This is a genomic window from Roseinatronobacter sp. NSM, from assembly GCF_052379845.1.
GTDB lineage: Bacteria > Pseudomonadota > Alphaproteobacteria > Rhodobacterales > Rhodobacteraceae > Roseinatronobacter.
On record NZ_JBQTCF010000028.1, the window covers coordinates 1 to 55,700 of the forward strand.

Here is a 55,700-nt window from a genome sequence, read left to right on the forward strand (position 1 = left end):
ATTAACTCAACACGATGTCGGAAGAGTAATGGCGGAGAGACAGGGACACTACGCTGAAAGGGGTATAAGTCCTTGAATTGTTATAAATCAGTGTGTTAGGTGTGGGCCTAGGGGGTCCTATAGAGGGTCCCGTAGGGGGTCCTGATGGGTGCGAAGCTAGATAAACGATACCTTGAGCAAATGGCGGGTGGCAAGTGGCGGGTGTCTGTGAAGGTGCCAGCGGATGCCCGCGATGTGATAGGAACGGCGCGGCTCAAGCAATCGCTGGGCACTGATAGCCTAGAGGAAGCCAACAGGCTTAAGTGGCCTGTCGTGGCGCGGTTCAAGGGTCAGATTGCGGTGGCGCAAGGGAAAGCTGGGGACCCTGCGCTTGATGCGTTGGCGCTGGACTACAGGGGGCGGGTTGTCGCGGCCTCAGATGAAACGGAAGCCCCAGACGAGCGCAGCTACTCTGCGAGGGACCTTGTGGACGCACAGATTGCGGCTGAGGCTGAGGCGCTGGCGGGTCCCCCTATCCGCGTGAATAGTCACGGCGGGCCTGAATTTGATCCTGTCAGGATGCGCAAGGCGCAGCGGTTTACAGAGGTGGCGCGGGGCAAGAGGACGCCGCTTAGGGTCCCTGAGGTCGCCTTCAGGAAACAGAAGGCGGACAACTGGCAGGGCAAAACATGGGGCAAGTACGACAGGATCATGGCCTTGCTTGAGTCATGGCAGCGAGACACGCAGGGCGGGGCGGCTATTGAGGGCTTGGACCGTAAAGCGGCTGGGGCGTTCATAGGTGAAACCCTAGAGGCGCAGGGGTGGACCGCAAAGACAATGAACGGCTATCTGTCCTGCTTACGCCAATACTGGCGCTGGATGATCAAGCGGGGCTATGCCGAAAGCAACCCTTGGGACAATCAGCAGCTTGAGGCCCCGAGGCAGAAAGAAGAAACCAAGGAAAGACCCTTCACCAAAGAAGAAATGCGCAAGCTGATCTACGGCCAGCCATCTCAAGCTTACCTGTCCGACCTGATGCGCCTTGCGGCTCTCACAGGGGCGCGGCTGGGGGCGCTGGTGGAACTCAGGGTGAGGGATTGTCAGGATGGGGTGTTCATGATCCCGCCTCAGAAGTCAGAGCCTGCCGCGCGGCGGGTGCCGATACATTCAGACCTTGCCGCCATGGTGGCGCGGCGGTGCGAAGGGAAGGCGGGGGATGACTGGCTTTTCCCCGAGGTGCCTCCTTTGGGGCCGGATGCAAGCCCCAGTCAGCAGCGTAGCAACAAGGCGGGAAAGGCGTTCAAGAGTTACAGAGAGAAACTTGGGGTCAAGGATAAGGTGCAAGGGGTCCGGCGGTCGCGGGTGAACTTCCATTCCTTCCGGCGCTGGTTCATCACAGAGGCTGAAAGGGCCTTGGGGGAACTCGGGGCGCTGGGCTTCACCACTTACACAATCTCGGAAGTGGTCGGGCACAAGGTGGAAGGGATGACGTTCGGGACCTACAAGGGCGCGGCCTCAGATGCCCAGCGGCGGGCCTGTGTCGAGGCGGTGAGGTTGCCAGAGCCATGAAAGAGGCGCTTGGGGGCCTTGGGGTTGTGCAGACCCTTTAGCCCCGCTGCGGTGTTATTCAGGCGGCTTCAATTGGCCGATAAAATTCACCATAGAGGACTTTCGCCAACGACTCGCGGGCCTCATGGGCTTTTCGCGCCGTAGAAAAGCGGCCTATTTTTCGAAGGCGTCCGCCCGTCTTGATTTGGGCGGCATACTGCTTCCGCGCCTTGTCATATGTCACACCCGGATAGCCAGAGGTGTTATTCCGTTGTATGCCCCTGTTGCGTTGATTTTGTGATGCGGTCGCGGGGCGCAGGTTTTCCCAGCGGTTATCGCTGCGGATGCCGTTAATGTGGTCAACTTGATCTTGAGGCTCTTGGCCTGTCATCCAAAGGAAGGCGAGGCGATGGGCACAGTATCGCTTGCCTAGCACGCTGATCTTGATGTAGCCGCGATCTGTCAGGCTTCCCGCAATGTCGCCGCGTTTAACATTTCTGGCGCGGGGGTTGCGCCAAGTAAATAGACCCGTGCTGGGGTCGTACTGGAGTAGGAGCCGCAATGTTTCTGCGGTCAGGGGGGATTTGTCCGTCATACGGAGTGTCCCTTCTTATTTGGTTTTCATCATGACCTCTTTGGTGGGCATGTGTGTGGACTGGCTCTGGGGCCTATATCCTTGGGGTTGTCTTGAAGTGGTGGGTCTTTGGTAGGGGCGGGGATGCCCCTTCCTGAAATCACCCCTTAGGTGAACGCAGGACCCTGTTAGAAATAAGTCACCAAGTGAAGGTGACAGTCCTATAGTTATCTTATGGTTTAACTCGGGCCTATGTTCAGTATTATGCCCAAACCTTAAGGCATTCTTTAAGGTATTGAAATAAAACAACAACCTAACCAGCCCAAACAAGGGGTCTGCTTCCCTCAGATTGTCCCGATTTCACGTTGGGCGGTGCAGGTGGGCGTGGGATGCCGCCCGAGGCCCGCAAGTCTCCGCTGAGAGTCTTGAGGGCCTCGGGCGGGTAAGAGGTGCCAAGATTGGGACGGCCCCTCAGCGGCGCTCTGCGTGACTCTCAGCATATATCAGCTTTGATCCTATGCGAACCTCAAGACCCCCTTGGACGCGCTGGCAGTATAGCGGCGGCTCAAGTGGGGCGCGGGGTGCGTGGACAACTGAGAGGCTGGGGAAGCGGCCACGGAAGTGGGGCAGGTGCAGTGTGAAGTCAATGGTCATGATTGTGTTTCCCTTTGTGTGATAGGTGTCACGGTTGCGGGGGGAAACGATACGCTATCGGAACGATTGCGGCCCTCCAGTAGATAACCTAAATGTGATGATCTAGTCAAGTTATCAAGCGCTTTGCGTGGACGAATGGAAGGGGGATTAGTTTATGAGCATTCATCAGATGACGACAAATATTGACTCAGCAGGCCGTGTGGCTGTGTGGGCGTAGCTTGGGTGCGGTGCTGTGATTATTTGGACCACCGAGGGCCTGCCCTTCGTGTCCTTAGTTGCCGCCGCTTATTTCACCGTAGGGACGTTATTTGCTGGTACGCTCTTGGGCGGCTTCTATTTTTACGCGCGTTCATTGGTTCTTGCTTTGCTCAGTGGGGCGCTGACCGGACCTTCGCTGCGGGCAATCTGGGCTATCGCTTCTGTTGCTCTGTTCGCGGGTCTGATTTATGTCACCTTCCTGCTTTCCAGCTATTCACTTGGCAAGCTGGATGGCTGGATTGGCAGCTAGGACCCTGTAAACGCTGGCGCGGCCAATCCCGAGGCGCTGGGCAATCTCAGTGGCCCCGAGGCCCTCTTGGTGCAGCTTGTGAACCTCTGGGGACTTGGCCTTGGCAGTGGGCTTTCTGCCTTTGTATTTCCCCTGTGCCTTGGCTTTGGCGATCCCTTCGCGCTGGCGTTCCAACATGATCTGGCGCTCAAACTCTGCGATGCCCCCTAGGACTGTCAGCAGCAGCTTGCCTGTGGCGGTGCTGGTGTCAATTCCCATGTCGAGGATGCGCAGCGATGCCCCCTTGGCGGTCAGGGTGTCCAGCAGGTCCAGCAGGTGACGCACAGAGCGGGCAAGGCGGTCCAGCTTCGTGACAATCAGGGTGTCACCTTCCCTTAGGAACTCAAGTGCCTCTGTGAGTTTCTCTCGGGCGTCTAGGTCCACAGATGAAACCTGTTCACAGAATAGGCGTTCACATCCTGCGGCCTCAAGGTCGCGGCGCTGGGCCTCAAGACCTGCGGTCTGGTCTAGGGTGGAAGTGCGAAGGTATCCGACAATCATGGCTCTGTTCCCCTTGGTGTCTCAATGAAGTCTAAGACGTTATCGCCGGAATGTCTCAGATTGTCAATAGGTATTCTATTGAGACTCTCAGGGGCGGGTCTTGAGGCGACTCACTAGGGCAAGGTCTATTGAGACGGCTTGTCTAATTTAAAACATGCGTGAAAGTGGGATGTGTGAGTATTTGCGAGCGAATGTCGGCCATAGCTTCACCGCGCATCAAGTCATTCGCTTTCTTGTAATCGGCCTCACGATTGATCATTGACCGATAAACAGCACGGTAGAAAGAGGGCATGAATTTACCGCGTGAAAGCAGGCTATCCATCAGCGAAAAGGTGGCAATTCTAAACAAGAGCAAAAGAATGAATGCAACCACCCCAGCCGTAGCGAAGGCATAGACCAGCAATGCAAGCGTAGCTAGCCAGTTCACCACGCGTAGTTTGGTTGAGGCTGGCGGGGTAACGGCGTCACGGATATGCTGTGCACCACGACTATCCACACCAAGGGCTTTCCCGAAGTTATCAGAAGCAGCGTGGATACCAAGTTCATATGCGGCGTGAAGTGAAAGGATTAGCGCCCCTGCGAATAGAAGGGCGATGGAAGCTGAAGGGTCGGGTAGCATCGTGCGAATTCCTAATCTGCTTTACGGGTTGACGCTACGCGCTGGGCGCGACGCAACGCAACTAAGAAAACGGGGCGCTGGGCTAAGGGGGCATGGGGGGAATCGTCGCGGTCGCCCTAGCGTATATGGGGGCGCAGAAATTTTGCAGAAATGTCGCTGGGGTGGGGTTCTGAGACGCATGGCGCGGGCAAGAAAAGTTGCGTTAGGGGGTCCCGTGGAGGGTCCTGTAGGGGGTCCCATGAAAAGGGGTATCCGCTCAAGTATTTGAAATTAAATGATTTTTTCGGGTGAATATTGTCTGGCGGAGAGACAGGGATTCGAACCCTGGGTCCCCGTAAAGGGACAACGGTTTTCGAGACCGCCCCGTTCGACCACTCCGGCACCTCTCCATGATCGCGTTGGGGCTTACTGCGCCACGGCGCGGCTTGCAAGCGGAATGTTGGTCTCGGCGGGAATTTTGATGCGCGGATGCGCGGGGTGACGCCGGATCGCGTGAATGTTCTTTGCGCTGCGCCACAGGACGGTTAGAACCACAGGGAATGTAAGGAACCAGCGGGGAATGAAAATGGCAACCACGGCAAGGTATGCTTGCATTATTGCGCTGTTCGTCTTGACGGTGCTCACGTCTATGACCCGCGCCAGCCAAGCTGAAGACCTGTCAGACGCGTTTTTGTTGCCGGAGTTGTTCGAGGTCATGGCCCTTGAGGGCAAAGCCGCCATAGGGCAGGACAACGCCGCACCCCTTTCCGAGCGAGAGATGGAGATCTTGCGCAGTGAGTTGGTCGAAATATACGATCCCGCGCGTATGCTTGCGGATTTTTTGGTGGCGCTGGAAAATGCGCTTGAGCCACATCCCCAAACCCGCGCGGATGCCATTCGCTTTGCCACAACAGACCTTGGGCAGCGCGTGTTAAGACTGGAAATTTCAGCGCGCGAGGCGCTGTTGCAAGATGAGGTCGACGAACTGGCGCGTCTGGCCCTGCTGGAGGCCCGCAGGGCCCCGCAAGGCGCCAAGGGACCGGATCGCTTGGGAATGGTGCAGGACCGGATCGATGTGAATGACCTGATCGAGTTCAATGTCACGCTTGGGATGAACACAAGTTTTGCCTATTACCGGGGCATGCTGTCTGAAAGCGCGACTGTCGGCCTGAACGCCGAGGATCTGCTGTCTTTGGTGCAGGCGCAGGAACCGGAGATAAGGCGTGACGTGGCAGATTGGATCGAATCCTATTTTCTTATGGCGTATCAACCCCTGAGTGATGCGGAGCTGCAAGATTACATAGACTATTCCGCCAGCCCGCACGGCGTTGCGTTCAACCGCGCCATGTTTCAGGCTTTTGACGATGTGTTTGTCGATTTGTCGCAACGTGTGGGGCGTGCTTTGGGCAAGTTGGTCAATAGCGACTCGCTTTAGGGCATAACAGGGTATGGGGTAGGGTGTCGCGTTGGGTGTGCCGCCCAATGCGCCTTCATGCAAGCTGACTTTGGAAAGCCGCGTCTTGACAACTGGCGTCAACTCGAACCATGTTTTCAGGACGCTGGACAAAGGGGGTCAAAGGATGGACCCATACGGCGCCAGGAAAGAATACGGACCATCAAGGGGAATTCTGCGCGCTTTTGCGGTTGCCTATGCATGCAGACTGGCCAACATACCCAAAGACCGCCTTTAACCCTGGAGCATGGAATGACCCCGATTTACCCAGACCTTGAACATGCATCTGTTTTCATCACCGGCGGCGGTTCTGGCATTGGCGCGGGGATAACCGAAGCGTTCCTGCGCCAGGGCGCAAGGGTCGCGTTCGTGCAGCGATCGGATGCCACGGCGTTTTGCGACATGATGGCCCGGGAAACCGGCCACAGTCCCCTTTTCATACCTTGCGACATTACCGACCGTGCGGCGCTTGTGGGGGCAATTGAACAGGCGGCGGTGGCGCACGGGCCTGTCCGCGTTCTGGTGAACAATGCCGCCAATGACCAACGCCACAGCCTTGCAGATGTCACCGAGGACTTCTTGGACTGGGCCTTGGCGATCAATTTCAAATCCTATGTCTACGCCTGTCAGGCGGTCATTCCCGGCATGCAGGCGGCGGGCGCTGGCGCGATCATCAATATGACGTCGATCAGTTACATGATGGGGCAGGCGGGCTACCCTATCTATACCAGCGCCAATTCCGCCCTGAACGGGCTGACACGCAGTCTGGCGCGCGAATTCGGCGCGGACCGTATCCGGGTCAATGCAGTGGCACCCGGTTGGGTGATGACGCCCAAACAGTTGGAAAAATGGGTTACGCCCGAGGCGCTGGACGCGCATCTTGCAAAGCAATGTCTGCCTGATACGCTGTCGCCCGCCGATATCGCGGAGGGGGTGCTGTTTCTGGCATCACGCACCAGCCGCGCAGTGACAGGCCAATCTTTGGTTATTGATGGTGGTGTGGTGGTAACAGGATGACAATGATTGACTGGATTGCGGCGGATTGGGGCACATCGCATTTGCGGGTATGGGGTATGGCCGGTGACACGGTGGTGCACACAGCCGCGTCGGATCAGGGCATGGCCCGCCTGACGCGCGCGGAATTTGAACCCGCGTTATTGGCCCTGACCGGCGACTGGCTGCCCGAAGACCGCGTTACCCATGTCGTGGCTTGCGGCATGCTGGGCAGCCAGCAAGGCTGGGTCGAGGCCCCTTACAGCGCGGTCCCCTGTGTGCCTTTGGGCAACACGCTGGCGGTTGCCCCCACCCGTGATCTGCGGCTAAGTGTGCATGTGGTTCCGGGCCTGAAGCAACTGTCGCCTGCGGATGTCATGCGCGGCGAGGAAACGCAAGTCGCGGGGTTTCTGGCACGCAATCCCGGCTGGGACGGGGTTATCTGCCTGCCCGGAACACATAGCAAATGGGCGCATGTCAGCGCAGGAGAAGTCGTCAGTTTTCAGACCTTCATGACGGGCGAAATCTTCGCCCTGTTGTCCGAATATTCAATTTTGCGCCATTCGGTCGCGGGATGGGACGAACAGGGCTTTGTCCACGGGTTTGATCAGGGCATGGAACGGCCTGAACGGCTGCTGGCGCGGCTGTTTTCGATCCGGGCCGAAACCTTGTTGCAGGGGCAGGATGCCGCATTCGCCCGCGCGCGCCTGTCGGGGCTGCTGATCGGGGCGGAACTGGCGGCCAGCAAACCCTATTGGCTGGGCCAGCGTGTGGCTGTGATCGGGGCGCAAACCATTGCACAACCCTATGCCACGGCGCTGGCGCGGCTATCGGTGCCGGTCGGCACATATGATGCAACCGAACTGACACTTGCGGGGCTTTTTGCCGCGCGTGCCTTTCTTCCACAGGATCAAACACCATGCGCGCATTGATCGCCATTTTGCGCGGGATCACCCCGCCAGAAGCCGTTTCCGTAACCGAGGCCCTGATAGATGCGGGCATTGCCCGTATCGAAGTGCCGCTGAATTCCCCCGACCCGCTGGACAGCATTGCCGCCATGGTTGCGGCCTTCGGGACACAGGCGCAAATTGGGGCGGGCACAGTCCTGACCGAACAGCAGGTCGCACAGGTTGCCGCAACCGGGGCGCGGCTGGTGGTGTCGCCTGATTGCAACGGGGCGGTGATTGCGGCCACGCGACAGGCGGGCATGGACAGTTTTCCCGGCATCCTGACCCCGACCGAGGCATTTTGCGCCATTCGCGCCGGGGCCACAGGGCTGAAGCTGTTTCCTGCCAGCTTGATCGGGCCGCAGGGGCTGCGCGCCATGCGCGCGGTTCTGCCCGATGTGCCGGTTTATGCGGTGGGCGGTGTTGGCCCGCAGGATTTTGGCGACTGGCTGGCGGCAGGGGCAACCGGCTTTGGCCTTGGCACGGCGCTATATACACCGGGCATGCGTGCGGCTGATGTCGGAAAACGCGCAAGTGATATCGTCGCCGCATGGGAGGGTGCACAATGACACCAATCAACGACACAAGATGCACTTTGGGCGAAGGGCCGCTATGGCACCCTGAACGTGCGGAATTCTTCTGGTTTGATATTCTCGGATGCAAATTGCACAGTCTGGCAAAGACGTGGGAATTTGATGAAATGGTATCGGCTGCGGGCTGGATTGACAGCACCACCTTGCTGATAGCGTCTGAAACCCGCCTGTTTGTGTTCGACCTTGAAACCGGCCATCAGCGCGACCTGTCCCCGCTGGAAGCAGACATGCCCCATACCCGGTCAAATGACGGGCGCGCCGACCCGCAAGGCGGGTTCTGGATTGGCACCATGGGCAAGCGTGCTGAAAAGGGGGGCGGCGCAATCTGGCGGTGGTATCGGGGCGAATTGCGCAAGCTGTTTGGCGATATCAGCATCTCGAATGCGATCAGCTTTGCCCCTGACGGGCGGTCCGCCTGCTTCACCGACACTGTGACACAGCAAGTGATGCGCGTTTCACTGGATGCGCAGGGCTGGCCTGCCGCCCCTGCAGAATGCTGGCTGGACCTGCGCGATACGGCCTATAAACCTGATGGCGCGGTGTTCGATGCGGCGGGGAATTTCTGGCTTGCGCAATGGGGCGCTGGGCGTGTGGCCGCCTATGCGCCAAACGGGGATTTCCTGCGCGCCGTGTCCTTTCCCGCCGCGCACACATCGTGCCCGGCATTTGGCGGGCCGGATTTGACGGACCTGTATTGCACGACCGCCCGCGAAGGGCTTGCCCAGCCCACGCCACTGGACGGGGCCACGTTTTGCCAGCGCGATGCGGGCAAGGGCCTGAACGAACATCGGGTTATCCTAACCCCATGATGGTGGCGGCCAGGCCCAGACGATAACATTCGGCGCGGCCTGCCGCCTGTTCGCGGCGTAGGGGCAGCGGCTGGCACGTTCGCCACACACGCAGTCATGGGCTGATCACCGCCCCCGCCGCTTTACCCCGCCGCGTTGTCCGGGGCGCCCTGCCGTGGACCGGCCCTTGACGGCGGCATCTTCGACGGCTTGCTGCACCTCTGACTGGCGCACCAGCGGATCATCCGCAATGGCCAGTTCCACAGCTTCAAGTCGCTTGACTTCGTCGCGCAGGCGGGCTGCTTCTTCGAATTCAAGGTTCTCGGCGGCCTTGCGCATGTCAGCGCGCAGCGCGTCCAGATGGGCCGCAAGGTTCGCACCGGGTTTGACCTTGTCAACTTTGGCGGTCACCCGGGACATGTCAGTGTCGCCCTGCCACATGCCTGCCAGCACATCTTCGACATTTTTGCGCACGGTCTGGGGGGTTATGCCGTGTTTTATGTTATAGGCGATCTGCTTTTCGCGGCGACGCTCGGTTTCGGCAAGCGCGCGTTCCATAGACCCGGTTATGCGGTCGGCATACATGATCACGCGCCCGTCGGCATTGCGCGCCGCGCGTCCGATGGTCTGCACCAGTGACGTTTCCGACCGCAGGAACCCTTCCTTGTCAGCGTCCAGAATGGCCACCAGCCCGCATTCGGGAATATCCAGCCCTTCGCGCAACAGGTTGATGCCGATCAGCACATCAAAGGCGCCCAGCCGCAAATCGCGCAAAATCTCAATCCGTTCGATGGTGTCGATGTCGCTGTGCATATAGCGCACGCGAATTCCCTGTTCATGCAGGTATTCGGTCAGATCCTCGGCCATGCGTTTGGTCAGCACAGTGACCAGAACGCGCAAATCGCGCAGGGCCACGCGGCGGATTTCGTCCAGCAGGTCATCCACCTGCATATGCACAGGGCGGATTTCCACCTGCGGGTCCAGCAACCCGGTAGGGCGGATCACCTGTTCGGTGAAGACGCCGCCGGTCTGTTCCATCTCCCATCCTGCGGGGGTGGCCGAGACAAACACCGATTGCGGGCGCATGGCGTCCCATTCTTCGAACTTCAGCGGGCGGTTGTCCATGCAGGACGGCAGGCGGAACCCGTGTTCTGCCAGTGTGAACTTGCGCCGGTAGTCGCCCCGATACATGCCGCCGATCTGGGGCACGGAAACATGCGATTCATCGGCAAACACGATGGCATTGTCGGGGATGAATTCAAACAATGTGGGCGGGGGTTCACCGGGCGCACGCCCTGTCAGATAGCGCGAATAATTCTCGATCCCGTTGCAAACGCCCGTGGCTTCCAGCATTTCCAGATCGAATTTCGTGCGCTGTTCCAGCCGCTGCGCTTCCAGCAACTTCCCATCGGCGGTCAATTGGTCAAGGCGCTGTTGCAATTCGTGTTTTATGCCCTTGATGGCCTGCTGCATGGTCGGGCGCGGGGTTACATAATGGCTGTTCGCATAAATCCTGATCTGGTCGAAACTGTCAGTTTTCGCCCCTGTCAGCGGGTCGAATTCCGTGATCCCTTCCAACTCATCCCCGAAGAAGGACAGCTTCCATGCGCGGTCTTCAAGGTGGGCGGGCCACAATTCGATAACATCGCCGCGCACCCGAAAGGACCCGCGCTGGAATGCTGCGTCATTGCGGCGGTATTGCTGGGCGACCAGTTCCGCCATGATCTGGCGGGGGTCATAGCTTTCGCCGGTTTTCAGGTCCTGCGTCATTGCCGAATAGGTTTCGACAGACCCGATACCATAAATGCACGACACAGACGCCACGATGATGACATCATCGCGCTCCATCAGTGCGCGGGTGGCGGAATGGCGCATCCGGTCGATTTGTTCGTTAATCTGGCTTTCTTTTTCAATATAGGTATCTGACCGCGCCACATAGGCTTCGGGTTGGTAATAGTCATAATAACTGACAAAATATTCCACGGCATTGTCGGGAAAGAAGCCCTTGAATTCGCCATAAAGCTGCGCGGCCAGTGTTTTGTTCGGTGCCAGAATGATGGCGGGGCGCTGGGTTTCCTCGATGATCTTGGCCATCGTATAGGTCTTGCCGGTGCCAGTGGCCCCCAGAAGCACCTGATTTTGCTCACCCGAGTTCACACCCTCGACCAGTTCCGCAATTGCGGTGGGCTGGTCACCGGCGGGCAGGAACGGGCTGGACATGCGAAAACGTCTGCCCCCCTCCAGCTTTGGGCGGGTCAGGACATCGGGGCGGGCGGCGGGCTGGTTCAGGTTATTGTGCGGCATGGGCTTATGGGTTTGCTGTCTGCGTCATATTTGGCTTTTTGGCGCGGTCATTCAAGACGCATTCGCGCGCACAAGGCCAATAGACCCCGCGGCGGGGGCTGCTATACTTCATGCCACGATGAAAGCCCTTGTTCTGCGTTACATCACGTCGCTGCGTCTGGCCCTTGTTCTGGGGGTGCTGGTGCTTGCTTTCGCGCTGAATGCCGATTTCCAGCGCATCGCGGCGGGTGTTGCGGTGTTTCTGCTGGGAATGATGATGCTGGAAGACGGGTTCAAGGCCCTTGGGGGCAGTCTTCTGGAACGCGTGCTGGCACATGCCACCGGCACCTTGCCGCGTGCGATGGGGTTTGGTGTGGCGGCAACGGCCATCACACAATCCAGTTCGCTGGTGTCGGTCATTTCCATTTCGTTTCTAAGTGCGGGGTTGATCACGCTTCAGGCGGGGATTGGTATTATTTTCGGGGCCAATCTGGGCACGACGACAGGGGCGTGGCTGATTGCCGGGGTAGGGGTCAAGGTTGACATTGCCGCTTATGCGCTGCCGTTGCTGGCGCTGGGCGCTGTGCTGTTGTTCCAGCGCGGCGACCGCAGCCGCGGGGCGGGTCGGGTGCTGACAGGTATCGGGCTGTTGTTTCTGGGCATCGCCTTCATCAAGGACGGGTTCGAGGCCTATAGCGCCGGTTTTGACCTGACACGTCTGGCGCTGGGCGGGGTTGTGGGGCTGGTAGTCTATACCGGCCTTGGGGCGCTGGCCACTGTGGTGATGCAATCCAGCCATGCTACCATGCTGCTGGTCATCACGGCACTGGCCACAGGGCAAATCAGCTATGACAACGCGCTGGCTGTGGCGATCGGGGCCAATATCGGCACCACGATTACGGCGCTTATCGGCGCGGGGTCGGCCAATTATCAGGGCAAGCGTCTGGCGCTGGCGCATTTGATCTTCAACATCACGACGGCCCTTGTCGCGCTGGTGCTGATTGTGCCGTTGCGGTTCGCGGTGGACGGGATCAGTGATCTTCTGGGCATCGGCGAGGGGGATTTTGCCCTGCGTCTGGCAGTGTTTCATACAGTGTTCAATCTGCTGGGAATTGGGTTGATGATCCCGTTGATCCCGCGATTGATACGCCTGCTGGAACGCCGCATTGCCACCCCGTTGCCCAGTGTTAGCCGCCCGCAATTCATTGCAGCGCAGCTAGGGGATTTTCCGGCACCCATTCTGACCGCATTGCAAAATGAACTGTGGCATCTGTATCGGAATGCGGCGGCGCTGATCTGCGAAGGGTTGAACATGCGGCTTGAGGATTTGCGCGCCTCAAAGGATGTGCCGACAACTGTTTCGCGCAGCCGTGACGCCATACGCGTGGATTTCGACAGCCGGTATCAGGACAAGATCAAGCCGCTGCATGCCGCGATACTGGATTTTGCCGCCACCAAGGCCAGCTTGCCCCTGCCCAAACCCGCCCAGACCCGTTTGCAGGAATTGCGCGACGGCGCGAATGCGCTGGTGCGCGCGGTCAAGGCTGCCAAACATATGCGCGCGAATGTGCAGCGCTTCACCCGCGATGATGCGGGTGCGATAACTGTTTTGTATGACGGGTTGCGCACGGAAATTGGCGAGTTGTTCTTTGAAATAGAACGGCTGGAACGCCTGCCCGAAAGCCAGCGCAGCGCGCTGACCTTGCTGGAAGAACGCGCGGTTCTGGGGCAAACCTACGCAACCCATGCCCAGCGTGCCGAAAGGCTGTTGCAGGCCCGCCAGATTACTGGGGCCAATGCGGCCTCTTTTCTGAATGATGCACGCTATGCACAGGATTTGTTGCTGTCCCTGCTGGATGCAGCGCAAGCCTGTTTGCGTGAACGCGACACTGCCCTGGCCGAGATTGAGCGCCTTTTGGAAAACCCGCAGGACCCTGCGGAATTATAATGAGGAAATCGCGGTTTTGGTGTATCATGTCGTCAGGTGTGTTGCTTGCAAAGGTGCCCCATGTCTGCAGATGATCTGGCCAAGAAACTGGGCGCGGTCTTTTCCCGCTTTGGCCAAGGCAAGGACCAGAAGATCAAGCCCGCCGATGTAGAAAAAATTATCGCCAAGCTGCGCGACCGCCGCGATGATCTGAAACAACACGCGGTTGCAGCGGCAGGCACGCGGGACGCTGCGCGCATGGCCCGCAAGCTGGCCAGCGTGGAACAATTGCTAGCCCGTGCGCAATGGCTTCTGGCCGAAATTGACTTGGCCCAAGGCGACAGTCCCGCTGCGGATTGACTGCCCCTTCGCCCCCCGATAGCCACTGTGCAGCTACATTTACAAAGGCGCGCAAAATGACCAAGCCGGACACGACAGAGCGACTGACCCGTTGCAAGGCCCTATTGGCCGATCTGGTGGCGTTTGCGTCAGTTTCGGCGGATGGCAATCGCGCGGTGACCGAATATCTGGCCAAAGCCCTGTCTGCCGCCGGCGCACGCGTCGAGGTGATGCCAGATGACACGGGCCTGCAGGCCAATCTGTTTGCAACCATCGGGCCAGATACCGGGGACGGGATTATCCTGTCGGGGCACACGGATGTGGTGCCGGTGGTGGACCAGCCCTGGACCTTTGACCCGTTCGCCATGACCGAAACTGACGGGCGGCTTTATGGGCGCGGCACCTGTGACATGAAAGGGTTTGTCGCGGCCTGCGTGGCAATGGCGCCGGAATTTGCCGCGCTAGACCTGAAGCGGCCCGTGCATTTCGCCTTCACCCATGATGAAGAAACCGGCTGTTTTGGTGCCCAGCGCCTGACGGCACATCTGCAAGCACGCGGGTTTCGCGCACAAGCGGCCATAATCGGGGAACCTTCGCTGATGCAGGTGATTGACGGGCACAAGGGGTGTTATGAATATACCACCCATGTCGTCGGGCTGGAAGGGCACGGTTCCAGCCCTGATCTGGGCGTGAACGCAGTGGAATATGCCGCGCGCATCGCGCTTAAACTGACAGCCCTGCGCGAAGATCTGAAGGCGCGCGCGCCCGCAGATTGCCCGTTTGATCCGCCCCATAGCACCCTGAATATTGGTGCACTTCGGGGGGGGCAGGTGCATAATATCATCGCGGGCACCGCGCGCCTTGATTGGGAAATGCGCCCGGTGCAGGTGTCAGATGCCGATTTCATCAAGGCGGAACTGGCAGCTTACGTGGCCCAGTTGCGCGAACAGATGCAAACCATCCACCCGGAGGCCGACATCACCACTGACATTGTGGCCGAGGTTGTGGGCCTTGCCCCTGAAACAGCCAACCCCGCCCGTGCCTTGGCCATGTCGCTGACAGGGGCGAACGGGGCAGGGTTGGTGCCGTTCGGCACCGAGGCGGGATTGTTCCAGTCCATTGGCATTGCATCCGTCATTTGCGGGCCTGGGTCCATTGCGCAGGCGCATAAACCGGATGAATATCTTGAAATTGAACAGCTTTCGCGTTGTCTGGATATGCTGGCGCGGCTGGCGGATGCCCTGACCGACAGTGTGAAAAACAACAGCGATAGGTAAAACTGTTAACCCATTCATGGAATAGAGTATTAGTAATATCTGCAACCTGGGATTGACTGATGCCTTTGTGGACAGCAACAATCGCATATGAACAACAATGACGGGACACCTGTTTCTATCGGCGCAGCCCCCAAGGCGTGCAGTCTGGAACGGCGCGCGATTGATCTGCTCAACAAGCTTGCCCGGGTCAACACAGCACGCGCGGATGAAACAATAGACGCGGCACTTGCCGAATTGGGGGACGCGGCCGGACTGGACAGAACCTATCTGTTCTGGCGGCGCGATGGCACATATTGGGATTACACCCATGAATGGGTCGCGCCCGGAATAGACCCCATGAAGGACGAACTTCAGGGGCTGGCGCATGACGTCGTGATGCCGTGGTATACCCGTTTCCTGCGCGATGAATCCGTCTATATCGCGCGCGTGGACGATTTGCCCGATACGCGCATCAGCGAACGCGAAACATTGCAGATGCAAGGAATCGTGTCGCTGCTGGTTGTTCCGGTTGTGGAAAACGGCCTGCCTGTCGGTTTTGTGGGCTATGATACTGTTCGTGGCCCGCGCGATTTCAGCGAAGATGACATGTCCCTGTTGCGGTCCGTTGCGAATGGTATCGGCGGGTTGAACCTGCGGCTGAAGGCCGAGCAGGCCCTGCGCGAAAGCCGCGACCAATTGGCCGCAACGCTGGCCGCAATGCCCGACCTTATTGTGGAAGTGGACCGCCACGGTGTTATTCGCGCGGTTCACCCATCCGCCGACCATATCGAAATCATGCCCCCCGAAAAGCTTCTGGGCAGGTCTTTGGTGGATACCCTTCCGCCCGACGTGGCCGGGTTGGCCAGTGACCTGATGCGTGAAGTTGATACAGGCAAGACCGTAGCGCCACGGCGCTATTCAATCCACTTCCAGGGACAGGACAGGTGGTTTGAGGCCCGCGCCGCACAATGGCACAACACCGCTGGCGGGTATGTGTTCATCATCCGCGATATCACCCGCAAACATGATACCGCGCGCCGCGAAGAAACACGGATAAAGCAGCTTCAGCAGATTTTCGACTCCGCCCCCATTGGAATTGCGCAAAGCGATCTGCATACAGGCGCGTTTCTGGATGCCAACCCGGCCTTCTTGCGCGATTCCGGCTATGACCGCGCGGTGTTCCAGAAACTGAACATGTCCCAGATCACCACCCCGGACGCCATGCATGACGCGTTCAAGCAACTTCAGATGGTCACCCAGACTGGCCGCTATGGACCTATCGACCAACAGTATTTCAGGGCGGACGGGTCGGTGGCCCATGTCAAGCTTAGCGGCGTTCTGGCCACCGACACCGCAGAGCGTCCGGCGATCTGGCATTTTGTCCATGATCAGACGGACCGGCGCGCCCATGAGGCCGAGATAGAACAGCGCAAACAAGAAGCCGAGCATGCCAGGCAGCGCCTGACTGCCGCTGTCGCGGCCATGGTGGACGGGTTCGCAATCTATGATGCCGAAGACAGGCTTGTGCTGTGCAACCAACCCTACCGCAATCATTTCCCGGCATCAGGAAAGTTGATGCAACCGGGCATGACATTCGAGCAGCTTTTGCGCCAGAGTCTGGAACATGGCGACTATATGGCCCCTGTCGACAACCCCGAGGCATGGATTGTGGCGCGTCTGTCGGACCGGCGTCAACCCGTGTTTGAAGCCGAACAGCAAATGTCTGACGGGCGCTGGATGCGGGTTCACGAAAAGACCACCTCGGACGGGGGGCGCGTGGCGTTGCGTATGGACGTAACGGAACTGCGCAACGCCCAGCGGCGTCTGGAACAAGTGATCGAAGGCGCGCGTGTCGGCACATGGGAATGGAACCTGAAGACTCGCGAAACCCTTGTTAATGCGGTCTGGGGCGAAATGCTCGGGCGGGAGATTGACGGCAATGTTCTGGGGGTCACGCAGTTCGGCGCGCTTATGCACCCTGATGACCGCGCTGCGGTGGACCAGAATTTCAACCTGATTCTGGCAGGGCTTACGGACAAGCTGGACAAGAAATTGCGGCTGCAACACCGCAACGGGCATTGGGTGTGGGTTCACCTGCGCGGAAATGTCGTGCACAAATCCCCCCACGGGCGCGCCTTGCTGATGTCGGGTATTGCACTGGATGTCACCGCAGAAGTGGAACATGAACAGGCCATTCTGGCCGCCCGCGATGCGCTGGAAACGGCGTTGAATGCCCGCGACATGGCCGAGAAACGCCTGATCGACATCACCGAAAGCAGTTCGGACTGGTTTTGGGAACAGGACGCAGAGCAGCGCTTCACCTATGTTTCGGGCGGCTATGAAAGGACAGTGGGCGAAGCGCCCAGCCATATTGGCAAAACACGCACAGAACTGAATGCGCAAAATCGTGATCCTGAACTGCAATCCGACATTGCCGAATTGACAGCGACGATGGACGCCCAGAAACCGTTTAGCAATTTTGTCTATTGGATACGCAAGAAAACCGGGGAAATCGTGTGGCTGCGTGCAAGCGGTGTGCCATATTATGACAGCAAGGGCGTATTTCAGGGGTATCGCGGTGTGGGCTCTGACATCACCCCGCTGATCGCTGCGCAACGACAGGCCCATGCGGCAGGGCAGGCGGCCTTGGCTGCCCGCGCGCAGCTGTATTCCGCCGTAGAAGCCCTTCAGGACGGGTTTGTTCTGTTCGATGCCCAGGACAGGCTGGTTCTGGCCAATTCGCATTACCGTGAGATCTACCCTTTGACGGCGCATGCCATGGTCGAAGGCGCGCGGTTTCAGGACCTTTTGCGCATCTCCCTTGAGGCGGGTGAAATTGCTGACGCCGCAGACTGCAAGGAGGAGTGGTTGCGCAGCCGCAGTTGCCGTGATCTGACTGTGCAAAGGGTCTTTGAACAGCGGCTGACATCGGGGCGGATTTTGCGTGTTTGTGACATGCCAACACGCGATGGCGGGCATGTCAGCTTGCATACCGACGTCACCGAATTGCATAATGCGCGTGAAACGGCAGAAGCTGCAAACCGCGCGAAATCGGCATTCCTTGCGAATATGAGCCATGAAATACGCACCCCCATGAACGGTATTCTGGGCATGGCCGAGTTGCTGGCAGACACGTCGCTGTCCCCCCAACAGGCCCATATGCTGGATACGATCCGCACATCTGGCGATGCATTGCTGACTATTCTGAACGACATTCTGGACCTTGCCCGCATAGAGGTTGGCAAGCTGGCGCTTGATCCCGTGCCGTTTCTGCCCGAAAAACTGTTGCACCGCATGCAATCCCTGCATGGTGTTAATGCCCATGCCAAGGGCCTGAAACTGCAACTGGACCTTGGGCCGGGGCTGGACATGGCCCGCATCGGGGACGCGCATCGCCTTGCGCAGATTCTGGGCAATATTCTGGGCAATGCGGTCAAGTTTACAGAAAGCGGGGCCATAACACTGGCTGCGCAGGCCGTCACTGACAAGGACGTGGCATTTTCAATTACCGATACAGGCATCGGCATGACGCAAGACCAGCTTGCGCGGGTCTTTGACGAATTCGAACAGGCCGATAATTCGGTAACCCGCCGCTTCGGGGGGTCGGGGCTGGGGCTGTCGATTGTGCGCAAACTGGTCAAAATCATGGATGGGCACATAGATATTGACAGCACCCCCGGACAGGGAACACGCATCGATCTGCGATTGCCCCTGCCATTGGCCAGCGACAGTGTCACATCCCCCGCGCGCGAAACACGCGCCGCACCTGCCTTGCCCCCCGGTTTGCGCGTGCTGGTCGCCGAGGATAACAAGACCAATGCGACAATCCTGAAGTCCATGCTGCACAAGATTGGTGTTCAGGCGGATTTCACCGAAAACGGACAGGAAGCGTGCAATCGCTGGCATCCGGGGACATACGACATTGTGCTGCTGGATATTTCCATGCCCGTCATGGACGGTTTTGAAGCGCTGAACTGCCTGCGCGCGCGTGCTGCCCAAAACGGTGTTGAACCGCCCCGCGTTATCGCGGCAACGGCCAATATTATGCAAGACCAGATCAGAACCTATGAAGACAAGGGGTTTGTGGCCGTGCTTGGCAAACCCTACAAAAGTGCGGAACTGACCAACGCGTTGGGCTTGGCCCTGTTACGGGAAGGTGGGGCGCCGCGCTGAACGAGTGTCTGCGAAGTGCCGTTAAGGCGTGATCTGCGCAAAATCCCCCGTGCCGCATTGCAAGATAGGGCGCAAGGCGCTAACAGGATTTCGGTTTTCATCCACAGCCCGGAGCACTGCATATGACACCCCCATTGCGACTTGGAATTGCAGGGCTTGGCACTGTCGGGGTCGGGCTTGTTCGGATTATCCAGACGAATGCCGATCTGCTGACGCTGCGCACAGGCCGCAAGGTTGTAATTTCCGCAGTCAGCGCCAAGTCGCGCACCCGCAATCGCGGCGTCGATATTTCGGCCTATGAGTGGGAAGATGACCCCGTAGCCCTTGCGCGCCGCGATGATGTGGATGTCGTGGTCGAACTTATGGGCGGGGAAAACGGCCCCGCCAAGGCCCTGACCGAAGCGGCCATTGACGCCGGCAAGGACGTTGTGACCGCAAACAAGGCCATGCTGGCCCTGCACGGGCAGGAGCTGGCGGAACGCGCCGAAGCGGCCGGTGTCGCGCTGCGGTTCGAAGCGGCGGTGGCAGGGGGTATTCCTGTCATAAAGGCCCTAAGCGAAGGGTTGGCAGGAAACCGCATTACCCGCGTCAAAGGTGTGATGAACGGCACCTGCAATTACATTCTGACCCGCATGGAAGACGCGGGCCTGCCTTATGAAACGGTGTTCGAGGAAGCAAACCAGCTTGGCTATCTGGAAGCCGACCCAACGCTGGATGTGGGCGGTATTGACGCCGCGCATAAACTGACGCTGCTTTCTGCCATTGCGTTCGGGGTGAAACCGGATTTCGACGCCATCCAGACATCAGGGATCGAGCGTATCTCGATCGAGGATATTCGCGCCGCCGCCGATCTGGGCCTGCGCATCAAACTGTTGGGGGTGGCGCGTGTGACGGGCCGTGGGCTGGAACAGTCCATGTCGCCCTGTCTGGTGCCCGCTGACAGCCCGCTGGGGCAGTTGAAGGGCGGCACGAACATGATTGTCATCGAAGGGGACGCCATCGAGCAGGTCATCTTGCGTGGTCCCGGTGCAGGCGAAGGGCCGACCGCAAGTGCCGTGATCGGGGATGTGGTCGATATTGCGCGCGGGCTGCGCCTGCCGGTCTTTGGCCAGCCCGCATCCAGCTTGCAGACCGCCGTATCGGCCAAGGCCACAGCGGCGAAACCATGGTATCTGCGCATGTCGCTTCTGGACAAGCCCGGCGCGCTGGCAAAAGTGGCCGAAGCGCTGGGCAATGCGGGCGTGTCCATCAACCGCATGCGCCAATACGGCCATCAGGATACGCGCGCGCCTGTCGTGATCATCACGCATAAAACCACGCGCGATGCCATTGACCATGCCTGCGCCCTGGCCGCCAGAACCGGTGTCCTTGTCGGAGAGCCGGTTGCCATGGCGATTGAGGAAGATTGACTCGTTTTCGCAGCTTTCTGCAGCACAGTTCGCGCAACCACCCCAGTCAAGGCTTGTGTCATGTGTCTGGCGGGGTCTAGATAGCGCCAAAGCGCATTTGTCAAAGGAACCTTGCAATGACGACGACCCCTGAATTTCATGATCGCATGCTCTCGTTGGGGCTGGCCCGCGTGTCGGAAGCAGCCGCGCTGGCCTCGGCCAAGCTGGTGGGGCGCGGGGATGAGAAAGCCGCCGATCAGGCCGCAGTGGACGCGATGCGCACACAGTTGAACATGCTTGATATCGCAGGTCGCGTCGTTATTGGCGAAGGGGAACGTGACGAAGCGCCCATGCTGTATATCGGCGAGGAAGTGGGCAACGGCAACGGCCCCCAAGTGGATATTGCCCTTGACCCGCTGGAAGGCACAACCCTGACAGCCAAGGATTTTCCCAATGCGCTGACAGTCATCGCCATGGCCCCGCGTGGCACAATGCTTCATGCCCCCGATGTGTATATGGACAAACTGGCCATTGGTCCGGGCTACGCGCCGGGCACTGTGACCATGGACATGTCCCCGTCAGAACGTGTGCGCGCCCTGGCCAAGGCCAAAGGCTGCGCCCCGTCCGATATTTCCGTCTGTGTGCTCGAACGCCCCCGCCATGAAGACATGATTGCCGACCTGCGGTCCACCGGGGCCGCCATCCGGTTGATCATGGACGGTGATGTGGCCGGTGTGATCCATTGTGCGGAACCCGATATCACCGGGATCGACATGTATATGGGGTCTGGTGGCGCCCCCGAAGGGGTGCTGGCGGCGGCTGCGCTGAAATGCATGGGCGGTCAGATCTATGGTAGGCTGCTGTTTCGCAATGACGACGAAATCGCACGCGCCCGCCGCGCGGGAATAACGGATCTGGACAAGGTTTATACCCGCGACGAAATGGTGACCGGCGACGTGATTTTTGCTGCAACCGGCGTCACTGACGGGTCAATCGTCAAGGGAATCCGCACCGAGCCGGGTTGGGTGACCACGGATACGTTGTTGATGCGGTCAAAAACCGGATCAGTGCGGCGCATGAGCTATCGCACCCCGATCTGAGCGAGGAAAAGCGGGGGCGCTGCCCCCACACCCCCGGAGTATTTTGCGCAAGATGAAACTGGCACAGAACGCGGTCTTGGTGTTGATCGATTTCCAGAAAGGGTTTTCGGAACCCGTATGGGGGGCGCGCAACAACCCTGATGCCGAAGGCAATGCTGCCCGTTTGCTTGCGGGCTGGCGGGACGCGGGGGGGCTGGTGAGTCATGTGCGTCACGAAAGTTTGCAGGCAGCAAGCCCGCTGGCAGGGGCGGGGGCGGACTGGATTGCGGAGCTTGCGCCGCGCAAAGGCGAGGCGGTTTTTGAAAAGCATGTCAATTCGGCCTTCATCGGGACGGGTTTGCAGGACTGGTTGCACCGTCACGACACGGCCGCGCTGGTTGTAGCGGGCCTGACCACCCCGCATTGTGTGTCCACCACATGCAGGATGGCTGCCAATTTGGGGTTTGAGGTAACTTTGGCCCATGATGCCTGCGCAGCGTTTGACAGCACAGCAGACACCAGTTGGTGCCCTGATGCGCCGCGCCTGTCGCCGCAGCAGGTTCATGACATGGCGGTTTCGCATTTGCACGGTGAATTCGTAACAGCCCGGTCCACAAGCGCGATAATCTGCGATGTCTGACAGGGCTGCATTTCTGGGTGTTGGGTGTTCTGCCACCGGGCGGCGCTGGGTCGGCCCTGATGCCGCGTGCGACCGGCTGGCCGAGACGATAGCGCAGGCCAGCGCCTTGCCGCGTGCGGTTTGTGCAGTTCTTGCGCGCGCGGGGGTCATGCCGGATCAGGCGGAAGCCTACCTTTCGCCGACGCTGCGCGACCAGTTGCCTGATCCGCGCAGCCTGCTGGATATGGAAACTGCCGCTGCGCGTTTCCTGCAGGCCGTTGCACAGCGCGAGCGTATTGCGATTTTTGCGGATTATGATGTGGATGGCGGGGCGTCTGCAGCGCTGCTGATCTGCTGGTTGCGCGAGATGGGCCTGCGCGCGACATTGTATATTCCCGACCGCATTGACGAGGGCTATGGGCCCAATGATGCCGCGATGGCCGAACTGGCCGCGACGCATGAGTTGATTATTTGCGTCGATTGCGGCACCCTGAGCCATGGCCCGATTGCAGCGGCGAAAGCGGCGGATGTCATTGTTCTTGACCATCATCTGGGGGGGGAAACCCTGCCCGATGCGCTGGCTGTCGTAAACCCCAACCGGCAGGATGAAACTGGCGATCTGGGCCATCTTTGCGCGGCGGCCGTGGTGTTCTTGATGCTGGTTGAAGGCAACAGACAGCTTCGCGCAGTCGGCAAGACCGGACCGGACCTGATGTCGATGCTTGATCTGGTCGCCTTGGCCACTGTGGCCGATGTTGCCCCCCTGATTGGCGTAAACCGCGCTTTTGTGCGGCAGGGGTTGCGTGTCATGGCAGACCGCAAGCGCGTCGGGCTGCGTGCCTTGGCTGATATTGCGCGGCTGGACACAGCCCCCAGGGCCCATCATCTGGGGTTTGTTCTGGGGCCGCGCGTCAATGCGGGCGGGCGGATCGGGGCGGCTGATCTTGGCGCACGGCTTCTGGCCACGGATGACCCGCATGAAGCCAGCGCGCTGGCTGAAAAGCTGGAAACCCTGAACGCCGAAAGGCGCGAGATTGAGGCATATGTGCGTGCAGGTGCATTGGCCCAAGCGGAAGCGCGCGGGTTGGACGGCGCGTTGGTCTGGGCCGCCCAGGAAGGCTGGCACCCCGGCGTTATTGGCATTGCCGCCGCGCGCCTGAAAGAAGCAACTGACCGCCCCGCAGTTGTCATTGCGTTGGATGGCGACATTGGCAAAGGGTCCGGTCGGTCCGTGCCGGGCATTGATTTGGGCGCGGCAATCCAGCGGCTGGCGCATGAGGGGCTGCTATTGAAAGGCGGCGGGCATAAAATGGCCGCAGGCCTGACAGTCGCGCGCGCCCAGCTTGACACCGCCATGGCCCGGTTGGACGAATTGCTGGCGCGGCAGGGGGCCGCCGACAGGCCAGTATCCGGTCTCAAGCTGGATGGAATGCTTATGCCGGGTGCCGTGACCCCGGAATTGATTGACCAGCTAGAGTGCGCAGGCCCGTTCGGGGCGAGCATGCGCGCACCGCGTTTTGCGTTTGCGGATGTGGCGATTCGGTCAACGCGGTCTATGGGCGAATCACATTTGCGGCTGCGTTTTGGTGCGGATCAGGGGCCAACCTTGGAAGCCGTTGCCTTTCGTGCATTTGAAACGGGGTTGGGGTCGTTTTTGACGGCATTACAGGGGCGCAGAGTGCACCTTGCGGGCCAGATTGAGATCAACACCTGGGGTGGGCGCCAGACCCCGCAACTGCGCCTGGAAGACGCTGCCGCACCCGGCGCAGGGCTTGAATAAAAAATGACCATTTCATGAGGCAAACTGCAAGAAAACCCCTTGCGCTACCCGCGCGCTTTGCCTAAACAGCGCCTCACCACCCAGTGGCCCGTTCGTCTATCGGTTAGGACGCCAGGTTTTCAACCTGGAAAGAGGGGTTCGATTCCCCTACGGGCTGCCACCTTTTCCGGAAAGTATTGCAATATCAAACCCTTAGGGGTCAGGATTGTCCCACCTTTCGGGGCGGCTGGAAAAAGTGGGACAGTTTGCGCAGCCAGTGTTGATAGCACATCCTGTTCACCCATTGCCCTGATCGTCATCCAAGGGTGACGTTGGCCCGCCTCCTGACTTTTGGGTTCTCTGGCTTTTCCCGGCTTGGTCGGCCTGCATTTTCTGCAACGCGGCTTGCGCACTGACCTTTTGACGGGCGGCCCGCGTGTAGGTCATCACCTCTTTGCTGTTCTTGTGACCGGTGATCGACATGATTTCGAACTCGCTGCAGCCAAGCTCAGCCAGACGTGCGGCGGCGGCTTTGCGCACCCCATGGATCGAACAGTGGAACAAACCGGCCGCATCGCACCAATCGCGGACCTTGCCGCCAAACCCGGCAATGGTGAACGGCTTTCCAAATTCGGTGATCAGGAATGTCTTGTCGCCAATCGTTGACGCCTCGATGATCTCGGTCAAGGCCGGGACAAGTGGGATTTCAAGCCGTACCGGATTACGGTTTCGGTTTTTATACTGGGTGAAGATCAGCCAATCATCCCGCAGGTGGGGCGGCCCAAGCCGGGCAAGGTCACTGCGCCGCTGGCCCGTAAAAAGCGCAAGTGCAAGCGCCAGCCGCGCTGTCGTGCCGATCGGATGGTACGCCTCGTATTGTTCCACCTCGGCGAGAGTCCAGCTGTGGTACCCCTCGCTGTTGCTTGGGAACATTTCAACCACGGCTGCGGGGTTCGAGGTGACAAGATCGTTGCGCAGGGCATGTTTGAACACGACCCGCAGGGCTTTGAGCAATGTATTCGCCGCCGACGGCGTCTCGACCATGGCATCGCGGCGGGCCCGAATGTGACGCGGCAAGATCAAGGCATAGGGTTTGTCGCCATCATTCTGGTTCAGGCAGAACCGTTCGAGCACGTTGCGGCGGGTCTTTTGTGTCGACTCGTCGAGCCGCTGAAAATCCGCCGATGCGTAGTAATCCGAAATCAGCCACCGCATGCTCGCCCGATCCAGCCCAGTGGGGTTTTTGGGTTTTACCTTTGGCTTCGGGTTCTTCACGGCAGCTTGGTAATCCTGCCAGAACTCAGGCGAACCCATCGGCCCACGCAGGCGCACTTTCGGCTGGCCCGCCTTGCGGTAATATAGCCGCAGGTTGCCATGCCGGTCGCGATCCTCGACCACATATTTGACCGTGATCTTCATTGCGGACTTGGGTCATCCCAAGGATTGACTGCGGCAGGCTCCTCATCTTCGGGCAGGGCATCAATCGCACGATCCAGCGCCCGCACATCCCACAACACCCTGCCCCGCAGCCGATGCGGCGCTGGCATGAAACGTTCGCCCACCAGCAAATCAAAGGTCGATACGGACACGCCAGTATAGGCCGCCGCCTCTGCACGGGACAAAAGCCGCACGGTCGGCGGATCAAGCGGCCGCCGCTTGCGGGGCGGCAATGCATCGGGATCGGGCAAGTGTGACATCACCTGTACCCCCTGTTTTTCGAGGCGAGCAGGCGTTCGGCAAAGTTCCACCATTCGCGCATACGCGTTCCTTTCGAATTCGCCCGATCACAGGCTTTGGGATTTAACTGCTATCCAGCTTTATGAGGCGGCTGGGTTATGGGTTTCATATAGTTGAACCAAGGTGTCGTTTCATTCGAAAACGACCGATGACAATTCGGAATATGTGGATAACCCATTGTTTTTGTGATAAAAAATATGTCATCCCACGGCAATTACCAATTGTAAGATTTTGATTTTCCTGTCTTTTCTTGATTGTCTCTGAATTCAAGGTTTTCCAGTTGGGCCTTGCCGTTTCTACTTTCCACCCCCCTTGGGTATCCCTTTTTCCTTTTTGGGCCGACTTGGTTGTGTATCGTTGCTCCTTATTATTGACCCCGAGCGCATTTCGCTTCGGGGGGGCGTGTTTGGTTTTTTTGGTTCTTTTAGCGCTTCGCGTGATGAGTGCCAGCGGCCCTTTTATTTTGGGATGAGCCAAGGGTTTTCGGGATTTCCCTGTTTTTGGGTTTTCCCTATTTGCCCCGCTGCCGTTACGCCTGACGGCGGGCAGCGGGGGCGCCTGACGGCGCATGTTCGAGATCGTTCGTTTGATTTTTTTGGTTTTTTTGGGGTTTGGTTTTGTGGGTTTGGTCCTTTTGGGCCGAGGGCATCGGATCGCCTTCGGCCTTATTTCATGAAGGGTTTTCCTTCTCTTTTCAGGATTGTCCGGAGTGCTCCTCAGGGTCACCCTCCCAGCAACGTGGGGTGGTCTGTCTTGTCCGGGTTTTCCGGGATTTTAACCGCCGAAAGCAGTTCGGACAGGCGGTTGCGGTCGAGTTCGCGTTCGTCCATGAGGGCTTCGGCGATCCGCTCCAAATCCCGCACATGCGGTGCCAGTGCCGCCCGCACTGCGGAGGCGGACGCTTGCAGCCGTTTCTCGACAGCAATCCGGATTTCATGCGAGTGCAGGTTCGGCGGAATTGTCGGATCGTGCCATGTCAGCCGATCCGCAAAGCCGAAATTCAGCTCGATCTGCAGTGCCATCGCGGTGGCCAATGCCAGATCGCTCGCCCGGCCGGTGCCGCCCGCACCGGACGAGATTTCCTCGAAAAACATGGCTTCTGTCACCCGGCCCGCGAGGTAGATCTTGAGCATCCCGTTCGCAAGCGTGGGTGTCAGCACATCGGGCATTTCCCGCAGAATCTCGCCACTACGGCCCCGGATCGCGGCCCGTTTCGGCGTGGAAAACCCGGACAAATGGCCCATCAAAAGATGCCCCGCTTCGTGCAAGGCCACCCTGCGCAGCAAGTCAGGATCGGGCACCGGCGCCACGGCTTCAGCTGCGGCGAAGATGTGCCCGGCAGTCATGGGGATGCGGTCGCGGCGGGCCATTGTCCGGGCATCCCGCAGCATCGCGGCGACCGTCGCACCGGTTTGCCCGATCAGCTGATCCGCCAGCATTTGCGCCTCATCATCGTTCAAAATGTCCGGAATCTGTGCGGCGATCATCGCCATCACGCCGCTTCGATCCAGCGGATCGACGCGGATATGGCAGTCAAACCGACCCGGCCGGATGATCGCCGGATCGATCATCGACAGATGGTTCGTGGCACCAATGACAATCACGCCCGGCGTGCTGTTCAAGCGATCAAGCAGGGTCAGCAAGCCATTGACCACCCCCGTCATGTAGCCTGAGAAACGCGTGTCCCCAGTCCGGCTGTAGAAACTGTCGATCTCGTCAATAAACAGGATCGCGGGGGCATTCGTGATCGCTTTTTCGACGGTCTCGGTCAGGACACGCAGCATATCGCCTTGATGGCCATGCCGCTGACAGTCTGAGTAGCTTGTCCGAATGAAGCTCACCCCGGCAGAACCCGAAAGGGCTTCGGCCAGCATCGTTTTTCCGGTGCCGGGCGGGCCGTGAAAGATGAAGGATGAGGTCACTTCTGACCAATCCAGACTGCCTTTGCGCCAGTCATTCAGATCATCCAGAAGCTGCTGGAATGCCGCTTTCGCAACGGGCTGCCCGTGAACTTTGTCGAGGGTGATCCCGGGTTTGGTTTTGTCAGGAAGGCCAAATTCATGGAGGGCATCCATGGCCGCAGCCATGCTGTCGGCTGCGAAAGCGCGGGCAAGGCGCAATTCGGACATGCTGCTGATGTCGACGCCTGCGGGCAGCTTTGTCCGGCGTTTTCCCTTGTGGATTTCACGCAAGATCGCAGAAAGCATTTCCGGCGTGGCATATGGCAGCGTCAGCTGTGCCGTTGCGACAGAGGACATGGACGCAGACACTCCGGACATGCGATCGACAATGTAAATCACCGCCCGTCCACGCATGATACCGTCCTCGACGCCCTCAGCCACGCGGCGCAATTCGAGGGGTGATGCGCCGAGTTTCGGATGGGTGTGAATTTCCAGATCATTCAGCCGATGCCGGATATCCGCAGATGCGGTCAGCAACTCGACGTTCAGCTCCTTGATCAACACAGCCAGCCGCTTGCGGTCTTCCGACCGCTCCGCCGCGATGAGGGTCAGCGCCCCTTTGGGCGGCAGCATCGCCGGCTGGCCGATGCTGGCGTGGGCGTGCATCAGACGCAGGATCAAAAGCGCATTGAGCGCCTGATCGGGTGAGGGTTTGCCGGTGTTTCCGGTGTCCGGATCTTCAGGGTCGCAACCGTTGAGAACATCCGCAAAGATGTCATCGATGTCGCGCTCCAGCGGCTGCAAGCAGCGTTTTGCAAGGGTCATTCCGGGAAGTTCAGGGGTGGTCTGTTTGGGCATGGGGTGGTCTGTTTGGGCATGGGGTGGTCTGTTTGGGCATGGGGTGGTCTGTTTGGGCATGGGGTGGCCTTTCATTGGGCAAAAAGGGGTTGTCCTGTCCCCGATGGGGCAGGTTTTGCTGGTGTTTTAAGGGTGGGCTGGATCAGATCGCCGCTGGCGTGGCGAAGGTTCCGGACAAGCCAAGATCCGACAGGGCAAGCCGCAAACTGGCGCCGGGAGAGGCCCGCAAGCGGGCTATCTCGGACAGCGCAACCCGATGAGTGTTGCGCCAATCTGCGGTGAACTTGATCGCGTTTTCGGGCAGGATCACAAGGGCAAGCAGGTCAAAATCGGCGGGGTCATAAGGCTTGGTGCCGGTCGGCCCACGCTGATAGCCCTTTTTGATATTGAACACATATTGCCCGTCACTGATCGCGTGACGCGTCTTGATCTGAACCCGCACCAAAGCGTCAGGCAGCCAGAGGATGCGATCAAACGGCTCGTGTTCGCTGCACGGGATCGTGCGTTCGCCCAGCCGCATCATGGTGCTGTCGAACAGCAATTCGCCAGCAGTTCCAAGCTGTTTTGCAAAGCGTGCCATCACGTTGCCGCCGATTTTGGGATAGTCCCTCAAGGCTTCACGGGCTTCAAAAGCTTCAGGGGCGGGCTCGGGCGGACAAAGCCCGGGGAAATAGAGTTGCTGGGCCATAGGCGGCCTTTCCATGTTTGATGGAGGGATGGACGGGGCGCATGACGGGCCCCGTCAATTGGACTGCACCGGATCAGGCCGGGATCGGCATCGCCGGATCAAGCATGGGAGGCTCATGCCCCGGCCCGCCGAATTCCCTCAGCTCTGCCATGTCTGAAAAGACGGAGAAAAATTCCGTCTGCATCCGGAAAATGCGGTGCTTCGAGGGATCGGTGAGAAAGATATCCTGATGATCCCGGACGCGGGCAAACACATGCCGTTTGTCATCATCATCTGTGGTGTCAAAAAGGGTTTTCAGGAGGAAAGCCAGGCGCATCAGGCCTTTGTCTGCAGGGATTTCCGGAATGTGTTCGAGGATATCAAAGCAGCCTTCAATCAGCCGCTCCCGCAGGTTTTCTGCACGGCGCAAGTCGCTGGCGAAATGCTGCGACATCGGATCGACATCGCTGTGATCGATCAGCATCTCGGCATCAATCGCAGCCCGGAACAGCCGGAGAAACGCGGGGAACGCATGCACGATTGTGCTCGCGGGGGAGTCTTTCGGGTCACGCGACGGCGTGTTATCAGTGGCATCAGCCATAAGGGCCTCCTTACAGGTCCGTGTGGTTAGAGTGGGGCAAGAGGGTAGGATCTCTTGCCTTCACTCGCTCAATGTGGGATCATCGCATTATGATGTCAACATTGTAATGCGGAAAAATCAATGGCTCCCCCAAAAAAAGACACAGAAGCACTGACGGTAAGACTTCCACGCGAGATTATCGCCCAGATCGACGATGTGCGCCGGCTTGAGGATGACATCCCGACACGGCCGGAGATGATCCGACGAATTTTGCAGGATTGGCTTGAAAATAAAGGGAAATCCGAAATTTAAGCAGGGAGATTGACAAGTCCGTCCGGGAAAACCTTTACCCCCAGGGCAACGGCCCTTCTTCCACGACTTGCCCGAACACCTGTTCCCGATGCCATCGCAGATTTTCAGGGTGCGGATGGTGCCGATGATCCGCCGGTTTCAGCAACCTGCCACTCGGATGCAGCAACCGGTCAATCACATCGCTTGGCACCTTGTTGCGGGAGACAAGAACCGTCTCGCAATCATCGGCAACGGAAACCAAGCCGCGGTCAAACATCCAATGCAGGGTTCCAGACAGGGCCAGCCCATTGCGGACCGAGTCACTGCCCGAGCTTTCCACCGGCCGGATATGGGCCGCCTGCACCTCGGGCCGCCCGCCCCCGTTACGCAAGCGGAGCCCCGACATGGTACAGCGGTAATCATAGGCCACACGCACCTGTCGGCGAAACGCCACATTACGATACGGCCGACGGGTCAGGCGTTCCAGCACCGGGCGATCGAATGTCGTGGCTTGGTCATCCATCCCGGCGGGGATGGGGTCGTAAGCGGTGGCCTCGATCCGTTCCAGATCCTGCGGCAGTCCCAGATTGACTATCCGGGCGAAATCGGCATCAGGCAGGCGCCGAACGGCACGTTGCACCAAACCACCCTGTTTGAGCGATCCATCGGGGGCCGCCAAGGCGCTTTCCACCGCTTGCCCCTTGTGCAACCGGGGCACGGATCGATCAAAGGGCAGAAAGCTTCCCGGCTCAATCAGGGCAAGATACCGCCCCTCAACCCCGGGTTTGGGGATCACTCGGGCAATCTTGGCCACCGCGAAATACCCCCGCGGCCCTGCCTTGACCGGCTCATAATACACGATCCAATCGCCAACGGCAGTTTGAGTGGCCTTCAGATAAGCCTTGGGGAAATCATAAACCACATCGGGTTCATCATCATAAATCGAGTCAGCCTTGTGCAGCAGAACCAGTTTTCCCATGGGGTGATGGAAGGAAATTCTGGCGGGTTTGGCAAGGGGGCGTGGGTGCTGGAGGGGCTCTGTGACTTGGGGTGCGACTGCGGGCGGGAAGCGCTTGCACTGCAGCGACATGGCCTTCCACAACAACGCGGTGGGCGGGAGGACTAAGCCGCTTCGCGGCATTGGTGCCTGACCGCGACGTCGGCGCATATGTCACGGTTTTTCTTTGTGGCGGGCCCTTCTGGGCTGACGATTGGGGTCTTTCCCACCGTCAGACAGGAGGTTCCCATGAAGGAGGAGAAGACCACCCCGCTGCGCCAGCGGATGATCGAAGACATGGATATTCGCGGGCTGTGCGAGAAGACGCAGAAAGGGCACATCCGATGCATCAAGCATTTCGCTGCTTTTCTGGGGCGTTCGCCAGATACCGCCACGCCGGATGACTTGCGGGCCTACCAGCTTCAGATGACGAAGGACGCGGTTTCGGCATCCACGTTCAATGTCCGGATAATTTCACTGCGGTTCTTTTTCAGCGTCACCTGCGGGCGTGAGGAAATGAAGCGATACATGCAGTTCCATCGTCAGCCACGGAAGTTGCCGGTGGTTCTGAGCGTCGAGGAAGTCGCGAAGCTTCTCGCCTCGGTGCCCGGACCAGGATTGAAGTATCGGGCAGCCCTCGGCATCAGTTACGGGGCGGGGCTTCGAGCATCGGAGCTCTGCCACCTCAAGGTCCGCGATATCGACAGCCAGCGCATGCTGATCCATGTTGACCAAGGCAAGGGCAGTAAGGACCGGCAAGCCATGCTATCGCCCAGCCTGCTCGAAATATTGCGGCAATACTGGCGCGAGTCCCGCCCCGAAGGATGGCTGTTTCCAGGCTTGCCAAAGATCTCGCCTCTGTCTCCCCGGCAATTGAACCGCGCTTTCATGGCGGCCAAGGATATGGCGGGGATCACAAAGCCCGCGACCCTGCACACGCTGCGCCACAGCTTCGCCACGCATCTGCTGGAGGCCAACACTGATGTGCGGATCATCCAGGTGCTGCTGGGTCACGCCAAGCTCAGCACCACGGCGCGTTCTGCCCATGTCGCCACCAAGACGATCCAGAGCACCGTTAGCCCCTTCGAGCAGATGAAGCTTGTGCAGGACAGGGTGCTCCGAACAGAAGGACCCCCTTGACGCCCGGGCTATGCCCCGGCCATCTCTGGAGATCGCTGACATCTTTCGCGCCCATGGTCCTGCATGGCGGCGGGCCAATGCGGGGCATGTCAGCCTCTCACAGTTGAAGGTAATGTCGGCGATCGAAGCCTGCCGGAGTTTGAGCGTAAAGCAAACGATCTGGGGGATCGTTTGTAGCGAAGAACGCGCTCGGCGGGCATGTGGCCGGGTGCGCAAAGTGTGGCCACCATCACATCGCCTACAATTCCTGCAAGAACAGGCACTGTCCCAAGTGCCAGGGACCAGCGGCGCGCGACTGGATGGAGGCGCGCGCCGAGGATCTGCTGCCGGTGGAATATTTCCACGTCGTCTTCACGATGCCGGCCGAAATCGCGCAGATCGCCTATTGGAACAAGAAGGCGGTCTATGGCCTGCTGTTCCGGGCGTCTGCGGAAACGGTCATGACCATCGCAGCCGATCCCAAGCGTATGGGCGCGCGAGTCGGCATGACCAGCGTGTTGCACACATGGGGATCGGCGTCGTGCTGAAAGCACGCCTCTGGCGTGACGACCCACCATCCGCATATCCATATGATCGTGCCCGGCGGCGGCCTATCGCCCGACGGCACCAAGTGGGTCTCCTGCCGCCCCGGGTTCTTCTTGCATGTGCGGGTGCTGTCGCGGCTGTTTCGACGCCTGTTTCTGGACGGGCTGATGGGTTTGCACCGCGCAGGCCAGCTGGCCTTCTTCGGCGATTTTTCGAATTTGTCAGAAGCAAAGGCGTTCGCTAACTGGCTCGCCCCCGTTCCGCAAATCCGAATGGGTGGTCTATGCCAAACCGCCCTTCGGCGGGCCCGAGGCCGTGCTGGCTTACCTGAGCCGATACACCCACCGCGTCGCCATCTCGAATGCGCGCCTGGTCAGCGCCGATGCCCAAACCGTCGCTTTCCGCTGGAAGGATTACCGCATCAAATCCGGCGATCGCCAAAAGGTCATGCGGCTGGCCACGCCCGAGTTCATCCGCCGCTTTCTGATCCATGTGCTACCCGACGGCTTCCATCGCATCCGGCACTACGGCCCGCTGGCCAGTGCGACCCGCAAGGCCAACATCAGCGCAATCCGCGCCGTGCTCTGCGTCCAGCGCCCCGAACAGCCCGCCATCCCAGAGCCCGAGGTCATCCCACTCACCCTGCGCGAACCGTGCCCCTGTTGCGGCGGCCCCATGCGCATCATCGAGATCTTCCGCCGCGGGCAAAAACCAATGTCGCGCGCGCCACCACGGGAGCGGGCCGCATGACACACCGCCTGTCAGATGACGCGGAACGCGACTGGCTGCATCACGCGGACCCGGCGCAGCCCATATGCGCTTATCGCTCCTCAGCGCCAAAACCGACGACAAGCACGGCAATATGCAAAGCGATACCAGCATGTTCGACAGCTTCAGTGACCAGCTCAGACGTGATGCGAACCTTCAGCCGAACGCCTGACACAGCCGTCGCCCCAACCGTCCGCGCACTTTCTCCATAGGTCGTTCCAAGACCCCCGCGGCTTCCTCCTTCCGAGGTTTGTCAACGTGGGCCGCCAGCTCATGGCCGCCAATGGCGTGCCGCGGCCCACATCGAAAAACCTTCAGGGAAGCCGACTGTAATCTTGCGGCATAGCATACGCAGAATCTGATGGTTGCGGACGTTCATTGCGCCCGGTTCTGCAGTGACCTTTGACCAGTCTCCCAAACTGCCCGGAGAGTGCTTTGGGCGCACACGCTCAGTTTGTGGCATCCCCGAAAGCCATGCCGCCGGTTGCGACCTGTCCAGCAGGACTGTCGGGGTTGCGGGCGTGGGGCGGGGTCAGGGCGGTGAAATCCTGCCAGATAGCGCCCGCGCCAAGGTCGTTGCGGGTGCGCAGCCCGCGCCACTGCGCATAAATTGCGCCTGCACGCGGCAAGGCGCGCTGTGCAGCCGACAGCCGCGCAAGATGCGGGTCGTTATCCGGGGGCAGCGCGTCCAGCAGATCAGCATAAAGCCGGTCGCGGCCATCTCCGGTCAGCCAATGCGCAGCCCCTGCAATCACGGCGCGATGCGTGCGCGGGGCCAGATACTCGATCAAGGGGTGGTCATCTGTGTTGACGGGCGCGTGCGCGAACAGGCCGGACGCGGCGTTGCCCGCGTAGAATTTCAGCGCGCGGTCGGTCAGCACATCATCGGGCGCATCGCTGCCCGTCATTACGCGCCATTGGGTCGCTAGGGGCGCAGGGTCCAGCGGTGCAGGGTCATTGCGGCCCACCAGCGCCAGAATGGACCGTTCAGGATACAGGTCACCGCGCCACAGCGTCAGCTCGGGGAAAGCCTGCGCCATGGTGTTGGCGATGATCTCGAATTCGCGGCGCGACACCTGATAAAGCGGCATCCATTGCACATAGGCCCCGCCCTCGTTCAGGCGACTGGCCGCAAGGCGGTAATGTTCCACCGTATAGACATTGCCCACACCCGCGCGCCACGGCGTGAACAGATCGGCGATGATCATGTCATAGGTGGCGGGGGAACGGGCAAGGCATTGGCGGCCATCCTCGCGGTGGATGGTCACGCGCGCGTCGGTGAACAACCCGTTCACATACGGGCCGAACCAGTCTCGCGCGAAATCCACCACATCGGGCAGCAATTCGCAGACCGTCACGCGGTCGGGGTTCGCAAACAGCCCCGCACCCGCAGAAATGCCTGTGCCCATGCCAAGAAAGAAAATCTCGCGCGGGGCGGGATGGGTCAGAAGCGGGATCATGGTCTGGTTGCGTTCCGGCACCAGCGCGCCCGACCCGCCCAGCGTATAGAAATTGTTGACGCGGATGAATTTCGCATCGCCACGCTGCACAGTGGCGACATGGGCGGACGGGCCTTCGCGAAAGGCCAGCAGCGTCTCGCCCCGGTTCAGGCGGGTGGAGTCCAGCCCCGGCCCACCCGTCAGCAGCACGACCGCCCCCGCCAGTGCCGCAAAGCGCGTGATCCGCGCGCCCCAGCCGTCCGAAGGCCGCCACAAAGCCAGCACCAGAGCCGCGTAAACCGCGCCCATCAGCCACAGCCCTTTCCACATGCCGACCAGCGGCAGAAGCACAAACCCCCCCGCCAGCGCCCCGAAAATGGCGCCTGTCGTGTTGACTGCAATCAGGCGGCCCAGCACTGCGCCCGGCGCGCCGCCCCCTTCCATCAGGCGCAGCAGATAGGGCAGCACAGCGCCCAATATCGTGCCGGGGATCAGCATGGTCAGGGCCGCGACGCGCCCGACCTCCAGCACATAGCCTGTGAAATCGGCCCGCCCGCCAAGGTATCCAAGCCCGCCCGTCAGGTGGTGGAACAGATGCGGCGTCGCAGCGATCACGACGCAAGAGGCCAGCAGCAGGCCCGTCAGCACTCTTTCAGGCCGCAGCGCAAGCCGGTTCAGCGCATTGGCCAGCGCCGCGCCCAGCGACAGCGCAGCCAGAAACACGGTCAGCACCAGCGCATAGGTATAGACCGAGTTTTGCAGCACTTGCGCGAAGGCACGCGTCCAGATGACCTCGACCGCCAAGGTGGCAAAGCCAGAGGCGAAGGCGATCACCCACAGCCGCGCAGGGATCGCGGCGCGCGTGGGGCGTGGGTCTGCAACCATCGGCAGGGCACGGCGCGCAATCAGGATGGCTGAGAGGCCCACGAACAGATCAAACCCCACAGCCAGCAGATAGGCGCCGGAAAACCCCAGCCACATGGGCAGGAAGAACCCCGCCGCCAAGGCCCCCATCGCCCCGCCTGCGGTGTTGAGCGCATAAAGCGCGGACCCCATCCGTCCCAGACTGTCGCGCGCCCGGATGACATGCTGGCCCATCAAGGGCAGCGTGCCGCCCATCAGAATGGCCGAGGGCAGAAGGATCGTCGCCGCGACCAGCGCCTTCAGCGCGGTTTCCAGAACCAGGTTGCCGCCGACCAGCGCGTAAAGCGTGGGGTAAAGGCGGAAGTAGGCATCCGCGACCAGAAAATGCCCCAGCGCCGTGGCGGCCACGCCAATCTCGACCAGCCCAAAGGCGCGCAAGGGCCGCGCCAGTCGTGCGGACAGCCGCCCGAACAGCCATCCCCCCAGTGCGATACCCGCAAAGAAGATCGCAATCGTCAGCGCGGCGGCCTGCGCGGTGGACCCGAACAAAAGCCCCAGCTCGCGCACCCACAGCACCTGATAGATCAGCGCCGCCGCCCCCGACAGGGTGAACAGCGCCCCAAGCATGGGCGTTTCAAAGCGGCGGGGCGCGGTGGCGGGTGTGGTGAATTCTGTCATAGGGGTGCGTTATCTTATAACATTCATGGCAGCAACTGCATCTCGCCGCCGATCAGTTCCTTGCGGAAATCGGTAATCAGGATATCGGCCACGACATCCCATATGCCCCCTTGCGGCAGGTGGACAGGACCAGCGGTCCAGAATCCGGCAGCCTCCATAGTCGCGCGCAGCTCGATGCGTTCCAGCCCCTCTTCGGGTTTGGCGAAGAACAGCGTTACCTCCAGCGGTGTGAAGGGCCGGAAATCACCGTCCAGCGGGATGATTTCAACGCGGTTCTGCCCCGGTCTGCCGGGGATCAGCGCGATATCGGCCATGCTCTCGCGCCCATGCAGATGCACCTCAACGCGAGGCTCTGGTAGATCGGCCATCGCGCGCGGTGGCGGTGTCAGGCGGAAAACAGCGGTCAGCGCCAGAAGTGCTACCATCAGCCCCAGTTCCAGCCGCAGCGAGCGGTTGAAGTGAAACCGTGCCAAAGCGCCGTTGATGGTCAGCATCGGTGTCAGGCGCAGCTTGTGCCAGACCGCCAAGGCCAGCACGCAGACAAACACCGCCATCTTGGCAAGGAATACCCAGCCATAGGCGGTGCTGGTCAGGGCATCCAGCGTTTCGATCTGCCGCCATGCAAGCACCGCGCCGGACAGGACCAGAAGCGCCACCATCGGCACGGCAAGGCGCGAAAAGCGCGCCATCAGTGCCTCTGTATCCGGGCGGCGCAGCGCCACGATCAGCCCCGGCAGCGCCCCTGCCCAGAAGATCAGCGCGAGCGCATGGGCAAAGATCAGCGGGGCCATCAGGGCCACAGGTTCGGCGCGCGCGGCGTGACCCGCCGAGGCAAAGGACAGCGCCGCCAGCGCCCAAGCCAGCAGAACGGGCAGACGGTGGCCGGTCATGGCGAGAAGGCCCGCGCCTAAGGCAAGCCCTGCGGCAATCCCGAAAGGGCTGTTTGCAGCCATGGCCCAAGCGTTCATGCGGGCGAGCGCTGCCACCCCGTCGCCTGTCAGGTCCATCGCCTGCGCCCCCAATAAGCCGAGGGACGCCAGCGGCACAGACCAGAGCGCGGCAGCCGCGACGCGCGGCGCGGGCGTTTGCGACAGCACTGCCCAGACCATGCCGCCCACACCGATGACCAGCGAGAGCGTCAGCGCGCCCCGCGCGATGGCGGCGGGCCAGGGCTGGGCCTCGGGCGCTGCTGCGGGCGCACCAGTCTCGAAGCCAATGGAAAACACATGCGTCCCGCCGACCGGGTGGCCATCGTCTGAGACCACGCGCCATGACAGCGCATGCGTGCCCTCGGCCAACCCATTCGGGGCGGTGATGATCAGATCGGGGCCTTGCGCGCGGGCCTCGACATCCAGCGCCGCGCCATCCGGGCTGAACCAGCGCGCCTGCAACGGGGCGATGGGTTCGTTGAAACTCAGGATTACGTCCGTAGGGGCAACCTTAATGATCGCGCCCGCCGCAGGGTCTGCCCCGCGCAACTGGGCATGGGCCAGCGCCTGCAGCGGCAGGACTAGTGTGAAGAAGATGACAAGCGCGCGCAGCATCGTGTATCCTGAAAAAGCCCGCCGGGCCGGGAAACCGCACCCGGCGGGAAGTGATGCGCAGTGAACGGGAACTGAACACAGCGCGACAAACGGCAGGCAGAAGCAATTTCAGCAAAAGTTGACAGACTTTCGCGGTTCGAAATTGCGACCAACATGTCGGGGAATGGACGCCTCCGCAAACCCCGGCCTGCCGCTATTGCTTAATTCCCGTGGCTGTGGCCGTAGGAATGACTGTGCGAATGGCCGTGGGAGTGCCCGTGATCAGCCGCAGGCAAAACCATCACGGCCGGGGCCGGGTAGGCCAGATCGCTGGCCGATTGTCCGTCCGCAGGAATTTCGATCCAGCGTTCCGCACCATTGGCGCACTCTTGCACGACCGGAATATGGACCAGCTCGCCCGCAGGCAGCGCCTCAGTAAAGCGGGCCCGGAAGATGAATTCGTCATAGAATTCGGACGGCAATTCACCTTCCCAGATAATCTCGCGCACGCCCTCGGTGATCTCGGTGCCATGGCTGTGATAGGGCTCGGCCAGCGGGCCAGTGACCACACTCAACTCCCAACCGGCCTTGACCATCGGCTGCACAGCATTGATGCCGTCAGGAATGGCCACGCGCACCCGCAACGTAGCCTCGTCGCCGCAGCCATGCGGGATACGAACGACCATGCGTTCGCGGACATTATGGGTAACTTCGCGCTGCTCCAGCGTAGCATGGGCAAAGGCCGCAGGGGCCGAAAAGGCCAAGGCGGCCAAAGTCATCAGAGTCGTCTTCATGGTGTTTCTCTCCCGTTTCATGAAGGGTTTTCAGGCAGGGTCGCGCCCGCGCCTGTGGCCAGATGTCCCTCTGGCCAGGGGTTCGCGAAGGCCGGATCGGTGAGGAACTCCTCATCCGTCAGGCTTTCCAGAAAAGTAGACAGTTCTGCGCGCTCCTGATCGGTGCTCTGCAAAACAGATGATCAGCGGAGCGGGCTGGCCCAGCAGCGCTGTTTGCCGTCATAGGCTTGCGCGCAGGTGACGGGTTGGTCGGCCAGTGCAGGCGTGGCGAGTGCGGTCACAGCCGCAAGAGCGAGTATACGCATGATGTGTCTTTCTTGAATGATATGGGTGTCACCGGCAGCGCAAGCGCCACCGGGTTTCAGCGATCAGACAAGAAAAAGCGGCGGGCCGCGTGCAGGCGGGCCGCGTGGGCTATGCAGGCGTGCCAGCAAATGCCCTGCAGAGGGCAGGTCCAGCGTTGAAATGCGAAGCGCAACGCCTGAGCCAAGTGCGTCAGCACTCACGGCCATGATCTGCGCCAGCGTGCAGATAGGACAATCCTCGGCCATGCCCTGTGGCCCGTCTTGCGTGACGCAGAGATCATCCAGTTCGCCGCCCATCTGGATATAGGCAGCCAGCATCGGATCGGCAGGCAAGGCAGGGGCATGTTGGTGGCCAAAACCCAGAACCATCAACCCCAGCGCAAGAAGCGCAGCGGTCAGACGGTTTGAAAAGGTTCTGAGCAGATTCATGTAATGTTGTTACTCTCGTTACAGGTCTGGATCAAGCGCCTGTGATCAGCCTAAACCTCATCCTCGGGGTCAAAAATGGGGTCCAGCACGAGCAGGAGACGCGCCTCGCCTGTGCCTTCGATCGGTGGTGAGCGGTGCTTGAGCAGGCTGGGCGGTGTGGTGGGCCAACGCATTCCGCGCAAGAGGATAGGCTGGCCGGTGGGCACAGTATGCACGACTTCGGGCTCAGCGCCGCGCGGGGCAAGCCCGTATTGCGTGCCTGTGCCGCGATAGGTGCAGACCAGCCGCGCGGTGACATTGTCCACATGAAACTTGCGGCAGGCATTGCCGGTCACGACCTCCAACCGCAAGCGCAGCCATGGTGCGCGCATCACCTGTGCAAACTGGTCTGCAAGCGTGGCGATGCTCTCCAGAAGCAGTGCGCGCTCGGGGCTATCGGGCAGTGGCGCAAGGATCTGCGCCAGTGTGGACCGAAGCGCATCGGGGCGCAGGATTTCGCGGGCCTCTGGCAGGTGTGCGGGCGGCAGCGCGGCAAGCCAGTGGGTGAGCGCGACACAATCGGGCTGCGCCCAGATCACGGCCGCGCAATTGGGCTCATGGATTGCGGCCAGCCCATCCAGAGCGTCTGTGATCTGAACGCCCTCGGGCTGCGTGTTGGCAAAATCCTTCGTCTTGCCCCCCAGCGCGGAAACGGGTCGGGAAGCTGCGCCCAGTCGCCGGGCGTGAAATCGCCCGCATTCACAAGCGCTGCATTCAGCCGCGCACAGAGTGCCTCGCGGTCCATATCGACCCCGATAAAGACAATCTCCTGCCGCCGGTCGCCCCATGGCTCGACCCAGTTGCGGGCGATTTCGGCCTGCGCGACCGGGTGCTGTGGCAGCCGCTCTTCGGGGCCAGAGGCCCACCAGCGGCCCAGAGGCGTGACCGAAGACATTGCCCCTGCAAGGCTGAACTCGGCGGCCCAATCCGGCCTTGTGGCGATCCAGAAATGCCCCTTTGCGCGGATCACGCCGGGCAGCGGGCCATTGAGCACCTCATGGATGCGGGCGGGATGAAACGGCGCGCGGGCGTGGTAGACGAAGCTTGCCACACCATATTCTTCGGTCTCTGGCGTATGATTTGCGAAACTGTAAAGCTCTTTCGCCCACATCGGAAATTCCTGCGCGCGGTCGAAATCGAACAGGCCCGTGTTCAGGATGGCACTGGCGGCCACATCAGAACGCGGTTCAGAAGTGTGGTTTTGCCCGCGCCAAGAAAGCCGGAAAGCACAGTGACCGGCAGGCGGGTATCTTGAATATTCACGAATGCCTCATGGGTGTTGATTTCGGGGTTCGGGCGATTTTGGCCGTGCCGCAGGCGTCGCATTGACCGTGGATTTCCACGACATGATGGCTTGGTGTTATGCCGCAATGCTGGGCAGCGGCCGTGAGCGAGGTAAAGACCTCTGGCACAACGCTTTCGCGCAAGGACCGGCAATCGTCGCAGATGGACAGGATCACAGGCGCATTCGGGTCGCGCGTTGTGCGCAAGGCAAAGGCATTGAGGGATTCAATCCGCAACACGGCGCGCCGCGCGCACAGCGCTTTCAGCCCGCGATAAATGGTCGTGGGGCGAGTTGAGGGTTTTGCGCGCGCAGTGCGGCGAGAATATCATAGGCCGACAGGGTTTGACGCGCGTTCCGCAAAACGCGCAGGATATCCGATTGCATCGCTTCGCCTCTGCTGGTTACGCGCATCAACGACTCTCCTTTCGTCACATGCGACCGGGCGGTTGGGCATCCCGGACCAAGGCAGTGATGGCCTCGGACAGGGGCAAGGTCTGCGTTGCGCCGTAGCGGCGGATGGTGACGGTAAGCTCGTCCGCTTCGCGCGCGCCGAGGGCGATCTGGACCGGCACTTTCGCAAGCGCGTGGTCGCGGACCTTGTAGCCGATCTTCTCGTTGCGCAGATCGGTCTCGACGCGCAGCCCGGCTGTGCGCAAGCGGCGCGCCAGCAGGTCGAATACCACCGCGGGCCGCGCATTGCCGATATGGGCATAGGAATATACCGTTGGCCCGCAGACATACATCCGCACATGGCCAGCATCCTGCGGTACAAACGGCGCGACCTGCCTGCCCATCGAATTGAACAGGTTGAGCGCCATCAGAACGGCTGCCCCAGCGTGTGGACGGTCATGCCCGCCAGTCCTGCAGCATCTTCCGCCCCGGGCAGCTTGGGCAGGGTCAGCAGCGACAGGCTTTCGTCCAGATCGGATTTCGGCATGTCGCGTGCGATAATGACCACGCGGCTGGTGGTGTCGTCCTCTGGCCAGCTTTGCAGCGGGACGGGTGGTTCAAAAATATGCTGCACACCGTGAAAGACGAAGGGTTGCGGGACGTCCCTGATATGCACGATCCCTTTCAGACGCAGGATATGCGCCCCGCGCAGCGCAATCAGCGTGTCGAGCCAGAAATCGAACACCTCGGCGGGGATCGGGGCATCTAGCGTGATCGAGGCCGTGGTGATCCGGTCATCGGTGGCGTGGTGCGAGGGCGCGCCAAAGTCGATAGGCTTGGGCGCTGGCGCGGTCATGCCCGACAGCCCCGCCAGCCGGTCCGCCGCAGGTTGGGCCAGCCATGCCAGCGCGTGATCTGGCGCCATTGGTTTGCGCATGGCACCAAGGCCCCACAAGCTGCCCGCGGGCACTACGCCCTGATCGGCCAAAATACGCGGCGCGCCGGGGTTCAGCCGTTCAAGACGCGCCTCCAGCGCAGCAAAGCCAGCCGCATCCGCCAGATCGCGCTTCGACAGAACGATCCGGTCGGCCATTGCGACCTGCGCCTGTGCCTCGGCATGGCGGTCCAGCGTTGCCACCCCCAGCACGGCATCGACCACCGTCACAGTGCCGTCCAGCGCATAATTGGGGGCCAGCACCGGATCGACCAGCAGCGTGTGATGGATCGGGCCGGGATCTGCCAACCCCGTGGTTTCGATCACCACGCGGTCAAAGGCCAGTTCATCCCGCGCCAGCAGGGACAGCAGCGTCTTGGACAGATCACCCCGGATCGAGCAGCAGACACAGCCACCGGGCATCAGCACGATATCCTCGGCGGCTTCCTCTATCAGGTCATGGTCCAGCCCCGCATCGCCGAATTCATTGACGACAACTGCCACCCGGCCCGCAGTCGGATCGTGCAACAGGCGATTCAGAAGCGTGGTCTTGCCCGCACCCAGAAAGCCGGTCAGCAGGGTTACGGGGATCGGGGTCGAAATCATGGCGGCGTCTTTCGGGTTGCGGGTCTTGGCTAAGCATGATTGTTATAATATAACATTCTACGTTGCAAGAGATCAAACAAGGACCAGACATGCGCGAACTCCACTTCCACCCCCGCGTTTCGGTCGAAGAAGTCGAGGAAGGGTCAAACCTTGCCCCCAAATTCGGCGAGGATGGGCTGATGCCCTGCATCACCACCGATGCGGGAAGTGGCGAGGCGCTGATGCTGGGCTGGATGAACGCCGACGCCCTGCGCTTGACCCTGCAGACGGGCGAGGCACACTACTTCAGCCGCGCGCGCCAGAGCCTGTGGCACAAAGGCGCGACCTCGGGTCTGGTCCAGCGCGTGATCGAGGCGCGGATCGATGACGATCAAGACGCGATCTGGCTGCGCGTCGAAGTCGCAGGGTCCGGCGCATCCTGCCATGTCGGCTACAGGTCGTGTTTCTACCGCGCCGTGCCGGTCGGGCCGGATGCCGGCGGCGCGCTGCGCTTTACCGAAACGGCCCGAACATTCGACCCCGTGGCCGTTTATGGCGATGCCTCCAACCCCACACAGTTATGAGCCTTCCGAGCGATTTCAGACAAAAGGCCGCGCTGCTCTGGCATGTGCAACGGATCAAGCGGCTGGTGCGCGAGATCGGCGCATTCGGTCCCCACACGCTGATCTCGGTGACCGAAATTACATGCGGTGACCCGACTTGCCCCGGCCCGGCCACCCAGATCACCATCCTGTCGCTCGACCTGATGCGCCGCGTGTTTGTAATACACCGACCCGTTATCGAGGTATCAGCAGCCGATTTGGCAGGGCTAAAAGCGTGACGTACGATATCACGCTCCATTTATTTGCTCACTGGACAGACCGCCCGCCACTTGCTAACCAAACTCTGCCAAGGTTCCGCGTGAGCGGATTAATAGGGAATACAGGATCGGGGATTGCCCGTAGCTGTAGCTGCCCTCGCAACTGTAGGCGGCAAGGTTCGGATCAGACCACTGGCAAAGCCGGGAAGGGATCACGAACCATTCGAGCCGTAAGCCAGGAGACCTGCCGTTGGCATAACCCTAACCGCCGGCGAGGTGCCCGGCCGGAGGCAGGACATGGCAGACGACAGCGCGCGCGCAAACAATGCATTCGCGACATCAGCTTTGACGGCCCGAGGATCGGACCCGGACTGGCCATTGGCCATGCGGGGTGCGATGTGGTCCAGTCCGATGTAGCGCAACGCCATATCCGCATTGACCTTGCCGGATTTGCCCGTGACGGGCTAGGCGATCACGCCCAGATCATGGCACTTGTGCGCGAGGCAGATGCACTGGGCTTCGGTGGCATCTGGTTCAACGAATTTCATTTCGACCGGGCCAACCTGGCCCATCCGTCGCTTCTGCTTCTGGGGGCGGCAGTGTTGGCCGTAACGGAACGGCTGCGCTTCGGAACTTCGATCCTTGTCCTGCCATTGTATCACCCGCTTCTTCTGGCCGAACAGATTGCGCAGCTTGACCGGCAATCGGGCGGGCGGCTGGATGTTGGCATCGGGCGGGGGACCAATCCGCAAACCTTTCGCACCCTTGGGCTGGACCCCGATCAGGCACGCTTCCGTTTTGATGCTGCGCTGGATATCATCCGCATGGCATTGGGCGACGGGGTTGTCACCCACGACAGCCCGTTCTGGTCGTTCAGCAATGTCTCGGTCGGTCCACCGCCCGTGCAGTGTCCGCACCCACCGATCTATATGGCCGCAGTTTCGCGCGACAGCATTGATCTGTCCGCGCGTCTGGGATTGCCCTTACTGTATTCGCTGGAACCCAATGAAAGCCGCCAGTTCGCCCCATATGTCGCCGCACTGACCCGGCAGAAGCAGGATGGGCGCGCGCTGCAAGCGTCGTCCCTGTCGCGCTATGTGCTGGTCGACCGTGATCGGAGCGCGGCATTGGATAGGCTGGATGCGCTGACCCACCGGTTGAATGTGACCCGCGCGCAGCGGGCGAAGGTGTCCGGCACAGCACCGCCTGCGCCGCGCACGCGCGCGCAGATGTTGGAGGGCTTTGCCGTTGCAGGCACGCCCGAGGATTGCGTGGCCCAGATCCTTGCACTGTCTGACCGCTTTCAAACGCGGTCCATCCGCGCGTTCTTTAGCGCCAATGGCGCGATCCCGGTTCCGCAGGCGCGCGATGCGATGCGGTTATTCGCAGCAACGGTGCTGCCTGTTCTTACGATTTCCACCCTCACAAAGGACACCTGCCCATGAGTTTCAGACCCCACCTTCTGGCTGCGGCCATTATGGCCATGGCCACGCCCGCGCTGGCCCTTGACGGTTTCCCGCACGCAGATGTCAACTGCACGGTCACGACCGTCTTTGACGCACCGCCCCAGCGGGCTGTCACATTGTCGAACAACGCGACCGAAATCATGCTGGCCCTGGGGCTTGAGGGGCAGATGGCGGGCACATCCTATATGGGGAACTTGGAAATCAGTCCCGAATACGCCGATGCCTATGGTGCCATTCCTGTCCTGTCACCGCTGATTGCCACAACCGAACAACTGATCGAGGTCGAGGCGGACTGGGTCTATGCAGGATATCCAGACGGATTTGCCGAACGCTGGCACACACGCGATCAGTTGCACGATCTGGGTATCAAAACCCGCCTCGCAACCGAAGGGTGCAATCTGGGCCGGTTCGAGTTCCCGGATCTGTGGCACGAAATACGCGATGTCGCCGCCATATTTGGGGTGCCGGACCGGGCCGAGGCGCTGATCGAAGGGTTGCAGGCGCGACTTGATGCTGTCGATGCTGCCTTGCAGGGCGCCGAGCCGGTCCATGTCTTTATTTATAATGGCGGCGATGCCCCCCCGCGTGCGGCGCTTGGCAACACGATGCTGAATTCCATCGTAGCGCGCGCGGGCGGCCAGAATATCTTCGGCGATATCGAAAACCGCTATGGCACAGTGTCATGGGAAGATATCGTAGACCGCAATCCAGATCACATTGTCGTCTTCTATTCCCTGACCGAGGCCGGGCAACTGGTCGCGGACCCGCGCGCCGACATTGCGCAGGCGCGCATTGACCTGCTTGGCACGTTCCCTGCAGTTGCAGATGTGACCGCAGTGCTCGAAAGTCGCTTTCACCCGATCAGCTCGGTCACCGGGCAACCTGGGCCGTCATCGGTCCGCGCGGTTGAGGATCTTGCGCGCCTGCTGCATCCGGACCGGTTCGCGCAATGACACTACAGGCCGGATTGCACGGCGTGCCCGATTCTGGGCGCCACGCGGATGCGCTTGCGATCCTTCGCCGGGCCCCTGATGGCGGGGGCGCGGCGATCTCCTCCGTGCCAAGCGCGAGGGGGCCTGCGGGCGGGGCCGCGCGGTTCAGGTTGGTCATGGCCTGTTATAGTGCGTTGGCCCTGTGCGCCGCGCTTGGCGGGCTGATGCTGGGATCAGTTGCCGTGCCCGCCGAAACTGTGCTGCGTATTCTGGCCCATGCGGTTTTGGGTGATGGTTTTATCACCCGCGATTGGCGCGCCGCGCATGAAGTGATCGTGTTGCAAACCCGCTTGCCGCGCGTGATCCTGGCCGCATCGGTCGGCGCAACGCTGGGCGTGGCGGGGATGACGATTCAGGCCTTGGTGCGCAACCCGCTGGCGGGGCCAAGTATTCTGGGCGTATCGTCCGGCGCCGCCGTTGGTGCTGTGATGACCATGCGGTTCGGGCTGGTGGGTTTTGGTGTCTTCACGTTGCATTTTTCGGCCTTTCTGGGTGGACTTGTGACCTTGGCGATTGTGTTCTGGATCGCACGCACAGGGGGGCAGATTGCGCCCACGCGGTTGATCCTTGCAGGGGTTGCCATATCGGCGGTGTTCAGTGCGCTGACGTCACTTCTGGTGCTGACGTCGCCCGATCCGCAACTGGCCGCGCGCGTGTTGTTCTGGACCTTGGGCAGTTTCGCCAGCGCGCAATGGAAGCTTCTGCCAATTCCGGTTCTGGCGCTGTGTCTGGGGCTGGGGGTGCTGATCTTGCAGGCGCGCAGGTTGAACCTGCTGCTTGCGGGCGATGAAAGTGCATCCGCGCTGGGGCTGGATGTTGATCATTTTCGCCGCTGGATGTTTGTGCTGACCGCCGCGCTGACAGGCGTGACAGTGGCTGTGGCCGGAGTCATCGGGTTTATCGGGTTGATCCTGCCTCATATCGTACGCCTGATGCTGGGGTCTGATCACCGCCATGGCCTGCCTGCAGTGGCCTTGCTGGGCGCGGGGTTCGCGGTCAGTGCGGACCTGATTGCGCGCTGGATCATCGCGCCGCTGGAATTGCCCGTTGGGATCATCACTGCAATGGTCGGCGGGCCGTTCTTCATCTGGCTTCTTCGCCGTGCCGCGAAGGACATGCGCGGATGAGTCTGATCCCGCCCGCGCATCTGGAAATCAAGGGCGTCTGCGTTCGGGTCGGCGCGCAGAGCCTTGTGCATGAAATATCGCTGGATGTTCCGCCGGGCAGTTTTGTCGGCCTGCTTGGCCCGAATGGCGCGGGCAAGTCCACGCTTCTGCGCACCATCTATCGCGCGCGGTGTCCCGATGCGGGGCAGGTCCTTCTGGACGGCGTTGATCCGTGGACCAGACCGGCCCGTTGGGGCGCGCAGTGTGTGGGGGCCGTTTTGCAGGACATGCCGGCGGATTTCCCGCTAAGCGTACGCGATGTGATCGCGATGGGGCGTGCGCCGCATCAATCCGCCTATGCCGCCGAGAATGCCCATGACCGCGCACAGATCGACGCCGCGATGGCATTGCTGGAACTTGGGCCTTATGCGGACCGCCTGTTTGCGACGCTGTCAGGGGGCGAACGGCAGCGCGTTCTGCTGGGCCGCGCACTGGTGCAACAACCGCGCCTTCTGGTTCTGGATGAACCGACCAACCATCTGGACCTGCGCCATCAGGTGGCGTTCCTGACATTGGTCCGCCAGATCGGTGTTACAGTGATCGCGGCCCTGCATGACCTGACCCTTGCTGCCATGGTCTGTGACCGGCTGGCGTTGATGGATCAGGGCCGGATCGTGGCCGAAGGCGTGCCCGACGATGTGTTGACGCCCAAGCGGATCGCGCAGGTCTATGGGCTGGAAACAGTGATCCAGCGCCACCCTACGCGCGGCACGCTTGTCATCCTACCCGCATGAAGGGAAAGCCATGAAACCTGTCCTGATCCTGTTGGCCAAAGCGGCAATAGCTGCACCTGCACATACCGACATGCGCAGTATAGCAGAGAATGCGGCCAGTATGCTGCCGGAATGGCAGGTTCTCTGGGCCTTCAGCGAACAGGGCAAGCCCACCTTGCGGGCCTTGCTGGACGCCAATGCGCAAGCCCCGCATATCCGCGTAGTCCCCTTGTCCCTGCCGTCAGAACCTGCTGCGGTGAACGCCATTTCACGCACAGTGCAGCGTTGGGCGAAGGGGCGGACAGGGTCTGCGCCAGTCATAGACGTGGCGCCGCCCCTTTCGGCTGCGATGCCTGAGTTGATTGCGACACTTGTGCGGGCGGTGTCAATGCCACCTGCACGCGCGGTACCGGCTACACCCTTGCCCAATGACGCCGCACAAGTCCCCGATCACCGGACGCGCGTTTTGGTTTGTAGCGGGGGGCCGTGCATGAACGCAGGCGCGGGCGACCTTTGGGCGCATCTGCGCGCCCGGCAAGAGGATGAAAAGCTGCGCCATCGCGCACCGGGCATGATGTCGTGCCGCACGTCCTGCCTTGGACCCTGTGCCCTTGCTCCGGTTCTGCAGGTCTGGCCGGAAGGGACGTATTATGGTGGGATAACCCAAGACCAGCTTGACCGCATCATTGACGGTCATGTCATTGGTGGAATTCCCGTGGTCGAGTTGGCTTATGCGCCCGGTGGGCCAAAGCAGCGGTTGGGTGACTGACGCCGTGCATAGCGCATGATCGAGTGAAGCCCGGTCGCCAGAATTGAAACCAGTTACCAGCGGCTTGACTGTATCTGACAAAAGAAGTAAGGATTGGCAACCAAGCTAGGGCCATCGCGGTCGCGCCAGGTCGAAATCACCTGACCATGCCCTTCGGCCTTGTTGTTTCCCCTTCGGCACACAAGCATCCTTGGCCATTGGGCATGCCAAGAGAGGCTTGTCATGCGTCCACCATTTGTTTTCTTATGCGCCCTTTTGGGTGCGGCCCCGCTTGCTGCGGATCCGATCACCTTTACAGACCACGAAGGCCGAGAGGTGACTTTGCCCGCGCCCGCGCAGCGGATCGCGTCGATTCCCATCCCCATGGCATCGACCCTGATTGCCATTGACGGCGCGACAGACCGCCTGGTTGGGATGAACCCGACCGCGAAATCCGCCATCATGGAAGGCATCCTTGGGCGGATATTCCCTGAAGCGCGCGACATCCCGTCAGACATTACCGCGCCCAATTTCATCCCCAATGTAGAAGAACTGGCGCAGGTGAACCCCGAACTGGTCATCCAATGGGCCGGACGCGGGTCGGATTATATTGACCCGATCACCAATGCGGGTTTGAACCTGATGACAATCCGCTACGGGTCCGAGGAGTTGACGCGCGAATATATGACCATGGCCGCAACCGCGATGGGCAGGCCGGAACGGATTGAGCCGCTGATCGAATGGCGCGCGGATGTGCAGGCCGACATGGAAGCGCGCACCGCCGGTCTGGCGGATGAGGACCGCCCCAGCGTGCTGTACCTGCTGCGCGCCATGGACAACCTGCGCGCATCGGGCACCAAAAACAACTATAACGCATGGTATCATATTCTGGCCGGTGGCCGGAACGCGGCTGAAGACATGGTCGGCGGTTGGGCGGATATCAATGTTGAACAGGTTGCAACATGGAACCCTGATGTGATCTTCCTGAATTCATTCGAGGCCGATCTGACGCTTGATCGCATCATGGACGACCCGATCCTGTCAATGACCAATGCCGCACAGAACGGGCGCGTCTACAAAATGCCGCTTGGCGGCTATCGCTGGGACCCGCCAAATCAGGAAAGCCCGCTGACTTGGATGTGGACTGCAAACCTGCTGCACCCCGATGTGTTTGATTATGACCTGCGTGCAGAAATGCGCACGGCCTATCAGGTGCTGTATGGCCATGACCTGAGCGATGCGGATATCGACGAAATCCTGTGGATGGACATGCAGGGCGGTCAGGCAAATTACGCGCAATTTGCAGCCCCATGAGTGTTGCACTGGCTCAGGCCCCAAGGCGCGCGCGACTTGCGCTGCGCCTTGGGGTGTTTCCTGCGATGGTGGTGTGTCTGGTGCTGGCCATGCTGTATTCCATCAGCGCCGGACGTTTTGAGGTGCCCTGGATAAGGGTCGTTGAAATCCTGTGGGCACGGGTCTGGGACTTGTCGGGCAGTGCAGACACCATGGACGAACGCATTGTCGAATTGGTGCGCCTGCCGCGTGTGCTGCTGGCCGCCCTGTCGGGGGCCGCGCTGGCCGTGGGCGGGGCCGCATTGCAAGGCGTGTTCCGCAACCCGCTGGTCAGCCCGCAAGTGCTGGGCATCAGCCAAGGCGGGGCCTTTGGCGGGGCGCTGGCAATCCTGCTGGGCTTTCACGGGGTGGTGCTGCTGGGCATGTCGTTTGTCTTCGGTCTGGTGGCGCTGGTGCTGGTGGGGCTGTTGGCCCATATCAATGGCCGCACAGAGGTGCTGACCGTTATCCTTGCGGGCATGATTGTGGGGGCTTTCTTTGCTGCATTGGTTTCTGTGCTGCAATTTCGGGCGGACCCCAATTCGTCCCTGCCTGCGATTGTCTATTGGTTGATGGGGTCATTCTCGACGGCGACATGGGCGCGGCTGGGACTGGCTGTGCCCGGTATGGCGCTGGGACTGGCGCTGGTATGGTCGCTGCGCTACCGGCTGAACCTGCTGGCGCTGGAGGAGGCAGAGGCGCGTTCCTTGGGTGTGAACCCTGACCGCGAACGCTGGTTCATCTTCATTGCCGCCACGATGATGACCGGCACATCTGTTGCCGTGGCGGGCGTGATCGGCTGGATTGGCCTTGTGGTGCCCCATGCCGCGCGCCTGATCGTGGGCGAGGATCACCGCCGCCTTATCCCCGCATCGGCGCTGTTGGGCGCGGCCTATCTGGTGCTGATCGACACGCTGGCACGCACGCTGACAGCCGCAGAAATACCGCTGGGCGTGTTGACTGCGCTGATTGGTGCGCCGGTCTTTGCGGTGCTGTTGCGCCAGCATTTCAAACGCGCGTGGCACGCATGATCGGGGTGTCGGACGCAAGCCTGCGCTTTGGTGCAATGCGGGTATTCGCGGGGCTGTCGATTGACGTGCCGCGGGGGCGCACGACCGCCATTCTGGGGCCGAACGGGCGGGGCAAGACAACTTTGTTGCGCAGTATTCTGGGATTTCAACCACTGGATGAGGGTCGCCGCCACGCACCCGCCATTGTGGGCTATGTGCCCCAGCATGGCGCATCACAGGCGAAGCTGTCTGGGCTGGATGTAGTGACAATGGGCCGCGCGGCACGGCTGGGCCTGTTTGGCCAGCCCGGACCAGATGATACAAAAGCCGCGCATGCGGCACTGGTGCAGGTGGGCGCGTGTTCGCTGTCGGATCTGCGCTATGATCGTATGTCGGGCGGGCAACGCCAGATGATCCTGATTGCCCGCGCGCTGGCCACCGGGTCCGACGCGCTGGTGCTGGATGAACCGACATCCGCGCTGGATCTGGGCAATCAGGCGCGCACGCTTGCGCTGGTTTCCACCCTGAACCGCGCGCGCGACCGGGCAATTCTGTTCACCACACATGACCCCAACCACGCGCTGGCCGTGGCCGATGATGTGGTGCTGATGATGCCGGGCGGCGCCGTGGTGCAGGGGCCGGTCGCGCAGATGATCACCCCTGATCTGATGGCCGAGCTTTACGGCGTTCCCATGCATTGGGTGCGCCCTGACGGACCCCAAGGGCGCATTGCAATGCTGCCCGAATTCACTGGAAAGGACGCCCTATGCGCGTGATCTGGCTGCATTCTGGCCATGGCCAGCCCCCCGAACCCGTAAGACAGGCCGAAGCGGCCGGACATGTGACAATCATTGCGCAAACCGACCTGACGGAAGCTGCGCTGCTGGCGCATCGCGGTTTGATCACCGGAATGCTGCTTGATCAGGATGCCATGATGACCCAGCGCCCTGCGCTGGCCCGTTTTCTGGATGCAGGCGGGCGCTGGGTGTTCAATGGCCATCTGGTCCGCCCGCTGGTCGCAGGTTTGCAACCCTACCAACCCATCCCCGCGCCCAAACGCGCCGATTTCACGCTGACCGCGCGGGTGACGCATCCGGTCTTTGCGGGTATTCAGGTGAAAGAGCTGGAAGCCAACAAGGGTGTTGCGGGCTTCTACGGGCGCGGGGCCAATCCGCCCCCCTCGGGCGCGGTGGTGTTGAACACGCTTGGCGAGACTGTGCCGGTCGACTGGGTCTGGCACCGGCCCGACGGAGGCGCGATTTTCAGCCATGCAGGCAATGATCTGGCGCAGATCGCCACGATGCACAAGATTGGCGCGCGGGTCTGGTCCAACCTGATCGATTGGGCGGGGGGCGGTGCGTGCGTTTCAGATACCGACCCGCGCGTGACCACACCTCCTGATGCGCGCGCCTTCACCACGCCCGCGCGCCCGCGCGATACCGGCGATGCCCCGCGCCTGATTGCCACGAATGCGGGCACTTACTACCAGATCCAGACGCTTGAAGGGCCGCGCTACCGCGACCGTTTTGATCTGGTGATCGCACCCGAACAGATTGGCGCAACCCTGTTGCCGGAAGATGTGCTGTTTGTGACCTGCCGCACCCCGCCGCAACGCATGATCGCACAGCGCGCGCTGCTGGCCGCACATTTGGCGGCAGGGGGCACCATCATTGCGATGGGCGAAAGCCGCAGTGATTTGTGGCTGCCGCATGTGGCCTTCACCCCCACAGATACGAATTGGTGGTGGTGGCTGACCCCAGGGGCAAGCTTGGGCGTGCAAATCGCATCAGCACATCCGCTGCTGGACACCATGACCGATGCCGATGTGACATGGCATCTGCACGGGTATTTCGACCCGCCCGCAGGCGCGCAGGTTATGGTGCGCGATGGCGCGGGCCGCCCTATTGCCTATGACGACCGCACCAGCACGCCGGGGCGCATGATCATCACCTCGCTAGACCCGTGTTATCATCACGGAAGCCATTTTATGCCTGCAACCACACGCTTTCTGGACCGCTTCTTGCCCGGCCTGCGCCAGCTGACCCAACAGGTGCCCGCATGACTCACGACCGTATTTCAGTAACCGAGAACGGTCAGGAAATTACCTTCGATTTCGCCACGCTTATGGCCTATCATGGTGGCGGATTCCCGGGTGGCGTTGTCCATGGGCTGAAGGCCATGCAGGCAGGGTTCGCAGCACTTGGAACCGGCCCGCTGCCAAGGCGGGATATTCATGTGCTGACGGCCTTCAGCGGTCCCGGTGGCCGCGATGCGGTGGAATGCGTGACCCGCGCGCTGACCGACGGACGGTATCATGTGGACCGCGCATTGGGGGGCAAGGATGTCAACAGCGACCCGCCCGGCCCATATCTGTGGCGCTTCCGGCTGGGCCCGAACGAGGTTGAGGTCACGATCCGCCCCGGTCATGTCCTTCCGGAATTCGTGTCCCTTGGTGCGATGCAAGCGCGCAGCGAGGCGCAGAATGCAAGGCTGGATCAGTTAAAACACGAAATGGCGAAACGACTGCTGCCGCTTCGCGCTGACGAAATCTATCAGGTGCGCGGCCTGTAAGTCTGAATATCGGTGACGACTGGATTTTGCGCGCAGCCTGAACGGCCGCATTAAGATTTGATGTCCGCCAGACTGACGGTCGACCGCTTTGGGCCGGGCACGTCGAGCCGTAGGTCGCCTTCACAAGGGGCGGAAAACGGACTGTCAAGTTGTGACGATGCATGTGCCGCGTGTAGCCGAACCAGCCGGTCAATGTACCTGCTGGATCCGGCCATAAGGCCCGTGAAGCGGGATCTGAAAATTCATATTCGATCGGAAATACGAAGCTATGCGCAAGAAACCGGCTATCCGGTGCGTTGACCTCCCTGTCTCGCCATACTTCAGTTCGGCTCTTATCTTATGTCCTGCGCGAGCCGATCTTCGAGAGATCTGCCAAGTTGCATGGCGAAGCGGAAACTGGCCACGGGGAGCGAGCGCCCCCGCTGCTGGCCAAGAAGCAGGACGCCTGGTGCCACATCGCGTTCCGATATCTGACGAATGACCAGACCGCGCTGACGCTGCGGATCAAGGCCGATGGGAATTTGAAATCCGATTGTCTGTTCAGTCTGAACATAATGGCGGATCAACTCGAAAGACTCCGTCTCGACCACAGGGCTAACCTGCCGACCTATGCTTTTGGCGGCGCCGTCCAGCAAAAACCTCACGCCATATTCAGCCGACGGGGCGATATGGGGGTGGTTCAGGCAATCCCTTAGCCGCAGGTCAGGTTTCTGTGCCAAAGGGTGATCCGCTGCCATGACTGCGCAAACAGGTTGCGGGCAGCGGGCGACGATCTCGAAATCAACCATCACAACAGGCTCGAATACCAGCGCCAAGTCGCAATTGAACGCGGCAAGCTCCGCTTCTGCGCGCGAACGGTCGCGCACAATGACGCTGAACGTCACGCCGGGGTGCTCGCGTCGGTAGCGTGAAATCTGTTCGGGCAGAAAGTAGGGCAACAGCGCTTGCGAACATGCGATGCTGACATGGCCCCTGCGCACACCAGAAAGGTCGGCCACCTGGCTTTGCACTCGCGCCATATCGGAACGCTGTGCGCGATAATGCTGCAGGATCAGTTCGCCGGCGGGGTTCAATCGTACGCCACGCGCAAGCCGTTCAAAAATCTGTCCGCCGAATTCGTCTTCGAACCGCGAAATGCGGCGGTTCAGGGCTGATGCTGTGAGGCCTGCATCCTCTGCTGCTTTTCGGATAGAGCCCGCGCGCGCCACCGCTTCAATAAGGCGAAAGGTCTCCATATGGCGCATTTTGAAGCATCCAATCAGTTGATCATTTTTTGCATCACTCCTGTGAAAACATAGCATTTCTGGAACAGGCCTGAAAGCGTTACCGTGACCTTACCGCATATCTCTGCGACAAGAATCATCAGGAGCTTGCCATGTCCTCTCTCAACCGCCGCACCTTCCTTGCTTCCGCTGCCGGGGCTGGGATGCTGCCTTTCCTGCGCGTTCTGCCCGCCTCTGCCCAAACCCGCGATACGCTGGTCACCGTCTTTGGACAGACCATCAACAGCCTTGACTTGCACCGCGTTGGCACGAACCGCGCCAGTTATCAGGTTGCGATCAACTGCTATGACCGGCTTGTGGGTTTCGGGGCCAAGCAACTGCCCACGGGCGAGATGTCGTATGATTATGACGTGATCGTCCCCGAACTGGCCGAAAGCTGGATCGTGTCCGCGGATGGTCTGACGATCACCTTCAAGTTGAAACCCAATGCCACATTCTGGGATGGCAGCAAGGTGACAGCGGAAGACGTGAAATGGTCGCTTGACCGCGCGGTGCTGGCCGGCGGCTTTCCAACCACGCAGATGGCCGCTGGTGGCTTTTTCCGTGCCGATCAGTTCGAAGTGGTGGATGAAGAAACCATCAATGTGAAACTGGACTATCCGTCGAAACTGGCGCTCCCGAACCTTGCTGTGCCGGTGCCCTTCATCATAAACTCCAAAGTGGCCAAGGCAAATGCGACGGATACTGACCCTTGGGCAATGGAATACCTGCATACCAATCCTGCCGGATCAGGCGCTTACAAAGTTGCACGCTGGGACCAGGGACAGCAACTGGTCTATGAACGCAATGACAACTGGATCGGCGGCGATCTGCCCGCGATCCAGCGTGTAATCGTGCGCGAAGTGCCATCCGCCGCGACCCGCCGCGCGCTG

At 60.7% G+C, this 55,700-nt stretch carries 53 protein-coding genes, 2 tRNA genes, 3 pseudogenes and 1 riboswitch (1 of these 59 running past the window's edge); of the genes and pseudogenes, 33 read left to right on the forward strand and 25 right to left on the reverse strand.

Annotation, left to right across the window (positions count from 1 at the left end; genetic code table 11):
- Nucleotides 1-180: 180 nt before the first annotated feature.
- Nucleotides 181-324 (forward strand): annotated as a pseudogene (locus tag ACTZWY_RS14605) (DUF6538 domain-containing protein); the annotation flags it as partial.
- A gap of 141 nt (nucleotides 325-465) precedes the next feature.
- Nucleotides 466-1,548 (forward strand): tyrosine-type recombinase/integrase, encoded by a 1,083-nt coding sequence (locus ACTZWY_RS14610; RefSeq protein WP_444791498.1) that lies wholly within the window; start codon nucleotides 466-468, stop codon nucleotides 1,546-1,548.
- A 58-nt stretch (nucleotides 1,549-1,606) separates the two neighbouring features.
- Here the strand turns inward: ACTZWY_RS14610 and ACTZWY_RS14615 are convergent, their stop codons facing one another.
- Nucleotides 1,607-2,122, reverse strand: coding sequence for an HNH endonuclease (locus ACTZWY_RS14615; RefSeq protein ID WP_444791443.1), 516 nt, complete (start codon nucleotides 2,120-2,122; stop codon nucleotides 1,607-1,609).
- Nucleotides 2,123-2,987: 865 nt separating this feature from the next.
- On the opposite strand from ACTZWY_RS14615, the gene ACTZWY_RS14620 reads away from it, so the two are divergent.
- Entirely contained in the window at nucleotides 2,988-3,263 is a 276-nt protein-coding gene (locus ACTZWY_RS14620; protein WP_444791444.1) for a hypothetical protein, read from the forward strand.
- Here the strand turns inward: ACTZWY_RS14620 and ACTZWY_RS14625 are convergent.
- The 4 genes from ACTZWY_RS14625 to ACTZWY_RS14640 all read right to left on the reverse strand — a co-directional run bounded on the left by ACTZWY_RS14625 (nucleotide 3,228) and on the right by ACTZWY_RS14640 (nucleotide 5,016).
- The gene (locus ACTZWY_RS14625; protein WP_444791445.1) at nucleotides 3,228-3,803 is read right to left on the reverse strand and encodes a recombinase family protein; all 576 of its coding nucleotides are present in this window, start codon (nucleotides 3,801-3,803) and stop codon (nucleotides 3,228-3,230) included. The two genes, ACTZWY_RS14620 and ACTZWY_RS14625, sit on opposite strands and share 36 nt — an antisense overlap.
- Nucleotides 3,804-3,945: 142 nt before the next feature.
- Entirely contained in the window at nucleotides 3,946-4,422 is a 477-nt protein-coding gene (locus ACTZWY_RS14630) for a hypothetical protein (protein ID WP_444791446.1), read from the reverse strand.
- A gap of 299 nt (nucleotides 4,423-4,721) precedes the next feature.
- Nucleotides 4,722-4,811, reverse strand: a tRNA-Ser gene (locus ACTZWY_RS14635).
- A 16-nt stretch (nucleotides 4,812-4,827) separates the two neighbouring features.
- On the reverse strand, nucleotides 4,828-5,016 hold the full coding sequence (locus ACTZWY_RS14640; RefSeq protein WP_444791447.1) for a hypothetical protein: 189 nt from the start codon (nucleotides 5,014-5,016) through the stop codon (nucleotides 4,828-4,830).
- Nucleotides 5,017-5,050: 34 nt separating this feature from the next.
- Here ACTZWY_RS14640 and ACTZWY_RS14645 point away from each other — a divergent pair, with 34 nt between their 5' ends.
- The 5 genes from ACTZWY_RS14645 (at nucleotide 5,051) to ACTZWY_RS14665 (ending at nucleotide 9,196) form a co-directional block, all read left to right on the forward strand.
- The gene (locus ACTZWY_RS14645; protein WP_444791448.1) at nucleotides 5,051-5,836 is read left to right on the forward strand and encodes a hypothetical protein; all 786 of its coding nucleotides are present in this window, start codon (nucleotides 5,051-5,053) and stop codon (nucleotides 5,834-5,836) included.
- Between the two features lie 270 nt (nucleotides 5,837-6,106).
- Nucleotides 6,107-6,871, forward strand: coding sequence for an SDR family NAD(P)-dependent oxidoreductase (locus tag ACTZWY_RS14650; protein WP_444791449.1), 765 nt, complete (start codon nucleotides 6,107-6,109; stop codon nucleotides 6,869-6,871).
- Nucleotides 6,868-7,779, forward strand: a complete 912-nt coding sequence (locus tag ACTZWY_RS14655; protein ID WP_444791450.1) for a 2-dehydro-3-deoxygalactonokinase — start codon at nucleotides 6,868-6,870, stop codon at nucleotides 7,777-7,779. The genes ACTZWY_RS14650 and ACTZWY_RS14655 overlap by 4 nt, the downstream gene beginning before the upstream one ends.
- A complete protein-coding gene (locus tag ACTZWY_RS14660; protein WP_444791451.1) occupies nucleotides 7,767-8,363 on the forward strand; it encodes a 2-dehydro-3-deoxy-6-phosphogalactonate aldolase in 597 nt (198 codons plus the stop codon). The genes ACTZWY_RS14655 and ACTZWY_RS14660 overlap by 13 nt, the downstream gene beginning before the upstream one ends.
- Nucleotides 8,360-9,196, forward strand: coding sequence for an SMP-30/gluconolactonase/LRE family protein (locus tag ACTZWY_RS14665; RefSeq protein WP_444791452.1), 837 nt, complete (start codon nucleotides 8,360-8,362; stop codon nucleotides 9,194-9,196). The genes ACTZWY_RS14660 and ACTZWY_RS14665 overlap by 4 nt, the downstream gene beginning before the upstream one ends.
- A 105-nt stretch (nucleotides 9,197-9,301) precedes the next feature.
- On the opposite strand, the gene uvrB is transcribed toward ACTZWY_RS14665, so the two are convergent.
- Complete coding sequence (uvrB, locus tag ACTZWY_RS14670; protein ID WP_444791453.1) at nucleotides 9,302-11,479, reverse strand: excinuclease ABC subunit UvrB; 2,178 nt, start codon at nucleotides 11,477-11,479, stop codon at nucleotides 9,302-9,304.
- A 118-nt stretch (nucleotides 11,480-11,597) separates the two neighbouring features.
- On the opposite strand from uvrB, the gene ACTZWY_RS14675 reads away from it, so the two are divergent.
- The 9 genes from ACTZWY_RS14675 (at nucleotide 11,598) to ACTZWY_RS14715 (ending at nucleotide 24,179) form a co-directional block, all read left to right on the forward strand.
- On the forward strand, nucleotides 11,598-13,406 hold the full coding sequence (locus tag ACTZWY_RS14675) for a Na/Pi cotransporter family protein (RefSeq protein ID WP_444791454.1): 1,809 nt from the start codon (nucleotides 11,598-11,600) through the stop codon (nucleotides 13,404-13,406).
- Between the two features lie 60 nt (nucleotides 13,407-13,466).
- Nucleotides 13,467-13,745 carry a hypothetical protein gene (locus ACTZWY_RS14680; RefSeq protein WP_444791455.1) on the forward strand — a complete coding sequence of 93 codons (279 nt, stop codon included), beginning with the start codon at nucleotides 13,467-13,469 and terminating at the stop codon, nucleotides 13,743-13,745.
- Between the two features lie 56 nt (nucleotides 13,746-13,801).
- Nucleotides 13,802-15,001, forward strand: coding sequence for an acetylornithine deacetylase (gene argE / locus ACTZWY_RS14685; protein WP_444791456.1), 1,200 nt, complete (start codon nucleotides 13,802-13,804; stop codon nucleotides 14,999-15,001).
- Nucleotides 15,002-15,088: 87 nt separating this feature from the next.
- Nucleotides 15,089-19,153, forward strand: coding sequence for a PAS domain S-box protein (locus ACTZWY_RS14690; protein WP_444791457.1), 4,065 nt, complete (start codon nucleotides 15,089-15,091; stop codon nucleotides 19,151-19,153).
- Nucleotides 19,154-19,275: 122 nt separating this feature from the next.
- A complete protein-coding gene (locus ACTZWY_RS14695) occupies nucleotides 19,276-20,562 on the forward strand; it encodes a homoserine dehydrogenase (protein ID WP_444791458.1) in 1,287 nt (428 codons plus the stop codon).
- A 116-nt stretch (nucleotides 20,563-20,678) separates the two neighbouring features.
- On the forward strand, nucleotides 20,679-21,641 hold the full coding sequence (gene glpX, locus ACTZWY_RS14700) for a class II fructose-bisphosphatase (protein ID WP_444791459.1): 963 nt from the start codon (nucleotides 20,679-20,681) through the stop codon (nucleotides 21,639-21,641).
- A 52-nt stretch (nucleotides 21,642-21,693) separates the two neighbouring features.
- A complete protein-coding gene (locus ACTZWY_RS14705; protein WP_444791460.1) occupies nucleotides 21,694-22,260 on the forward strand; it encodes a cysteine hydrolase family protein in 567 nt (188 codons plus the stop codon).
- The gene (gene recJ, locus ACTZWY_RS14710) at nucleotides 22,253-24,019 is read left to right on the forward strand and encodes a single-stranded-DNA-specific exonuclease RecJ (RefSeq protein ID WP_444791461.1); all 1,767 of its coding nucleotides are present in this window, start codon (nucleotides 22,253-22,255) and stop codon (nucleotides 24,017-24,019) included. The genes ACTZWY_RS14705 and recJ overlap by 8 nt, the downstream gene beginning before the upstream one ends.
- 85 nt (nucleotides 24,020-24,104) lie before the next feature.
- Nucleotides 24,105-24,179 (forward strand) — tRNA-Glu (locus ACTZWY_RS14715).
- Between the two features lie 116 nt (nucleotides 24,180-24,295).
- On the opposite strand, the gene ACTZWY_RS14720 is transcribed toward ACTZWY_RS14715, so the two are convergent.
- The 5 genes from ACTZWY_RS14720 to ACTZWY_RS14740 form a co-directional block, all read right to left on the reverse strand.
- Nucleotides 24,296-25,417, reverse strand: a complete 1,122-nt coding sequence (locus ACTZWY_RS14720) for a tyrosine-type recombinase/integrase (RefSeq protein WP_444791462.1) — start codon at nucleotides 25,415-25,417, stop codon at nucleotides 24,296-24,298.
- Nucleotides 25,414-25,695, reverse strand: a complete 282-nt coding sequence (locus ACTZWY_RS14725) for a helix-turn-helix transcriptional regulator (protein ID WP_444791463.1) — start codon at nucleotides 25,693-25,695, stop codon at nucleotides 25,414-25,416. Before ACTZWY_RS14725 ends, ACTZWY_RS14720 begins: the two co-directional genes overlap by 4 nt.
- 762 nt (nucleotides 25,696-26,457) lie before the next feature.
- Nucleotides 26,458-28,494, reverse strand: a complete 2,037-nt coding sequence (locus ACTZWY_RS14730) for an AAA family ATPase (protein WP_444791464.1) — start codon at nucleotides 28,492-28,494, stop codon at nucleotides 26,458-26,460.
- A gap of 142 nt (nucleotides 28,495-28,636) precedes the next feature.
- Nucleotides 28,637-29,074: a group I intron-associated PD-(D/E)XK endonuclease gene (locus ACTZWY_RS14735; RefSeq protein WP_444791465.1), complete on the reverse strand. Its 438-nt coding sequence runs from the start codon at nucleotides 29,072-29,074 to the stop codon at nucleotides 28,637-28,639.
- Nucleotides 29,075-29,255: 181 nt separating this feature from the next.
- The gene (locus tag ACTZWY_RS14740; protein ID WP_444791466.1) at nucleotides 29,256-29,762 is read right to left on the reverse strand and encodes a hypothetical protein; all 507 of its coding nucleotides are present in this window, start codon (nucleotides 29,760-29,762) and stop codon (nucleotides 29,256-29,258) included.
- A 120-nt stretch (nucleotides 29,763-29,882) separates the two neighbouring features.
- Between ACTZWY_RS14740 and ACTZWY_RS14745 the strand changes: the two genes are divergently transcribed.
- Nucleotides 29,883-30,053, forward strand: coding sequence for a ribbon-helix-helix protein, CopG family (locus ACTZWY_RS14745; RefSeq protein WP_444791467.1), 171 nt, complete (start codon nucleotides 29,883-29,885; stop codon nucleotides 30,051-30,053).
- 34 nt (nucleotides 30,054-30,087) lie between these two features.
- Here ACTZWY_RS14745 and ACTZWY_RS14750 read toward each other — a convergent pair whose 3' ends face one another.
- Nucleotides 30,088-31,011: an HNH endonuclease gene (locus ACTZWY_RS14750; RefSeq protein WP_444791468.1), complete on the reverse strand. Its 924-nt coding sequence runs from the start codon at nucleotides 31,009-31,011 to the stop codon at nucleotides 30,088-30,090.
- Nucleotides 31,012-31,278: 267 nt separating this feature from the next.
- Here ACTZWY_RS14750 and ACTZWY_RS14755 point away from each other — a divergent pair, with 267 nt between their 5' ends.
- Both ACTZWY_RS14755 and ACTZWY_RS14760 read left to right on the forward strand, forming a co-directional pair.
- Entirely contained in the window at nucleotides 31,279-32,169 is an 891-nt protein-coding gene (locus ACTZWY_RS14755) for a tyrosine-type recombinase/integrase (protein WP_444791469.1), read from the forward strand.
- 10 nt (nucleotides 32,170-32,179) lie between these two features.
- Nucleotides 32,180-33,444, forward strand: a pseudogene (locus ACTZWY_RS14760) (IS91 family transposase).
- A gap of 467 nt (nucleotides 33,445-33,911) precedes the next feature.
- Here the strand turns inward: ACTZWY_RS14760 and ACTZWY_RS14765 are convergent.
- The 12 genes and pseudogenes from ACTZWY_RS14765 to ACTZWY_RS14820 form a co-directional block, all read right to left on the reverse strand.
- Nucleotides 33,912-36,443, reverse strand: coding sequence for a spermidine synthase (locus ACTZWY_RS14765; protein ID WP_444791470.1), 2,532 nt, complete (start codon nucleotides 36,441-36,443; stop codon nucleotides 33,912-33,914).
- 23 nt (nucleotides 36,444-36,466) lie between these two features.
- A complete protein-coding gene (locus ACTZWY_RS14770; RefSeq protein WP_444791471.1) occupies nucleotides 36,467-37,987 on the reverse strand; it encodes a copper resistance CopC/CopD family protein in 1,521 nt (506 codons plus the stop codon).
- Nucleotides 37,988-38,187: 200 nt separating this feature from the next.
- Nucleotides 38,188-38,760 (reverse strand): YcnI family copper-binding membrane protein, encoded by a 573-nt coding sequence (locus ACTZWY_RS14775; protein ID WP_444791472.1) that lies wholly within the window; start codon nucleotides 38,758-38,760, stop codon nucleotides 38,188-38,190.
- 182 nt (nucleotides 38,761-38,942) lie between these two features.
- The gene (locus ACTZWY_RS14780) at nucleotides 38,943-39,065 is read right to left on the reverse strand and encodes a hypothetical protein (protein ID WP_444791473.1); all 123 of its coding nucleotides are present in this window, start codon (nucleotides 39,063-39,065) and stop codon (nucleotides 38,943-38,945) included.
- A gap of 63 nt (nucleotides 39,066-39,128) precedes the next feature.
- Nucleotides 39,129-39,494, reverse strand: a complete 366-nt coding sequence (locus ACTZWY_RS14785; protein WP_444791474.1) for a hypothetical protein — start codon at nucleotides 39,492-39,494, stop codon at nucleotides 39,129-39,131.
- A gap of 50 nt (nucleotides 39,495-39,544) precedes the next feature.
- Nucleotides 39,545-40,072 (reverse strand): DUF1826 domain-containing protein, encoded by a 528-nt coding sequence (locus ACTZWY_RS14790; RefSeq protein WP_444791475.1) that lies wholly within the window; start codon nucleotides 40,070-40,072, stop codon nucleotides 39,545-39,547.
- Nucleotides 40,073-40,173: 101 nt separating this feature from the next.
- Nucleotides 40,174-40,713 (reverse strand): annotated as a pseudogene (locus ACTZWY_RS14795) (CobW family GTP-binding protein); the annotation flags it as partial.
- The gene (locus ACTZWY_RS14800; protein ID WP_444791476.1) at nucleotides 40,686-40,859 is read right to left on the reverse strand and encodes a GTP-binding protein; all 174 of its coding nucleotides are present in this window, start codon (nucleotides 40,857-40,859) and stop codon (nucleotides 40,686-40,688) included. The pseudogene ACTZWY_RS14795 and the gene ACTZWY_RS14800, both read right to left, overlap by 28 nt.
- Nucleotides 40,793-41,053: a hypothetical protein gene (locus ACTZWY_RS14805; RefSeq protein ID WP_444791500.1), complete on the reverse strand. Its 261-nt coding sequence runs from the start codon at nucleotides 41,051-41,053 to the stop codon at nucleotides 40,793-40,795. Before ACTZWY_RS14805 ends, ACTZWY_RS14800 begins: the two co-directional genes overlap by 67 nt.
- 26 nt (nucleotides 41,054-41,079) lie before the next feature.
- Nucleotides 41,080-41,229, reverse strand: a complete 150-nt coding sequence (locus ACTZWY_RS14810; protein ID WP_444791477.1) for a hypothetical protein — start codon at nucleotides 41,227-41,229, stop codon at nucleotides 41,080-41,082.
- Between the two features lie 17 nt (nucleotides 41,230-41,246).
- Nucleotides 41,247-41,636, reverse strand: a complete 390-nt coding sequence (locus ACTZWY_RS14815) for a His/Gly/Thr/Pro-type tRNA ligase C-terminal domain-containing protein (RefSeq protein ID WP_444791478.1) — start codon at nucleotides 41,634-41,636, stop codon at nucleotides 41,247-41,249.
- Entirely contained in the window at nucleotides 41,636-42,748 is a 1,113-nt protein-coding gene (locus ACTZWY_RS14820) for a CobW family GTP-binding protein (RefSeq protein WP_444791479.1), read from the reverse strand. The genes ACTZWY_RS14815 and ACTZWY_RS14820 overlap by 1 nt, the downstream gene beginning before the upstream one ends.
- A gap of 89 nt (nucleotides 42,749-42,837) precedes the next feature.
- On the opposite strand from ACTZWY_RS14820, the gene hisI reads away from it, so the two are divergent.
- From hisI to ACTZWY_RS14880, 12 genes are all read left to right on the forward strand, one after another.
- Nucleotides 42,838-43,311 (forward strand): phosphoribosyl-AMP cyclohydrolase, encoded by a 474-nt coding sequence (gene hisI / locus ACTZWY_RS14825; protein ID WP_444791480.1) that lies wholly within the window; start codon nucleotides 42,838-42,840, stop codon nucleotides 43,309-43,311.
- Nucleotides 43,308-43,568, forward strand: a complete 261-nt coding sequence (locus ACTZWY_RS14830) for a hypothetical protein (protein WP_444791481.1) — start codon at nucleotides 43,308-43,310, stop codon at nucleotides 43,566-43,568. Before hisI ends, ACTZWY_RS14830 begins: the two co-directional genes overlap by 4 nt.
- A gap of 55 nt (nucleotides 43,569-43,623) precedes the next feature.
- Nucleotides 43,624-43,813, forward strand: a riboswitch (cobalamin riboswitch).
- Nucleotides 43,814-43,945: 132 nt separating this feature from the next.
- Nucleotides 43,946-44,992: an LLM class flavin-dependent oxidoreductase gene (locus ACTZWY_RS14835; RefSeq protein WP_444791482.1), complete on the forward strand. Its 1,047-nt coding sequence runs from the start codon at nucleotides 43,946-43,948 to the stop codon at nucleotides 44,990-44,992.
- Nucleotides 44,989-45,966 (forward strand): ABC transporter substrate-binding protein, encoded by a 978-nt coding sequence (locus ACTZWY_RS14840; protein WP_444791483.1) that lies wholly within the window; start codon nucleotides 44,989-44,991, stop codon nucleotides 45,964-45,966. The genes ACTZWY_RS14835 and ACTZWY_RS14840 overlap by 4 nt, the downstream gene beginning before the upstream one ends.
- A gap of 23 nt (nucleotides 45,967-45,989) precedes the next feature.
- Nucleotides 45,990-47,132, forward strand: a complete 1,143-nt coding sequence (locus ACTZWY_RS14845; RefSeq protein ID WP_444791484.1) for a FecCD family ABC transporter permease — start codon at nucleotides 45,990-45,992, stop codon at nucleotides 47,130-47,132.
- The gene (locus ACTZWY_RS14850; RefSeq protein WP_444791485.1) at nucleotides 47,129-47,905 is read left to right on the forward strand and encodes an ABC transporter ATP-binding protein; all 777 of its coding nucleotides are present in this window, start codon (nucleotides 47,129-47,131) and stop codon (nucleotides 47,903-47,905) included. Before ACTZWY_RS14845 ends, ACTZWY_RS14850 begins: the two co-directional genes overlap by 4 nt.
- A 10-nt stretch (nucleotides 47,906-47,915) precedes the next feature.
- Nucleotides 47,916-48,653: a (2Fe-2S) ferredoxin domain-containing protein gene (locus tag ACTZWY_RS14855; protein WP_444791486.1), complete on the forward strand. Its 738-nt coding sequence runs from the start codon at nucleotides 47,916-47,918 to the stop codon at nucleotides 48,651-48,653.
- 222 nt (nucleotides 48,654-48,875) lie between these two features.
- Nucleotides 48,876-49,946: an ABC transporter substrate-binding protein gene (locus ACTZWY_RS14860; protein WP_444791487.1), complete on the forward strand. Its 1,071-nt coding sequence runs from the start codon at nucleotides 48,876-48,878 to the stop codon at nucleotides 49,944-49,946.
- Entirely contained in the window at nucleotides 49,943-50,995 is a 1,053-nt protein-coding gene (locus ACTZWY_RS14865) for a FecCD family ABC transporter permease (RefSeq protein ID WP_444791488.1), read from the forward strand. The genes ACTZWY_RS14860 and ACTZWY_RS14865 overlap by 4 nt, the downstream gene beginning before the upstream one ends.
- On the forward strand, nucleotides 50,992-51,750 hold the full coding sequence (locus ACTZWY_RS14870) for an ABC transporter ATP-binding protein (RefSeq protein WP_444791499.1): 759 nt from the start codon (nucleotides 50,992-50,994) through the stop codon (nucleotides 51,748-51,750). The genes ACTZWY_RS14865 and ACTZWY_RS14870 overlap by 4 nt, the downstream gene beginning before the upstream one ends.
- Nucleotides 51,741-53,036, forward strand: coding sequence for a hypothetical protein (locus tag ACTZWY_RS14875; protein ID WP_444791489.1), 1,296 nt, complete (start codon nucleotides 51,741-51,743; stop codon nucleotides 53,034-53,036). Before ACTZWY_RS14870 ends, ACTZWY_RS14875 begins: the two co-directional genes overlap by 10 nt.
- Nucleotides 53,033-53,545, forward strand: coding sequence for a hypothetical protein (locus tag ACTZWY_RS14880; protein WP_444791490.1), 513 nt, complete (start codon nucleotides 53,033-53,035; stop codon nucleotides 53,543-53,545). Before ACTZWY_RS14875 ends, ACTZWY_RS14880 begins: the two co-directional genes overlap by 4 nt.
- 332 nt (nucleotides 53,546-53,877) lie before the next feature.
- Here ACTZWY_RS14880 and ACTZWY_RS14885 read toward each other — a convergent pair whose 3' ends face one another.
- A complete protein-coding gene (locus ACTZWY_RS14885; RefSeq protein WP_444791491.1) occupies nucleotides 53,878-54,789 on the reverse strand; it encodes a LysR family transcriptional regulator in 912 nt (303 codons plus the stop codon).
- Nucleotides 54,790-54,920: 131 nt separating this feature from the next.
- Between ACTZWY_RS14885 and ACTZWY_RS14890 the strand changes: the two genes are divergently transcribed.
- Nucleotides 54,921-55,700, forward strand: the start of a protein-coding gene (locus tag ACTZWY_RS14890; protein ID WP_444791492.1) for an ABC transporter substrate-binding protein. It continues 828 nt past the right edge of the window; the window shows 780 of its 1,608 coding nt (coding positions 1-780); the start codon lies at nucleotides 54,921-54,923; its stop codon lies off the right edge, out of view.

Excerpts from the sequence above, each read along its gene's own strand:
- ACTZWY_RS14615 (WP_444791443.1), bottom strand. The coding sequence starts at position 2,122 with ATGACGGACAAATCCCCCCTGACCGCAGAAACATTGCGGCTCCTACTC.
- ACTZWY_RS14625 (WP_444791445.1), bottom strand. The coding sequence starts at position 3,803 with ATGATTGTCGGATACCTTCGCACTTCCACCCTAGACCAGACCGCAGGT.
- ACTZWY_RS14630 (WP_444791446.1), bottom strand. The coding sequence starts at position 4,422 with ATGCTACCCGACCCTTCAGCTTCCATCGCCCTTCTATTCGCAGGGGCG.
- ACTZWY_RS14640 (WP_444791447.1), bottom strand. The coding sequence starts at position 5,016 with ATGCAAGCATACCTTGCCGTGGTTGCCATTTTCATTCCCCGCTGGTTC.
- ACTZWY_RS14645 (WP_444791448.1), top strand. The coding sequence starts at position 5,051 with ATGACCCGCGCCAGCCAAGCTGAAGACCTGTCAGACGCGTTTTTGTTG.
- ACTZWY_RS14650 (WP_444791449.1), top strand. The coding sequence starts at position 6,107 with ATGACCCCGATTTACCCAGACCTTGAACATGCATCTGTTTTCATCACC.
- ACTZWY_RS14655 (WP_444791450.1), top strand. The coding sequence starts at position 6,868 with ATGACAATGATTGACTGGATTGCGGCGGATTGGGGCACATCGCATTTG.
- ACTZWY_RS14660 (WP_444791451.1), top strand. The coding sequence starts at position 7,767 with ATGCGCGCATTGATCGCCATTTTGCGCGGGATCACCCCGCCAGAAGCC.
- ACTZWY_RS14665 (WP_444791452.1), top strand. The coding sequence starts at position 8,360 with ATGACACCAATCAACGACACAAGATGCACTTTGGGCGAAGGGCCGCTA.
- uvrB (WP_444791453.1), bottom strand. The coding sequence starts at position 11,479 with ATGCCGCACAATAACCTGAACCAGCCCGCCGCCCGCCCCGATGTCCTG.
- ACTZWY_RS14675 (WP_444791454.1), top strand. The coding sequence starts at position 11,598 with ATGAAAGCCCTTGTTCTGCGTTACATCACGTCGCTGCGTCTGGCCCTT.
- ACTZWY_RS14680 (WP_444791455.1), top strand. The coding sequence starts at position 13,467 with ATGTCTGCAGATGATCTGGCCAAGAAACTGGGCGCGGTCTTTTCCCGC.
- argE (WP_444791456.1), top strand. The coding sequence starts at position 13,802 with ATGACCAAGCCGGACACGACAGAGCGACTGACCCGTTGCAAGGCCCTA.
- ACTZWY_RS14690 (WP_444791457.1), top strand. The coding sequence starts at position 15,089 with ATGAACAACAATGACGGGACACCTGTTTCTATCGGCGCAGCCCCCAAG.
- ACTZWY_RS14695 (WP_444791458.1), top strand. The coding sequence starts at position 19,276 with ATGACACCCCCATTGCGACTTGGAATTGCAGGGCTTGGCACTGTCGGG.
- glpX (WP_444791459.1), top strand. The coding sequence starts at position 20,679 with ATGACGACGACCCCTGAATTTCATGATCGCATGCTCTCGTTGGGGCTG.
- ACTZWY_RS14705 (WP_444791460.1), top strand. The coding sequence starts at position 21,694 with ATGAAACTGGCACAGAACGCGGTCTTGGTGTTGATCGATTTCCAGAAA.
- recJ (WP_444791461.1), top strand. The coding sequence starts at position 22,253 with ATGTCTGACAGGGCTGCATTTCTGGGTGTTGGGTGTTCTGCCACCGGG.
- ACTZWY_RS14720 (WP_444791462.1), bottom strand. The coding sequence starts at position 25,417 with ATGAAGATCACGGTCAAATATGTGGTCGAGGATCGCGACCGGCATGGC.
- ACTZWY_RS14725 (WP_444791463.1), bottom strand. The coding sequence starts at position 25,695 with ATGTCACACTTGCCCGATCCCGATGCATTGCCGCCCCGCAAGCGGCGG.
- ACTZWY_RS14730 (WP_444791464.1), bottom strand. The coding sequence starts at position 28,494 with ATGCCCAAACAGACCACCCCTGAACTTCCCGGAATGACCCTTGCAAAA.
- ACTZWY_RS14735 (WP_444791465.1), bottom strand. The coding sequence starts at position 29,074 with ATGGCACGCTTTGCAAAACAGCTTGGAACTGCTGGCGAATTGCTGTTC.
- ACTZWY_RS14740 (WP_444791466.1), bottom strand. The coding sequence starts at position 29,762 with ATGGCTGATGCCACTGATAACACGCCGTCGCGTGACCCGAAAGACTCC.
- ACTZWY_RS14745 (WP_444791467.1), top strand. The coding sequence starts at position 29,883 with ATGGCTCCCCCAAAAAAAGACACAGAAGCACTGACGGTAAGACTTCCA.
- ACTZWY_RS14750 (WP_444791468.1), bottom strand. The coding sequence starts at position 31,011 with ATGGGAAAACTGGTTCTGCTGCACAAGGCTGACTCGATTTATGATGAT.
- ACTZWY_RS14755 (WP_444791469.1), top strand. The coding sequence starts at position 31,279 with ATGAAGGAGGAGAAGACCACCCCGCTGCGCCAGCGGATGATCGAAGAC.
- ACTZWY_RS14765 (WP_444791470.1), bottom strand. The coding sequence starts at position 36,443 with ATGACAGAATTCACCACACCCGCCACCGCGCCCCGCCGCTTTGAAACG.
- ACTZWY_RS14770 (WP_444791471.1), bottom strand. The coding sequence starts at position 37,987 with ATGCTGCGCGCGCTTGTCATCTTCTTCACACTAGTCCTGCCGCTGCAG.
- ACTZWY_RS14775 (WP_444791472.1), bottom strand. The coding sequence starts at position 38,760 with ATGAAGACGACTCTGATGACTTTGGCCGCCTTGGCCTTTTCGGCCCCT.
- ACTZWY_RS14780 (WP_444791473.1), bottom strand. The coding sequence starts at position 39,065 with ATGCGTATACTCGCTCTTGCGGCTGTGACCGCACTCGCCACGCCTGCA.
- ACTZWY_RS14785 (WP_444791474.1), bottom strand. The coding sequence starts at position 39,494 with ATGAATCTGCTCAGAACCTTTTCAAACCGTCTGACCGCTGCGCTTCTT.
- ACTZWY_RS14800 (WP_444791476.1), bottom strand. The coding sequence starts at position 40,859 with ATGCGACGCCTGCGGCACGGCCAAAATCGCCCGAACCCCGAAATCAAC.
- ACTZWY_RS14810 (WP_444791477.1), bottom strand. The coding sequence starts at position 41,229 with ATGCGCGTAACCAGCAGAGGCGAAGCGATGCAATCGGATATCCTGCGC.
- ACTZWY_RS14815 (WP_444791478.1), bottom strand. The coding sequence starts at position 41,636 with ATGGCGCTCAACCTGTTCAATTCGATGGGCAGGCAGGTCGCGCCGTTT.
- ACTZWY_RS14820 (WP_444791479.1), bottom strand. The coding sequence starts at position 42,748 with ATGATTTCGACCCCGATCCCCGTAACCCTGCTGACCGGCTTTCTGGGT.
- hisI (WP_444791480.1), top strand. The coding sequence starts at position 42,838 with ATGCGCGAACTCCACTTCCACCCCCGCGTTTCGGTCGAAGAAGTCGAG.
- ACTZWY_RS14830 (WP_444791481.1), top strand. The coding sequence starts at position 43,308 with ATGAGCCTTCCGAGCGATTTCAGACAAAAGGCCGCGCTGCTCTGGCAT.
- ACTZWY_RS14840 (WP_444791483.1), top strand. The coding sequence starts at position 44,989 with ATGAGTTTCAGACCCCACCTTCTGGCTGCGGCCATTATGGCCATGGCC.
- ACTZWY_RS14850 (WP_444791485.1), top strand. The coding sequence starts at position 47,129 with ATGAGTCTGATCCCGCCCGCGCATCTGGAAATCAAGGGCGTCTGCGTT.
- ACTZWY_RS14855 (WP_444791486.1), top strand. The coding sequence starts at position 47,916 with ATGAAACCTGTCCTGATCCTGTTGGCCAAAGCGGCAATAGCTGCACCT.
- ACTZWY_RS14860 (WP_444791487.1), top strand. The coding sequence starts at position 48,876 with ATGCGTCCACCATTTGTTTTCTTATGCGCCCTTTTGGGTGCGGCCCCG.
- ACTZWY_RS14865 (WP_444791488.1), top strand. The coding sequence starts at position 49,943 with ATGAGTGTTGCACTGGCTCAGGCCCCAAGGCGCGCGCGACTTGCGCTG.
- ACTZWY_RS14870 (WP_444791499.1), top strand. The coding sequence starts at position 50,992 with ATGATCGGGGTGTCGGACGCAAGCCTGCGCTTTGGTGCAATGCGGGTA.
- ACTZWY_RS14875 (WP_444791489.1), top strand. The coding sequence starts at position 51,741 with ATGCGCGTGATCTGGCTGCATTCTGGCCATGGCCAGCCCCCCGAACCC.
- ACTZWY_RS14880 (WP_444791490.1), top strand. The coding sequence starts at position 53,033 with ATGACTCACGACCGTATTTCAGTAACCGAGAACGGTCAGGAAATTACC.
- ACTZWY_RS14885 (WP_444791491.1), bottom strand. The coding sequence starts at position 54,789 with ATGCGCCATATGGAGACCTTTCGCCTTATTGAAGCGGTGGCGCGCGCG.